The sequence below is a fragment of the uncultured Methanobrevibacter sp. genome (genome assembly GCF_902764455.1).
GTDB lineage: Archaea > Methanobacteriota > Methanobacteria > Methanobacteriales > Methanobacteriaceae > Methanocatella.
The window spans coordinates 5,494-63,164 of record NZ_CACWVY010000008.1 but is presented as its reverse complement, the minus strand read 5'-3'; the positions used below and the strand labels follow the sequence as shown (position 1 = coordinate 63,164).

Here is a 57,671-nt window from a genome sequence, read left to right as displayed (position 1 = left end):
ATGATCCGAAGGGTCGTCTAAAGATTAGTCAAAGATTTAAAAATGAAGGAACTTATTCCTGTACTGAATATGCCAATATTGGTTCAACATTTTCAACTGGAGTGTATACAGTTAATTTGGTTGATACTGAAGGAAATTTTGTTATGGATTCTGCTAAATTAATTGTAGGGTCATTAAGTAATTTAGATTATTCAGTTACTGTTCAGAATACAAGTATTGAATTAAATTCTAAAAATTATATTGATATTTATATTTCTGAAACATCTGATGGTTCGTATAGCTATGATTTTTATTTAAAAATTTTTGATTCAAATGGTAATGAATTAATTTGTCAAAGATTTAATGAGTTTGATCTTAATGTATGGTACTTGGGTTATAAAGAAACTTATAAACTTGATAAAAATATATTTACTCCGGGAAACTATACTATTAAAATTATTAATAATGGAGATAACGGTTTAATGAGTGTTGCAAATTTAAATATTCAATCTATACCTCATAATTATTATTCTGCTTCTGTTAATGATATAATGGTATTTTATGATTCTAATGTAACTATTCCTATAAAAATTGATCCACCAAATCATAGTTGTACTTATGATTATGATTTTTATTTAAAAATTTATGATTCAAATAATGTTGAAAAAATTAGTAAAAGGTTTAGTAATTGGCATTTAGAGGAGTATGAATATTATACTGTTGATAATAAAATTTTAAGTGCAGGTGAGTATACTATCAAAATTATAAATTATCAAGATAATTATGTGATGGACACAGCAAGTTTAGTATTATATAAGAACTCAGTAGATATAATTACCAAGGATGTAACAACAAATTATAATAATAATGACTATCTAGTTGTAACTATCCAAGATAAATATGGTCAAGCTATTGTTGGTGGAAAAATAATTGTAAATCTTGATGGAGTAAAATCATTAACTACAGACGCAAATGGTCAAGTTAAAGTTTCAACTAAAGGATTAAATCCAAATATTTATACCGCAACAATCACTTATGATGGAAATGATATTTATGATAAATCAACCACCATTACTAAAGTTGTGGTTAATAAACTTAAAGTTTCATTATCTTCATCAGATGTGAATGTGGTCTATAATGTTAATGATAATTTAGTTGTTACATTAAAAGATAATGCTGGCAATATCCTTGATGGAGTTGATATATTAATAGATATGGGTAATGGTGTAAAAACTTTAACTACTAATTCAAATGGTCAAATTAAAGTTTCTACTAAGGGTTTAGTTCCTAAATTATACTCAGTAAAAATAACTTTTAATGGTAATAAGATATTTGAAAAAATGACTAAGTCTGTTAAAGTAAATGTTAAGAAAGCAACTCCTAAAATTACTGCTAAAGCTAAGACATTTAAGAAGTCTGTTAAAACTAAAAAGTATTCAATAACTTTAAAGAATAATTTAAATAAGGTTATGAAGAATACTAAGGTTACTATTAAAGTTAATAAGAAAACTTATACTGCAAAAACTAATAGTAAAGGTGTTGCTACATTTAAAATTACCAAATTAACTAAAAAAGGTATTTTTAAATCAGTAATTACATACACAGGCAATAAATACTACAATAAAGTAACTAAAAAAGTTAATATTAAAATTAAGTAGATGAATCCAATCTACTTATTTATTCTATTTTTTTAATTAGGATTCATTTTATAGCGCATCGTATAATTAATAAATTTAATCTTGTTATGGATAATGAAATAAAATTTGTTCATTTTAAAATGTTCTCAAAAAATAAAATTATTTTCTTAAATTATATATAACTATTAATTAAGAAATATTATTATTAAAAATTAAAGGGTTTTAATAATGAAATTAAAAAGAATGATAATTTTATCATTATTGTTATTTGGAATTTTGTTAATTGGGTCAGTTAATGCAGCTGACAACAATACAACTGAAACAATATCTATTGAAAATAACATAGATGATTTTAATATTAAAGAAGATTATAATCTTGAATTGAAGGACAGTAATTATCAAACAGTTGATGACTTTACTGATGAATATGAAATTTTAACATCTAGTTATGATGATAATCAAATTTCTGCAGAGGATAGTGATGATGTTTTAAGCAATATTCCATCAAATGCTTATTATGTTAGTAAAATTGGATCAATAGGTAGCACTAATGGAGTCACTGGATTTGCAGTATATCTTAAATTTAATTCTACTAGTAAATACTCAGATTACAAATATAGTTTTTATTTTACACTACATGCAGGTTCAGTTTCATCACCATTATATATCAGTGAAAAATATACTGGAGAATTTGTAAAAGAAAATGGAGAATATAAAACAATCTATCGCAGATGTACTGTTGATAGAACATTGGGTCCTGGAAATTATCGAATAACAATAAGAAATAGTGAAGATGGGAAAATATTAGGTACAAAAAATTGCACAGTTATGGCTGATTTACCACCTTGGGGCGCTTATAAACTTAATATTACTTGCGGTGATATTACTTATGAATCCGGTGGAAAGATAACTATAAATTATTTAACCTATGCACCAAATTATTATAAATATAAATTCGCTTATAGAATAAGTATTTATAATCCTGATACCAAAAGATCTATTCTAAATAAATATATAAATTCCACATACAACGCTAAAAGTACAACCATAGATGTTAAACCGTACTGTAGTCCTGGAAGGTATCATGTCACCATATTTAATTGCAAAGAAGAGTATGTAATGAAAGACTTTTATTTAAACATCTATTCAGAACAAAAATATTCAATTAATGTTTCACCTATTAATATCACTCAAGAGACTGGTGGAAAAATTAATCTAACCTTACCTTCAACAGTAGAATATAATAAATACAATTTTTATTTGAAGATTTATGATTCAAATAATACTTTAAAGATTGATAAAAGATATTCTGGTATTTCTCCAAAAAGGATTAATATAGAACATGTTATTAATCCAAATGAATTATATTCTGGAAAATATAGGCTAGAATTGATTAGAGCGGGTGATGAATATGTATTTCAAAATATCACATTCGATGTTCCAAATGAAATTAATGTCAAACAAAATACTTCGGATTCAGATATTAAAGAAAATTCAAGTACAAAAGAAAACACTTCATCAACAACTCCGTCAACCCAAAAAGATACTCCTAAAAAGAATAAAATAAGTTTATCCCTCAAAACAGTTAATGTAAAGAAAAGTGCTAAAAAATTAGTTTTGCAAGTCACTCTTAAACAAGGAAAAACACCACTAAAAAATAAAAAGATTACTTTCAAATTTAATGGTAAAAAATACTCTGCAAAAACTAATTCAAAGGGTATTGCAAAAGTTACTATCAAAAAAACTGTTTTGAAAAAACTTAAAATAGGTAAAAAAATCAAATATCAAGCAATATACGGTAAATTAACTGTTACTAAAGCAGTTAAGGTAAAAAAATAAGGGATTCCTCCTTTATTTTTTCTCTTTTTTATTTTAAATTCTTCTGTACTATCCTCCCACATTAATTTTATTACTTATTTTATATATAAAATATAATAAATATTATAATAAAAAATATGATATGATTATTATGGGAATTTCTGATTATATTAAAACTAGATTATTGAACAACCGTGTAGAGCAGTACAATACCAAGCGTAGCTATTGGGGTGAGGATGAAAGGCAGCCTAAAACTGATGGAATTAATACAGGCCTTGACTTGCCGGATGCACTTCCTCCTGTAATAAATAAGACAATAGCTAATGCTCGTTATGCTGTAAAACTTGATGGTTACACTTCAGGTATCTTGAAAAACAGAATTGATAAAGCTAATGTTAATATGATTCTTGTTGATAAGGAAAACAAATTATCACAAGAGCAAAAGCTAACTTTAATTTTGTGGGCACGTAAAATCGACATCAGCCAAGTAGCTAAAAATATCTTGCAAGGTGGAATGGTTGATGGAGAAGGATTAATTAAACCTGTAGAGAGATGGGATAAATCTATAGGCAAAGTTTATGAAAAATGAGTAGAGAGTCACATTTCCAGGATCTCAACCATCACCAAATTTACAATTTTACGCTTTTGTCAAAAAAAGCATCTGAAATATGTGATTCCTATTTGATATATTAAGATTAATTAAAAATATGGGATTTTCCCAAGAGAGCATTTGGTAACTATTATTTTCAAAAAAATGATATATGAAAAAATGTATTTATGGAGAGTTTTGAAAAAATAAAAGTAGAAGTGGAATATTCAATTCCACTTTTTAATTTAGGAAAGTCCAATGTCTTCATCAATATGCTGCATGATGAAATTAAGCTTTCCATTAAGCTCATCCATCTGATTCTGATAGGACCTGTTTTCATTTTCCAGTTTGAAGTATTCAGGACTTTTGATATCAATGGAGTTGACATCCAAATTGATTGTTAAACAATCCATATGGCCAATGTAAGATTCCCTTATGTTTTCAGGGTTGTCAAAGAAATAGCTTTGCCTTACTTCAGTTTTTGCCCTGCCCTGCAATGCATCGATGGTGTCCATGTCCAACCCGCTTTCACGAAGTTGGCTTGCATGGAACTTTCTTAGCATATGGCTACGGAAACGGATGTTGTGTCCGACTTTGCCAAGGCTTAACTGATTGTTGATGGATCTGAATCTTTTCAAGAACTCCTGGTCATTGATTTTAAACAATGGGGAGTCAGGTTGAAGATACCTTTGTTCACTTAACAAATAATTGATTATTTCTGTTGTTGCTTCAGGGCTGCAGCATGTATAATAATATTTGTTTGTTTTTTGCCTCCTTAGGTAGAACAGTGGTACAACGGTCTGATTGTTTTTCAACCTTCTCAATACTTCATAGATGTCATTGCTTCTGTGATAGTCTTCTGTTGCTTTTACAAAATCTCCTATGGTCAGGTTTAGTGTTTCCATTCTTGCACATCCTGATGAGCTCATAAAAAGAATTATTGATCTCATAAGTGGTGTGGAAATTTTCAAAGCTTTTTTAATAATGTCTTTGTCAGGCAAGTCTTTAAAGCTAATAGCTACTTCATCTATGTTTTTGTTACTGATTGGAGGCAATGGATGGATCTCTATTTCGAAATGTCTGTAAAATGCGAGTAACTTACTGAATCTGGTTTTGGCAGTGATGTATGCGTGTTTTTCATAGAGATGTGCTCTAAAGCTCAACAGTCTTTTTCTTAAAGTCCTGTGTTTCCAACGGATTCCTTCTTCCTCTTCATTTTCAGCTTCTTCAAGAAGTTCAACCATTGTTTTGTCATTGAACCTGCTGTATTCTCTTATGTAGATAGTGTAGGAATCAATAGTGCTTTTTTTCAGGTTTCGTGTCGTACCAAAATAGGTGATGAGGTCGGCGTCAGTTTTCATAGTCATATTTAATACCTCTTACTAAATTCAATTTTACCAAGAGAGCATTTGGTAACTATTAAAAACTGTCGAGTAATCCACCATATCCATGTAAAGCACAGTTTAAAATAGACTTAATAGTATGGAAACCTCCAAGGAAGAAGCAGAGACAGTGTACATGAAACAGTTTAAAATAGACTTAATAGTATGGAAACACTAAGGGGGCTGAATTTTAGTAATTTTATGAATAGTTTAAAATAGACTTAATAGTATGGAAACATGAATAGTAAGAACTTGCTGCCGGACTGCATAGGGGGTTTAAAATAGACTTAATAGTATGGAAACTAATGGTATGTGTGCTGGTACAATCAAGGAATGTTATGTTTAAAATAGACTTAATAGTATGGAAACTTTTCTATCCAAGCTCAATATCTTCTATAAAAATTATTCATTTTTTATTTTATAGTTATAATATTTATTTGGATAAAGTCAGATTACCTACTGGCCAATATGTGCTGATTATGGATTAGTATTATTCTTTTATTCCTTTTTTGAGTATGATTTTGTGGAATTATATAGTCAGTAGTCCATTTAATGTGTAAATGGTTTTTTTCATGATATGGATGTTTAAGCCTTTATGTGTACATGCTTATTTGAATTTAATTTTTATAATTCGACAGTTCTAAGTAACTTATCAAATTGTCAGTCCTTTACATAAAGATCTGGAATTATGGATATAATCTATTAAGAAAATAGGTAATGAATTATAATTCTTTTCATAAAATCCACTGAATATATCCACTATTTGTTTTTGTATTGTTTATATTTATTAGCTATTTTTTAAATGCATAAACTTTTATAATCTGTAATATTTGTAGAAAAATTTTTTTATTATTGATATTGCATTTTCAGAAAATCTTTGATGATCATATTTAAAGTAAAACAATAAGTGTCATTGTCGATAGTCTTAATTTAAAAGATTTTTGTTCATTTTCTGCAATAGGATTAGTTAAAATAGTATCAAATTGCTTTTTCTCATTTTATATCAGTTATTTCATTTTTTTTACAAAAAGCACAAATTGCACATAACAATAAAAAAAGAATTGATAAAAAATATTTAAATAATTATTTGTAAATATTGTAATGTAGGTATAAAATTGTTTATAATGTAGAAGGTTTTCTTATGGATGATGTAATGTCTGAATTAATAAAATTTCAAAGGGAACGTGACTGGAAGAAATTTCACTCTCCTGAAAATCTTGCAAAATCAATTTCCATTGAGGCTGCTGAACTTCTGGAGCATTTTCAGTGGGGCAAGGAGTATGATATTGAAGAAGTCGGAGAGGAACTTGCCGATGTTCTGATTTATTGCATGTATATGGCGGATGCATTGGATTTGGACATTAACGAAATAATTTTTGATAAAATGGAGAAAAATGCAATAAAGTATCCCATTGACAAGTCAAAGGGAAATGCCTTAAAGTATACGGAGTTTTAATATGATTGTTTATGAAGCTACAAAACAGGAATTTTGCGATTCTGTTCTGGTTGGATCTATTACCGATGAAATTTATGATGTTTATAAGGAAAAGATTGGAAAATCAGCAAAATCACAGATAAGGTCATGGGAAAACTCCATGGAATACATGTATAAGGTTTTAAATGATTCGGAAATTCCATCTGATTGCGGCGTAGCCATTGAATTTACAATTCCGACAACTTCTAAAAGAATTGATTTTATATTGACTGGACTAAACAGGTTTCAGGATGATTCTGTAGTTATCATTGAGCTTAAACAATGGGATTCAGCACAGAAGGTGGCAGGTAAAGACGGGGTTGTAAAAACTTATTTGGGTGGGGGAATTCGTGAAACCACACATCCATCTTATCAGGTCTGGTCATATGCCTCTTTAATCAGAAACTTCAATCAGACTGTTGAAGAAGATGAAATTGGGCTATTTCCATGTGCATATCTTCATAACTATGACTTTAAAAGTGATGATCCTCTTAAGGATGAAATTTATAAGCCTTATTATGATGAAGCGCCGTTGTATGGAAAAAGAGATGTTTTAAAACTCAGAGATTTCATCAAAAAATATGTCAAATACGGTGACAGTTCAAACATATTATACAGAATTGACAATGGAAAAATCAGACCTTCCAAAAAACTGCAGGATACCCTTTCAAACATGCTTGAGGGAAATAAGGAATTTGTCATGATTGATGAACAGAAGATTGCTTATGAGTTAGCTATTAAAATGGCTCGTGAAAGTTATCTCGATGATACAAAAAGGATTTTGATAGTTGAAGGCGGTCCGGGAACCGGCAAATCCGTAGTGGCCATTAATCTGCTTGTGGACATTATGGCGGATGATATGGTATCACTTTATGTCACTAAAAATTCTGCTCCAAGAAATGTCTTTTATGAAAAGCTTCGCGGAGGAAAACATTCCATGAGCTATTTGAAAAATTTATTTAAGGGTTCAGGTTCATTCACACAGTCCAAATCCAATGAATTTGATGCAATAATAGTTGATGAAGCCCATCGTCTGAATGAAAAATCAGGTCTTTTCAGTAATCTGGGTGAAAATCAGGTAAAAGAAATCATCAATGCCTCCAAGTTTTCAGTATTTTTCATAGACAAACATCAAAAAATCAGCATTAATGATTACGGCAGCATTGAGGTCATTCGTGAATTTGGCAAATATTTTGATGCAGAAGTGGAATATATTAAACTTGAATCACAATTCAGATGCAACGGATCAGACGGGTACCTGTCCTGGCTGAATGATGTTCTTGAAATTGAAGAAACTGCAAATTTTGACGGATTTGACTTTGACTATGATTTCAGAGTTGTTGATTCACCAGGTGAGTTGAGAGATTTAATTTTTGAGAAAAATACAAATAATAACGCAAGATTATTGGCAGGTTATTGCTGGAACTGGATAAAGGAAGGAAAGAATAATTCTGAGGTTCACGATATTGTGATTGATGACTTTTCGATGAGCTGGAACTTGGGAAACTCTGATACTTGGGCAATCGATGAGACTTCAGTTAATGAAATCGGTTGTATTCACACTTCTCAGGGTCTTGAATTTGATTATGTCGGAGTAATAATCGGAAATGACATGAGATTTGACGGGGAACATATTGTAACTGATTTTACACAAAGGGCAAGAACAGACCAGTCTTTGAAAGGAATTAAAAAGAGATATAAAGAAAATCCTCAACAGGCTTTAAAACTTGCTGATGAAATAATTAAGAATACTTATAGGACTTTAATGACACGTGGAATGAAAGGATGCTATGTTTACTGTGAAGACATGTTGCTTCAGGCTTATTTTAAGGAAAGATTGGAATAATGATAATTATTTTGTTTCGACATATTTAAGCATTCCAAAGTGCTCGTCTGGAATCAGACCTATAATGGGATTGAAATAAATATGAAAACATCAATAGTAAAGTCTTCACAACATAGAATCAGATTTAGAATGAGATTGAAATTAGACAAGAAGGAAAAAAATAGCCTGGTGTATAAATTAGATAAAATATCAAGAGATAGGAAGTGTTTTGTGTAAATACACTTCAAACCTCAAATAATTGATTCAATATTCAAAATCAAAATTCTAAAAAATTGAAATATTGGACAGATTCTTTCTTAAAAGATTTTTTTACCATCTATTGTTATAGAAGTTATTTCTCTTGTGTCATGATCCATTCCAACATCTTTTCCTTTTTGCCATTCAATAGTCATATTGTTAGTATTTTTGAAGCTAAATCCATATTTTAAATCTGGTGAGGTATTGTCATTACCTGTATCAATCACTCCAATTCCTTGAGTAGAATATATATAATATTTACCATTTGACTCCGCATCCATTACTGCTTTATCAATAGCATAAAATGCAGGTTCATATTCCCACATGCTAGTTGCATGATTTGCATTTAAATAATAATTATTACCATCAGCAGTAGTTATTAAACAATAATCGTATAAATGACTATATGCGTTGGAATCAATACCCGTAAATTTCCAATAAACACTTTCATTTGTATCAGTATCTTGTACAGTTAAAGTATGAGTATCTGCTGCATTAACTACAGAAATAGTTAATAAAACTAATAAACTCAATATTATCCATTTTTTAAATTTCAATTTTAACACCTTTTATATTCATTTTATATCTATCTATATATTTTATAATTAATACATTTCCCTATTTTTATTAGAATTCACTGATTTGCTTCTCAAGTAAAAAATAAATACTGATGATACTCTTTTAACTGCTTGTAATAGTTAGGATGGACAATTTCAAGAGGAATCCATATTGGAACACAAATTTCTCCAGGACAAGAATTAAAACGTAATACTAATTGATTAAAGCAAAAATTTATTAAAAAATCTATTAATTTTGAAATTAAATTCAAATAAATTATATATTTATAAACACAATATTATTACTAAGGAGTGAATAATATGGAATTTGTAGGAAATCAAAAGAAAGTAATTGAATATGGAAAAGGAACTCTTTTAATTGAAGCGGGTCCCGGTTCAGGTAAAACTACTATCCTTGTTGAGAGGATTAAAGAGCTGATTAAAAAGGGTGTTGATCCAGAATCGTTTCTTGTAATTACCTTTACAACCAAAGCGGCTGATAATTTAAAATTTAAATTAAGGCAGGAACTTTCTAATTCAACAGTTTTAAAGATGCAGATTTCCACAATCCATTCATTCTGTCTTGAATATCTAAAGACAAAAAACATGTCTCTGAATTTACTTGATGATGATACTTCCGAAAAAAAGACATTATTCATTCAAAAATTTAAAAATGAACTTGGTTTTATAAACGAAAACACTGTTTTGGATTATCAGTTTCCAGGAGTATTAAATAAATTCGGAGAATATACATGTTTTAACGTTGATACTAATGAATTAACTAAAAAAATCAGTGATTCAAGAGTAATTACTAAAGAATACGTTGATTTTATTAAATCCTTAGATTATTTTTCCAAAAAGCGCATTGATGATTATGATGAGCCTCTAAAAAAGGAAAAAAAGAAAAATCCTGATGAATTTGATGAGTCAAGACTCTTTTCCAAATCATGGTATAATGCAAGATACTTACAAATTGCAAAGGCCTATCCAAAGTATTTGAAACTTCTTGATGAGTATAATTATGTTGATTATGACACTTTACAGCTGAAGGCATTGGAAGAGCTTAAAAAAGACCCAATCACTAAATACACTACAGTCTTTGTTGATGAGTTTCAGGACACTGATCCTCTGCAGTTTAGGATTTTTGAGACTTTAAGAGCAAACTGTGATTACTTTACGGCTGTTGGTGATGTTGACCAGCATATCTATGCTTTTAGAAGTTCATTCAATGACTTTTTCGATGAGCTTATCAGACTTGACTCACCGGATGTTTTAAGCCTGGATGTCAATTTCAGATCAACTGACAGTATTGTTGAATTGACCGAGGCTTTCATTGCTCCTCAAAGAAAGGAAACTTCTCAAAAACATATGGTAAGTAACGGCAAGGGATATAATAATCCTAATTTTTTACTTGAAAATAAAAATAGTGATGATGAGGCTGAAAATGTTTATGAAATTATAAAATACTTGAAACTAAACAATCTGATTAAGGATTACTCTGATGTTGCAGTATTATACAGAAAGCACACTGATAAAACCATTGCCGCTTTAATTGAAAAATTCAACAGTGATTCTAATATTGATTATTCAATTAGGGGTCAGAGTGATTTGTCTTCAAAAGAAGAGGTTAAAACAGTCCTGACCATGCTGTGGTATGTATCCAGAAATACCAATGTTGGTTATGTTCTATCCAATGATGAACTAGATGAATTAAACCTTAAAGCATTTTGTGGTTTATACTTCGACACCCCATTTATATCACTTGACAATTCAACCAAATCCTATCTTTGTGACCTGCAGGATTCATATTACGAGGAAGTTACCAGAATTGAAAATGAATTGGCAGGTAAAGAGAATAAATATTCCGTTGATAAAGTACACAGAGTTAAAAAAAGAGAAAATCAGGACAGAATCTGTGAAATCTTTAAAAACATCAAAATGCCTGAAATTGATTTGGATAAAATCCAAAATCCAAAAGATAGGCAGTTTTTTGAAAAATTGGGTGAAATCAAAACCGAAATTGAAGCAGAAGAGCCTCCAACAATACTGGATGTATTCTACCGGCTGGTTGCATTGAGTAATATTTTTGACTATGAGCTTGATTATGCAGAAATCGCCAACATTGCAAAACTGACCCAAACAATTTCAAATTATGAATCATTCATATCAGAAACTGATTTTAGAGGTGTATTGTTCTTTTTAAATAGCTCAATATCCAATTACGATTCATATCAAAGCGAAACAAAAGGCGTTCAGCTCATGACAATTCATGCAGCCAAGGGCCTTGAGTTTCCGGTAACAATCATCACGTCTCTTGAAAAGGACAAGTTTCCAATGATTTCTAAAGATCCTAATCGTGAAAAAGATTTCATTTTCCCAAATGATACGTATTACACACCAAATGAATGCTTAAAATATAAAACAATTCTTAAAAAAGACAATAATGGCAATTTAAAACATGAATTTATCACAATTGAAGAGGAAAATCAGCTGAATATTGAAGAAGAGGACAGGGTTCTTTATGTTGCAATGACAAGAGCCGCCGACCTTTTGATACTCTCTACACTCAAGAAAGTGCCTGAACAAATCGAAAGAATTAGAGATTACACCACTCCATTCAATCTTGAAGATTTAAGCAATGTAAAAATCATGGAACATTACGCAGAAAGTGATAGTGGACCTGTTGTGCTGAACTATTCAAAATACACAAAATACATTTCATGCCCATTCAAATATGATTTGGGTTATAATTTAGGTTTCAGACGTTCCGGTGCAAAAGCAGCAAACAGAGGAACAGTATTTCATGAAATAATGGAAAAATGCAACCTGAAACTCATTGAAGGCATAAAACTAAATAGAGACGAGCTCTCACAAATCACATATGATACCTATAAATCTATGTTCGACATTGACGAAAATCCTGATGAATTTGAGGAATTTAAAACAAATGTCATTAATTATTATGAGACTTATTCCGTAAACCGTGAAGTCCTTGAAGCTGAATTTGACTTTGAAATATTCAGAGGAGAATACCTTTTAAACGGGGCAATTGATTTAATCTATAAAACCTCAGAAAATGAAATTGTTATTCTTGATTATAAATATGCAGAATTTGATGAAGACCACATTGAAGGTTATAAAAAACAGTCCTATATTTATGCTTCTGCATTATGGGATCTGCCTGAATACAATAAATATAAAATTAAAAAAGCGATTATTCATTTTGTTTTAAATGATCATCCTTATGAAGTTGAAATTGATGAAAATGTAATGAGTGATGAATTGAACATGTTAAATGAAGTGGCATGTCAAATCGATAAAGGAGTTTTTGTAAAAAAACCGGAAAGGCAAGATGAATGTGTGAGATGTTCATACAGATACTTCTGTAAGCCAAAAGAATTTGCAAGTGAATTGTATTTAAATGAAAATAATATTTAACAGATTCTTTTAAATCATGTTTCAATTAAACCATTAATTAAAAAAGAGTGATTTATCATGGCAAGACGAGGATGTTTTGCGGGTGGAGATTATTGCCTTACCCGCAGGGCACTTTAAGCCAATCTATTAACATCAGTTAGGGAATTTACAAAACAGGGCACGGTCCAAACTGCAAGAGAAGTGCTATTAAGAGATAAATGTGTATTTTGTGATACAGTATTTTAATCAGATGCTAAATGAAATTATATAATTAATGATATTACTTATCAAATGCTCTGTCATGAACTTTAAATAAAGTGTAATTAAATAATCAAGTAAATAGTGTTTTTAAAAAATATATGGTGTTTAGAAGTATTATGATATGGCAGTACAGCAATTATTCAAAAATCAACCCTCAGGCAGCAAAACATTTTCCATTCAGCAAGGCAAGACAATTTCAGCTTGAAACAATATCAGAAATCAAGCGGGCTATAGACAGAGGTTACAGATACATTGTCCTTGAGGCAGGAACAGGTACTGGAAAATCTGCCATTGCAGCGACTTTAGCTGGGATGTTTGACTCATCATATATTCTCACAATTACAAAGCAGCTCCAGAACCAGTACCTGGGGGATTTCAAAAATTTGGGCTTTAAACTGGTTAAGGGAAGAGGTAATTTCAAGTGCAAAAGGTATCTTGAGGATGGGGTCAAACAGACCTGTGATTTTGGAAGGTGTGTCGTTGAGGGCTATGCCTGCAGATATTCGCTTAAAAACCACTCAACATGTGAAATAACAAAGAAAAACACCTGCAACTATTACTATCAGAAGTTTCAGGCAATGATGGCTGATGTTACAATAGCAAACTATCCATACATGTTTTTGGAGCTTAATTATGTTGAGGACTTTCTTCCAAGAGACATCATGATTTGTGATGAGGCCCACAACATCGAAAACATGATAATGAGCCAGCTGACGTTGGAATTTGAAAGAAAGGATTTGAAGGAATATCTGAAGATAAATCTTTCAAAGCAGCGTATTGACGAGCTCGCCACCAGTGACTATACAGACTGGATCAGTTTTGTAGTTAAAATTAAAGAGGGATATGAAAACGAACTCTCCAAAATCAGGGATATTGACAGGCCGGAACTTTCAGAAAAGAAAATCTTCATTAAAAACAAGATTGGCGACTGCAAGCGTTTTTTAACACACTTGGAATTTGACCCGAAGATGTGGATATTTGACTACGACAGAGATTTTGAAATAGCTCAGTTCAAGCCTCTTAAAATCGATAATTATGCCAAAAATACACTGTTCAAATATGCTGACGTGTGTCTTTTTATGAGTGCAACCATTCTTGATTACAGGCTTTTTGCACACTGGCTTGGAATTTCACCCGATGAGATATATGCAATAAGGCGAAAAAGCCCCTTTGACATTAAAAGAAATCCGATTAAAACATATTCCGAGTTTAACATGTCAAGAAAGCATATCGCCGAATCCGCTCCTAGAACAATTGATACATTAAAGGAAATTCTTGAAAAGCATAAAAACGACAAGGGTATAATCCACACAGTAAGCTCAAGATGCAGGGACTTTATAATTGATGAGATTTCAAGCGACAGATTTATCTATCATGATGCTCAAAACAGAGCGGATGTCATTGATGAGTTTAAAAAATCCAGAAAACCTCTTGTTCTGGTGTCACCATCAGTTGGTGAAGGTGTGGATCTTCCGGGAGAGGAATGCAGATTTCAAATAATTTACAAGATTCCCTATCCTGATTTGGGAGACAAGCAGACCTACACAAGAAATGCCTTTGACTCCAAATGGTACAGCTACAAGACATCCCTTTCCCTGGTTCAGACACACGGAAGGGGAATGAGATTTGAAGAGGATTACTGCACAACCTATTTTATAGACAATCGTCTGACAGGTTTTATCTCCGAGGACAGTCAGGACAACCACTTTATTCCGGACACATTCAGGGATGCAATAGACCGGTTCACTCCAAGAGAAGATAATGTTAATGTAGATATGTTAACCGGTCTTGACTTTAAAAAGATGGTGGATTTGAAATATGAATATATACGTAAGGGTGAAGAGCTTTTAAAAAATGATGAAACACAAAAGGCGATTGTATTTTATCGGAAACTGCTTTCAAATAAACTCTTTGAACATGACTATTATGCATATCAAAAGCTTGCCGAATCCTATGAAAGGGCATTCATGTACGAGCAGGAAACCGAAACTTTCGTTAAGTTTTTAAAATCAGGAATCTATGCAACCAAAAACACCCTGAACGACTTTAAAAAAAGGCTTAAACTTCTGGACAATATGGGATATTTTGACTATGATTCCAATATGGGCGAGCTTGAAAACGAATTTCTCCAGATGAGAAAGATCGGAAAGGTCAATCTCACAACAAGCCCTCCTCTTTCAGTCAAAATAATCAAGATGAAAAAGGATTCAAGAAAAAAACCATCAAAATCAACACTTGATCCACTATATATTGATTCAGTTATGGAGATTGATGGGAATCTCTCATATGATGAAAAAATTGACATCAAAAGGGATTTGATTATAGAGGCCGAAAGATACATCAGCAAAAAGCAGTATGGAAATGCACGTGAGTTCTGCCTGAGACTTTTGAGTCATGAACTTTTTGTAAATGACTACTATCCATACAAAAAGCTGTCATTTATATACAGAAAGGACGGCCAGTTTGAAGATGATGAGAGGATACTGAAAGACTTTTTCAAATCAGGAATCTACTGTGATGACAGGCAGCTTTCATGGTTTAAAAACAGATTCAAGCTTCTGACAAAAATGGGTGTCTTCAATCCTGATGAAATGTATGGATTAGAAAGCGAGTTCTTTTCAAATGGTGCAAGAAAACAGTCTATGGCAAATAAACCGGTTGCGCAGGCAGAAAGAATTAATCTGAACTATCAAAAGAAGAGGTAATATTAATAATGTGGAAAATAATTTAATCCATAATGTGATAATATAATATTAACAAGAAGTATATTATTTGAGTACACAATATGACGAACTCACAATATTTTAATCGAGGTGTAAAATGATAACATGCAGAGTATGCGGATGTCTGAATGATTCCAGCAATGCAATATGCTGCGAGTGCGGATCTGACTTGTCAGACAGCGAAGACTGGGATAATTATGATGATGGCCTCAACTTTGAGGAGGCAGAAGAAATAGGATATGTAGATTCAGATTTTTACGATGAATAATGTGAAAATAATTTGGAGGAGTTTTAATTATAATTGAATGCCCATTATGCGGTGATGATATCAGAGAAGAGGATATATATTATGAATGTCCCTACTGCGGAGAATGGATTGATACAGATTACGTTTATAAGTGCGAAAGCTATGGAAACCTTGTTGATGAAATATATGAGGAATGGGTATGTCTGTTAAGTTTTAATGAAGAACCTAAGGAGGAAAATGAAATAGTATTTGAAGAAGATGATGATGTATGTCCTGAATGCGAATCTGAAAACTATGATGGATATTGCTATGACTGCAGATATCCGAACAATCAGGGGATGGATTGGAGAAAATTACGGTTAAATCAGCACTAAAATAGTGATGAAGTTATTTTCGTTTAGGCAGATGATGATTTATTTAAATATGTGGTCATTATATCCCTCAATTAATATTTAATATCCAATTTTATTCCATTTTCTTCCAATTCGTCAATTATATCATCAACATCAAATAAATCAAGGCGCAAATCAAATACTATGTCTGATATGTCCGCTGATGGGTGATTTTTGCAGTATTCAAGGACTTCTTCTTTCTTTTGTGATTTTGGAATGTCTCTTAATGTCATCTCACGCTGCATGTTTTTATCAAAATCGCTGTTGAAATAAGCGGTTCTTGCAATGAGATTGATTGGACTATAGTAGCTCATTCTATCATAATTGTCATTACCCAGCTCCGGAAACAGTACTATAGGGCAAAAGATATCTTCAATTAAATAATCAATTGTCTGATAGATTTCATTGAAACGGGTTAGCATTCCGTTAAAAAATGTTTCCTCTTCAACAGAAACATTAACAAGAAGCTTTCTTTCGGTTGTCCAATCTAATTCATCACTTATCTCAAGTGAAACAGTACTGTCCGGAAAATATTTAACTAAATCAGGTCTGATTTCATTAAGTATTTCAATTGTGTTCTTGTTAGTGTTGATAAATTCACAGATTTCATTTTCAGGTGAAACAAATTCATAATCTCTTTTTAAATTATAATTCATAGTTTTTCCCTCGATTGTCTGACTTGGTAAAATTGTCGCCACATGGTAAAATTGACTTCAAATACTGATAATACCAGTTTATTTTTTAATTAAATAGTAATATGTCTTTAATTATTTAAATAGTTATTGTTAATGTTGTTTTATCAAAATTAGAATGTAAAATCAATATTATAATTCCAAATAATTATTGTTTTGACTTTAAAAGTGATTCACTTAATCGGGAGTTTAAATTAACATGTTTAAATATCATTAATTATAGAATGTTAATATGATGTTAGAGTGGACTATTTGTAACAATTGCGGTAAAATCCTTGACAGCTCACAGGTGACATGTCCCTCCTGCGCCAGCGAGGTTGAAAAAATTCAGATGGATTATCTTAATGATTATCTAAACAGTTTCACATTTCTTTTGAATACTGTTGGAGTATTTTCAGACTTTTCACCGGCACTGGAGCAGTTCGACTGCATGAACCTTAAAACCATTGTTCTTGATGATTTATTCAAGTGGTTCAGTTATCTTGGTCTTGGAGACGGCAAAATAACCGATAATGAAGTTGAATTTATAAATTCACTTTTAAATACCAGCTACACTGCTGATGATATACTCTCCCTCAGCGAACTGAAGCTCGATGAGGAAATTCCTCTTTCATTTGTTGCGCTTCATGAAATCGACCAGTTCGGATTGAAATATGACATGAACAATATCAATTCATGCGCACAGCTTTTTGACTGCTATAAATTCCTCGGAAAGTTTTTCATAACTGTCGACAATAATCTCGATGAAGATGTACTGGAGATGTATGTATCATACATAAAAAGGCTTCAAAACTACATGAAGGAAAATGAAATATCAACAGATCTGCCTGAAACCCGGCCTGAAATTTCCAAGCAAAAAGAAGAGGAAGTCGAAGAGTCAAAATCACTTGACGAGCTTATTGAAGATTTAAATAAACTTATAGGTCTTGAAAAGGTTAAAAAGGATGTAAACTCCCTTATAAATCTTGTAAGAATCAGAAAGATTAGAGAGGAACGTGGGATAAAGCAGACCCCGATGAGTCTTCATCTGGTTTTTTCAGGCAATCCCGGAACCGGAAAGACAACTGTTGCAAGGCTTCTTTCAAAAATATATCATGAAATCGGACTTCTCTCAAAAGGCCATCTCGTTGAAACCGACAGGTCAGGTCTTGTTGGCGGATACGTAGGTCAGACCGCAATAAAAACCCAGGATGTTATCCAGTCCGCTCTTGGAGGAATCCTGTTTATAGATGAGGCATATGCACTCAACCAGAGCAGTGAAAACGACTACGGAAAGGAAGCAATAGATACGCTCTTAAAGGCAATGGAGGATAAGCGTGACAATTTGATTGTTATTGTTGCAGGTTATCCTGCCCTTATGGACAGTTTTCTTCACTCAAACCCTGGTCTTGAGTCCAGATTCAACAAGTTCATATACTTCGAGGACTACAACGGCGAGGAGCTCTACAATATTTTCAAGCTTATGGCATCAGACGCAAATCTGACACTAGATGAAGCGGCAGACGAGTATATAAAACAGTACTGCGAGAAGATGTATGAAAACAAATCCGAAAACTTTGCAAATGCAAGGGCTGTGAGAAATCTATTTGAAGAGGTTTTAACAGCACAGGCAAACAGACTTGCCTTAAAAGATGACATTACAGATGAAGAACTGAACACTTTAACTTATGAAGACTTTTTGGTGGATGACAATGACATATAAGATATGCAATAACTGCGGAAAAAGGGTCAACGGAAATGCGAAATTCTGTCCTAACTGCAAATCACAATCATTCAGGCTTTCAGGTGAACTTACAGTACCTGACGACTCCCTAACACACAAACTGTTCTACTGGAACTATAACAATTACTACATGATTTCAAAAACAAAGGTATTTTCAATCTTTGTTTTTGTTGTATTGATACTGACATGCATTACTTCACCATATCCTCTTGGAGTGCTGGGCCTTACTTTAATATTTACTGCACTGGCATTTCTTGTAAGTTATGTCTTACACAAAGTAATCTCACATCCTTCCCAAAATCAGCTTGAAAGCAGTGATTACGGACTTTTAAGTGATATGGGCAATCTCCTTTTTTACTGGCAGGACAAAAAGACAGGTTATTTCAGACTTTCAAAAACAAAAATAATAAGCATTGTTCTATTTGTCGGTTTTACCATTCTTGGAACTGCAGTATCCAAAAATCTCTTTGTAGGTGTAATTGTAGCTGCAGTTTTTACCCTTCCTATATTTATAGCAGGTTTTATAATCCACAAGCTCACCAATAAGGATCCAGGTGTCAAAAAAATCAAAGAACCTAAAAAGCCTAAGCAAGTCAAAAAGCAGGCTGAAATTGAAAAGCCGAAAGAGGCTGAAATACCGGTGTCTCAAAAGGATGGAATCGATGAGGATTTACTGGTTTACAAAAGGGAAATTGAAGAGTTGAATGTCAAATTCGATTCAAAGGAGAAAGCTGCAAGAGAGCTTATTGAAAAGCGTTTTGCACCTCCTCAGCTTACATATACAAGATTCATATCATCTGTTGACAATGCAAGTAAACTCTTTAAAAGTCAGTACGAGTCTGCAATGAACATTATTAAGCTTGCAAGTGATGACACTCCAAGAATCAGACAGGAGCTTGATGCAAAAGTTGATATATTAAAGAAAATCATCTCCAAGATGGATGCTTTGGCCAATGAACTGGTTTTAAGCATAGACGATGCTAAAGAAGATGATGTCGACAGTCTCATTGATGACATGGACATTCTCATAAAATCCGTAGATGACTACAAATAACAGAAAAATATTTTAACATTATAAACAAGATATTAACATGTGATATCATGGATGATGAAACATTGAAAAAATATGCATATGTAAACATATCATCATACCGGGCCAGGGTCGTAAAGACTCTTAAGGATGAGGATAAAACTCCGACTGTAATCGCAAGGGATGCAGGAATCAGAGTAAATCACATTTCCCATGTCCTAAAGCAGCTCAAGGAATGTGAAGTTGCAGAATGCATTAATGAACAAAACAGAAAAAACAGGATTTACCGCCTGACAGATGTCGGAAGAGAAATAGCCGATTATATAGACAAAGAGTAGTGATTAAATGACAGTCCAGAAAGACAGAGAAACTCTTGATGGATGGACAAAACCCCAAAAAACACAAAAACTCACACGTGCAGACATATTCAGCCAAGAAGCTTTAAAATTACACCAAAAAAGAAGAGACAAGGAAGCCCTTACACTAATCAGTCTTGCCATTGAAAAGGACAATTCAAAACCGGACTACTACAACACCAAAGGACTTATTTTACAAAAGCTCTACAAATACAGACAGTCACTGGAAGCATTTGACAAATCACTTGAAATGGAATTCAGCGAGGATGTTCTTTTAAATAAAATCAACATGCTTTATGCCTGGGCAAATTCACTCAACGATAAAAATAAGGCACTTGAAATCATAACAGAAGCAATCGAAAGCACTGCATATATCTCACAGGATTTGGATATGGAAAAGTTCTGGTATCTCAAGGGAAGCATACTGGACTGTCTTGGAGACAAGCTTGAATCCAAAAAATGTTATATGATAGCGGAAAATCTCCAGGATGAGATTGCAGTGCTTGACGAACACACACAATATATCAAAACAACAGAAGACACTCTCATTTGCATTACCGGAACTCAGTTTTACCAGAGCTTTGATTTGATTAGAGAAGGTCTTGAAGTTGATTTAATCCCTGAAGATGACAACGAACATGACAGCGATGCAATAAGAGTCGAGGCAAATGGAATGACGATAGGTTATGTTGCAAACAGTCCTCATACGATGATTGAAGGTGTTAAAAGCGCCAGTGAAATCAGAAAGAGTGCTCCTAAAAAAGCTGTGGTGATGTTTTTATATCTTTATGAATATATAATTGCCAAAATTGTTTAATAAGTGTTGTCATCAATTTTTTGAAGAACTTTCATGCCCATTTCAGTATTTTTGTATATTCGGCCTCTTTTTGCTTCTTCATTTTCACAGAATACGAGATTTTTCTCCTTTAAATCATGAAGTGCATTTGACACCTGTGTTATTCTTAGGCCTGAATTTTGTGCGATTTCGGTAGGTATGAGAAATTCCTTTTCCAATGCCTTTAATGTTTTGTATCGTGTGGGTGAAACTTTCACAAATCCTATCATTGACCATATTTCTTTTTCATTATCTTCATGGGACATAGATAATTCTTTATTTTAACTATAAGACATTTTTATTTATTGAATATTAATTTGCTATTTTTTGTGTATTAACGGTTTAATACTGCTTATCAACAAACTATAACCATTAACTTTTATAATATATGAGAACATATATTATAACAACAAAATGTAAAGAAGGTTTTCCATGGACGTAATGCTTATAAAAAATAAACATTTAACATACACATTGGAACATGCAAAACTCTATTTGGATGATAATGAAGAAATTCCTATGGAACTTTTACTTAATCTCATTGGAGAATTGCGAGTTTCCAATTTGCTGATACCTGCTGTTGAAAAAGAAGATGAATTAGTATTCGAAAATGTAGTTTTCGAAGATGATGATTCAACATACCTTCCTCTCTTTACAAACGTTGAGGAGTTTGAAAAGCATCAGGGTGATGACAGTGAGTTTGAACCTCTGGACAATAACTTTGAACTTTATCTGGAAATTGTAAAAGAAAGCGGTGTTGACGGAATTATCATTGACCTGGAAGGAATGTGCATACCTTTTGATAAGGATTTCCTTGCTGAAATTCCAACCGGCAGTCCTGTATCATTTTCAGATGATGATGAGGATGCATGCTCCAAAGAGGAACTCAAAGAGATTTTCGAAAATCCTGGAAATGAGGAGTTTGTTTCATTTTTGAAAAATGACGCTGACCATGATAATTTGGAACCTCTTATGGTGGAGCTTTCAAATTCACACCTTTTAAATGCAGTCATAAGCGATGAACCTCTTGATGAGTTTGCACAAGACGGCATAATCGAATCATCAGATGTCGACGGATTCAGTCTCTTTGTCATTGATGATGATCCGATTCATATGGCAATGATTTTTACCTCCAAAGAGGAAATGGCCGAAACCCTAAAAGACAGTGAAGCCAACTTTTACGGACAGATTACAGTTCTCACTGACCTGTTTGAATTTGTCCTGAGAAATGACATGGACGGTATTGTCATAAATCCGAATTCCCTTGAATACTATATTTTAAGAGAAGAGATTCTCTCACAGGCAAGGGGAATTGAACTCATAGCAGAAGACGGCAGATTCAGGGACTCCCTTGACTATGCATTTTTAATTTAGGTAATGGTTAATCCATTCCTCAATCTTATTTTTTTGAATATAATTTTTTAAGTGCAAAAAGACATATATTTAATATGATGATAACACACGAACATTTAAGATTGGTTATTGAAGATATCTATTCAAACAATAACGAAATCACCGAAGACTTGCTTACAAGACTGATTAATGAATTCAGGTATTCAAATTTATATATTCCGGCAAAAAGAGAGAACAATACTCTTAACTTCATCATATATGATGATGAATACGGAAAGATAACTCCTCTTTTTACAGACCTGGACGAATTCAGAAAATTCTTCAGGGACGAAGACATTGAAGTTTTAAACAACTCCTTCGAGCTTTACCAGAATATACTGAAAACTTCAAAAATAGAAGGCTATATTCTTAATCCTGCTTCTGAAAAGTATCTGTTTAAAAAGGAATTTATCCTGAGCATCAAAAATATTCCAAAAACTAGCTTCTATTCAAACAACCCATATACTCCGCAAGAACTTAAGGAAATTGTTAAAAACATTGACAATAAGGAGCTTGAAAGTTTTATTGAAGATCCTCTAAACATTGGAGAATATGAGATGCTTTTTGAAAAGCTTTCAAATTCACATATACTTACACTGATGCTTGCTGATTATGACCTCACAGAGTATATGAAAGACGGAATAATCGACCAGAAAGAGACTGGCCCTCTTGCAAGCATGCACACAGACAGGGTAGGGGGAAAGTATGCAACCATATTTTCATCCGCAGATAAAATGGCCAGTGTAAATACATCCAAATTCAAATACTCGCAGCTTGTAAATCTTGCAACACTTGTGAATTTTGTCCTTACAGAAGACATGGACGGAATAATTTTAAACCCCGAAAGCGACAATGTCCTCATATCAAGGCAGATGCTTTTGAGATACTCCCTGGGTTTTGAAAAATTTGCAAATGACCCTGGTCTGTGCGAGTCAATCTATTACTTATTTGACATCAACTTATAATATTAATGAAAACAAAAGGTATAATCATGTCCGAATTGTCTGAACTAATAAAAATCAACAAGAACATTGAAGAGCAGAACCGGGAAATAATCCGACTTTTAAAAAAGATTGCCGGAGAGGAAGACCTGAAGGAAACTGTTTCCAATGAGGTTAAACAAATGATGAAGCCTTATCCGGAAAATCCTTTTGACTTTTCAACCCTTTCATATGATGACGGCTCTGAAGAACTTTTAGAGGAACCTGTTTTAAACTTTGAAACCGACAACCCCCATTTTGCACAGCCTCTTGATGTGGGTGAGGTCTACTTTATGGAAGGTGAAAACCTCTTCAAGATATCCATTAAAAATAATGAAACAATCATCGATAATTTAGATAGTTCAAGTGATCCTGTTGATTATTATTTGGCGGAACTTGTAGCAAATGAATTGTACAATAATAATCAAAGTTTTGATAGCTCTACAGTTATACTTCCAGACTCAGTAATGGGAACTTTGCCGATTGCACTGGAGCGATGCATAGCTGAAGGCGGCGAAAAAGTTTACGGGCCATGGAAGTCAATGATGGAACTTCTAAACGCACCGGGATATCTTCAAACAGAACTCCAGCTTGACTTTTACAAATCAGAAGAACACCTGCTTGAAAGGGTATTCAGGGAGGTATAAAATGTCTAAATACTGTCCAAGCTACGGTGAAAAACTGGTTGATGAGGCAAAATTCTGCAAAAACTGCGGATTTGATTTGTCAGGCAGAAATATTCCTCCCGAAGGAGATAATGCCGTACATACTACCTATACTCCGCAGGTATTCGAAAAAAGCCATACTCTTGCAACAGTTCTCGGAGTGATATTTGCATTTATCAGTCCTCTTATTGGTGCGATTTTCGGAATATATCTCATTACCCGTAAAGACAGCGAAAAAGCAAAGACATACGGAATCGTAATTATCGCATTAGCTGCAGTTGTTTGGATTGTTAGTTTTTTATTAGTGAGGGTGATTTAAGTGGATTATAAATCTCTATCAAAATTTACATATGCTGATATTGACAAGGAAGTTCTGATTAACTCTGTCTTATATAATAATGATGCTAATGAGCTTAAAATGAATATGATGGCTGATTACGAACCTTGTTTTTATAGTAAAGCCATTGAGGATACTTTCATTCCTTCAAAATTCTGTCCGAAATGCCATAAGAAATATCCGAGTGAGGAAAATTTCTGTCTTGACTGCGGAGTTGCACTTAAGGATATTAAGGATGTCGATATAAATCAGATTCAGTTAAATCCGAAATTTCGCATTAAGGGTAATAATCACTATGATGATTTTAATGAAATTTTAACCTTTGAAAACCTCGAAAAAATCAACATAAACAGCTTTGACATTAATGCCATTTCAGAAAAAATCAGACGATCTGCCATTAGAAGGCTTGACCGCACAATAAAGAAAAATGACATACTGCTTGATGATTTGTCAGTTCTTGAAAAGATAATGCTTTTTTGCAAGTCATTTGTTAATGTGGAATACAAATCATACGGACCTGAACTCGGATACTATGAGTTCAATAAAATCTATATTGACGACAGGCAGCTGGACGTACTGCAGATTACAACTCTGATTCATGAGCTTACACATTTTCTAAACAAGGAAATCCTTTCACATACATTATGCCAGATTCTTGACTGCGACAAGACAAGTCAAATCGAGTCAATTGTAACATTCATTCTTTCATATTCACCATTAAACCAGCTGGTGGATGAATATGCTGCCCACACAGTTGAGGGAAGATTTACATTATACGGATTTCAGGACTACTCATCATTTTTAAACATTCAAAATTCAATAGATATTGCAGATGAGGAAATAGAAATGCTAAAGACAATCGGAAATACCTTTGCAATTGCCATAAAGCATATTCTTGAATCATTCATTAATGCCGATTTACTTAAAGACATTAAAAATCAGTTCAAATCAGACATTATGGACCAGCCGGATTATAAAAATCTTGCACTTGAAAACTGTACATTATTAAATAAGGAAGGTTTAACAAGAGCCGTCAGATTCATTCTCTATGACGGATTTGCAGTTGCAATGGATAATATCGATACATTAGAACAATATAATATTAATTTGGAGTAATTAGATGAATATTAAAGAAAGAATTTTAGAGCTTAATCGCCAGTGCAAAAACGAAGATACCAAAATAGATGACCTGCTTATAACATTAATGACACGTTTTCAGCTCTTTGAGCCATGCAAATACATTTCAGAAGATGAGGAATGGATAAGCATATGTCTCATTTCACTTGAAAATGAAAACATGTCCCAGCCAATGTCAATTAAAAAATGTGAAATAACAATGTTCGGCATATTCAATCCGGAAGAAATCGAAATGAACCAGATTAAAACAGAACCTGAGGATTTTTACCAATGAAAGAATTGCTCTTCTTTGCTGATTTTGACGTTGATGAAACCACACGTCAAATCACAGATATAATGTCTGAGTGGTCTATCCAGCTTCTCGACATCAACGGCCCCACCTGGGTAATATACGACTATGATATGGAAATCAGGTATATTTTACGTTTTCAGGTTGATTTTAACGATTTGGAATCCAGAATAAAGCTGGAAGATTTAAAACTCAATGTAATACATCATATAGAAAGCTTAAAAGATGAAACCGCATACAGGGACAATCTGATTAATTCTGTATTTTTAGAAGAAGAATAAAAATAAAAAAAAGAAGAATTAAAATTAATTAATTCTTGTATTATAGTATCTTACACCATCACTGTCATAAGTGTACCATCTGTTAACTTCATCATCGTATTTTTCACCGATGACAGGAACATAGGAGTCACTTTGAGGATTGTATACTTTATAAGTTGTGTTATTGGTATTGTTAGTATTGTTGAGTCTTGTGGAATTGTCTCCGACAACAGTAGTGTTGTTTGCTTTATCTACATTAATAACTTTTGTAGTATTGTTATGGTTTGTAGCATTGTTAATGTTAAGTGAATTGCTGTCACTCATATAGATGAAAGCTGCAAGACCTGCAAGAGCTATTACCAAAATAGCAATAACAATTAAAATCACATTTTTGGTTTCCATATATTCACCTATATAAATCTATGTTTTATCTAGTATTTAATCATTAATTTAATCGGATACGTCATAGTCATCAATCATCATGTAGTCAAATTCAGGATGTTTGGATTTGATTTCATCTAAAACCTTCTCTTTGACTGCATTTCTGTCGGCATCAAAATCAACTATGATATCAAATGAAACAATCTTTTCTTCCTCATATACGATAAATCCGTGAATTTCAATGATTTCATCGTACTTTTCTACAATCTCATCAAGGTCGTTTCGTATGTCCTTGTATTTGTCGTTTCGCGCATATACTCCAACAGCAACAAGGGGAATTGAAAACTCGTCATATATCTTTCGCTGAAGCTGTGTTGTAAGCTTCTGGATGTCAACGGCAGTTAATGTATCGTCGACCTCTACATGAACGGATGCCTGAAGATGTTCCGGTCCGTAGTTGTGAATAAACAAGTCATATGCGCCATAGACTCCCGGAACTTCACAGATTGAATTTTTAATCTGCTGTGATACTTCACGTTCTGCCCTTGCACCTATAATGGTGTCGACAGTTTCTCTAAGCATGTCATAACCTGCCTTGAGAATAACTATTGAAATTATCACTCCCAGAATGCCCTCAAGGGAAATGTGGAAAAATAGTGAGATTATAGCTGCAATCAGAGTGGAAAGAGACAGTATTGAATCAAAATACGCATCACTTCCGGATGCAACAAGAGGCTGGGAGTTAATTGACTCTCCGACACCTTTTACATATCTTCCCAAAATGAATTTCACAGCTACTGCAACGGCAATGATAAATAGAGAAACGGGAGTATAATTTGTAACGTCAGGATTGAAAATCTTAGGCCAGGATTCCATAAGCGCAGTAAAACCTGCCCACAGGACAATAGCTACAATTATCACTGATGAGAAATATTCAATTCTTCCGTAACCGTAGGGATGTTCCTTGTCAGGTGCCTTTCCTGATATTTTAGCACCGATAATTGTAATTATTGAAGACAGTGCATCAGTTAAATTGTTTACGGCATCCAGGGTAATTGCAATGGAATTTGTAAGTATACCAACTGCAGCCTTGAACGCAACAAGAATGAGATTTACCACAATGCCGATTATACTTGTTCTAACAATTGTTTCTTGTCTTGTCATGTTGACTATATTTGTTAAATTTTCAATATAAATTATTTGAAATTTAGTCATGAAAAAATTTAAATATGTTCAATATATACTATATTTTAAAAACGTGGAGGAAAAACCATGACAGTATACGATTTTGAAGTAAAAGACGGTGAAGGAAACCCTGTTTCCTTAAGCCAATATGAAGGTAAAGTACTGTTGATCGTAAATTCAGCAACCAAATGTGGTTTCACACCACAATACACAGAACTGAACGAAATCTACGCAGAATTCAATGAACAAGGATTTGAAATCTTGGATTTCCCTTGCAACCAGTTCGGAAAACAGGCTCCAGGTACAACAGAAGAAATAACAGAAGTATGCAGATCAAAATGGCTTGTTCCATACACAATCTTTGAAAAAGTAGACGTTAACGGTGAAAATGCATCCCCGTTATTTGAATACTTAAAAAACGAACAGCCTTTTACAGGTCTTACAGGTAAAGGTGCAGGTAAACTCAAACTTGTCGTAAAAATGACCGACAGACACTACAAGGACAACAATGACATCAAATGGAATTTCACTAAATTCCTTGTTGACCGTCAGGGAAATGTCGTAAGAAGGTTTGAACCTACTGAAGATTTGGCTGACGTTAAGGAAGCAGTAAAAGAGCTGTTATAAAATAAATTATAGATGAAAATAATATTTTTCATCATTTACTTTTTTTTTTGACTAGAAAAATCCAAGCATCACTGCAGATATTACTGTCATATCAGTAATCAGATGGGCAAGATATGATACAAACAGGTTTTTGGTTTTAAGATATGCATACAGATGAAATATTGAGCCTGCTGCCTGAATCAAAAGTACTGAAAGGATGCTTATTCCAGGTTCAAGATGAATAAGGCCGAAAAAGATTAGTGTAATTGCAGAAGAGGCTATAACTGACAGTGTGCGGTTTGAGCTATATTTATAAAATACCCTTAAAAAGAACATCAGCGGTATGAATTTCATCAGTTCTTCACCCAGCATGAAAAATATCAGGGATATGAGAGTAATGATATTCGGATTAATGTTTGAAACATCGGGAATTTTGTTTGCATATAAAATAGTTGTAAATATGCTGGAATAGATAATATATGCAAGACCCATCGCAACTGCAAGAATAATCTCATTTTTTGTCGGCTTTTGGAAAAAAAGTGAATAGTTCCAGTTTGAAAAATACAGAAGGGGAACAAGAAGCACAAGAGCAAATATTATGCTGCAGATTATTTCATTACCAAAAAAACCCTGAAATCTGTTGATTAAATATGCTGTGGGAACACAGATTAAAAGTACAAGCCAGCCTAATTTAGACATCTTCGGTATTTCGTTGTAGAAAGGAAAATCCCTGTCGTTATCTAAATTTAACATGAATAATCACCTCTATGCTGCTCCGCTGATTTTTTTCAAAAAGCTTACCCTGCTCATAAGGTATACAACCGCAAGTGAAATGAGTGTAACTCCTATGTAAATTATCGGGAAGTATTTCACTTCTGTTAAATGCAGTTTAAGCATTGCCTTAAAGATTATGCTGTTTACAAAATACATTCCGTAGCTGCAGGCACTTATCCAAAATATCAGATTGCCGAGAAATCCGTTTATGAGTCTGTTGTGAGTTTCGCCTTTTTTGTTTTCAAAGTAGTTTGTAAGTCCCTTGAACATGAGAAATATTCCAAGACCTGCCATTGCCACAAATATGCTTTCATATCCGCAGTTAATGTGGAATTTAGCGAATCTGAGATAGAAATTCAGAACGGTAAATCCGGCAAACAGAAGGAATCCTATTATGCACTGGCTTAAATCGGACATTTTAAAGTCGGTGTTTACAAGATAGTATCCGAGCATAAAGTATCCAATATCTCCTGCAAAGTAGGAAAGCTCAAGACTTCCCAAAGGAAAGTGGCCTGCTGTGTTTAGAATAATTGTTATAAACCAGATTATGATGAAGAATTTGACTCCTTTCATTTTGTATTCCTTAACAAATCCGTTGAGGACAGGTGTAATCAGGTATAATCCAATCATTTCATATACAAACCAGGTAAATCTTTCATTTGCAGTTATTATGCGTATTGCTTCTTCCATGTCAAAGAAATAATATCCTACAAGTGCAGCAATTGCAATCCAGAATATTGCAGGATAGATAAGTCTTGTAAATCTTTTTTTGAAAAATTCGCCGAGATCATAATTTCTGTTCAAAAGCAGTGCACCGCTCAGCATGAAAAATATTGGGACACCTACAACTCCTACAACATTTAAAAAATCCATTGCGGCAATTTTAAGGTGGTCCTCGAGAAACGGTGTAAAAATCCTTGTTGTATGACAGAGGATTACACACAGTATTGCTATTGCCCGAAGTTCATCCAGATAAAAAATACGTTTGCCCAAATATTTGCCCGACATAATACACTGCTCCGTTATATTTATTATTAAATTTGAAAAATTTGATATTTAAAGTTATTTTTAATTAAAACTTATTAACTATTAGTTACAAAATATAATTATTTATAAAAAGGTGCAATGATAATGTATAATAAAATTTTATTACCTACCGATGGTTCAGGTTGTGCTGAACAAGAAGTTGATAGAGTCACAAATTTGATTGCAGATGACGGTGAAGTAATCATTATATCCGTAGCAGGTAAAATTACTTCAAGTGCTTTTCAAAGCAAAGACAAAGTTAGAAAATTAAACGCCAGAATGAAAAAAGAAGCCGAAGAAGCTGTTAAAAAAATGGAAGCTAAATTCGATTCCTCAATAAAGGTTACAACAATGGTTAGAACAGGTTTTCCAGCAGAAACCATTAATCAGGTTGTAGAAGAGGAAGGTGTCGATTTGATTGTAATATCCGCTTCAGGAAAAAGTGGAATTCACAGATTCGTAATAGGAAGCGTAGCTGAAAAGGTTCTTAAGACAGCTGATATTGATGTTTTACTGATTCACAACAATTAGGTGATTTATATGGATACAAAAAAGCTTGCAATATATGTTATAGTAATTGTTATTATTGCAGCTGTAGGATCATTTTTATATATTTCTGCAAACAGCCATAACACCAAAATCGAAGTTGAAAACAACGGTACTCTGAAAAATGGCGATGTCGTCAATATACTTCTGACTGACGAGTACAGAAATAAATATCCTAATGAAATGATTGATGTTAAAATATTGGATGATTCAGGCTGGGCGCACAAATATCAGGTAAAAACTGATGAAAAAAGTGAAGCTCACGTTGAACTTCAAACCTTTGAAAACGGCAACTATACCATTCACTGCCAGTACAATGGTACAATGTTCAATCATCCGTATAAAAGCACAGACAATTTGGTTATTAATGATGGTTTAAATTAATCATCAAAAATAACACTATTTTTTTTTGAGGTCTTATTGTGGTTAAGGTATCTGTGGTTATTCCGGTTTATAATGTTGAGGACTTTCTGGGGGAATGTCTTGACAGCATAACAAATCAGACATTGACTGACATAGAGATAATATGCGTCAATGACGGTTCAAAAGACAAATCACTGGATATTTTAAAAGACTATGCCGCAAAAGACGAAAGAATTACAGTAATTGACCAGGAAAATGGAGGTCATGCTGTTGCAACCAACCGTGGAATGCAGATGGCAAGCGGCGAATATCTTTTTTTAATGGATTCAGACGATATCCTTGATTTGACAGCACTTGAGAAAACCTACAGCCTTGCAGAAAAAAAGCAGGTTGACTTTGTCATATTCCAGGCAATAAACTATTACATGGACAAGGACGAATACCTTGAAGAGGAAAACTACAGCATGAACGCACTTGCAGATTATGTTGGAGATTCAGTTTTTAATTATAAAGACATCAGAGACCATATATTTGACATTACAGTCACTCCATGGTCAAAACTATACAGCCGCAGATTCATCGAAGACAACAATATCACATTTCCGGAAGGACTGGTTTTTGATGATAATGTATTTTTCTGGGATGTTCTCTTTGCTGCAGACAGGATTACCTTCCTGCGCCAGCATCTCTTTAAAAGAAGATGGTATCCGACCTCTTCAACACGTGCCGGAGATGAGAGATTTTTAAACTATATCGATATCTGCAACCTGATATGGGATGTGTTTTTCAGATACGGCGAGTTTGACTATTATAAAAAGGAGCTTTTTGACAAAAAGATAGGAACAATATACTACTGGTATAAAAACATCCAGGATGAATTTAAAGAGCTTTTCTTTAATGCCATGAAGGATGACTACAAAAAGATTGACGATGATAAGAATTTCCGGAAATATTTCACTGAAAATCTCACAGAAAGACAAAGGACAATATTTACAAGCGTTCTTAAATCCCAGACTCATGAGGAATTCGATTTGTACATGAAAAACTATGAACTTGAAGTTGAAAACAAACATCTTAAAGAATTATTGGACAAACCCCTTTTAAAACTGATTGGATCAAAGCTGAGGTGATGATTATGGTTAAAGTATCTGTTATAATGCCTGTTTATAATGCCGGTGACTATTTGCATGAAGCCTGCCAGTCTGTTTTAGGCCAAAGCTACTCTGATATTGAACTGGTCTGTGTGGATGACGGCTCAACAGACAATTCACTCGATATTTTAAACGAAATTGCTGCAAAGGATTCACGGGTTAAGGTCTTTCATCAGGAAAACTGCGGAGGGGGAGCCGCACGTAACTTTGCATTAAACCACATTACCGGTAAATATCTTTATTTCATGGATGCAGACGATAATGTCAAGAGTGAAATGTTCAGCGAACTTGTAGCAAAAATGGAAGCCGACAGTCTTGATTTTATCATATTTTCAGCCATGAACTATGCGGAAGATACAGGAGAACTTTTCAAAACTCCTTACTACAGCATGTCCAAGATTAAGGCCTTCGGTGAAGGCAAGATTTTCGGCTTTGATGATCTGGGAGATTTGATATTTGACATAAGCGTCACACCATGGTGCAAGTTTTATAATGCAGATTTCGTTAGAAAAAGCGGTGCAAAGTTTCTGGAAAATTCAATATTTCATGACAACCAGTTTTTCTGGGAAGTGCTTTTCAATGCAAAAAGAATGACCTTTGTTGACGGTTATTACTATACAAGACGCAGACACTCCGCCTCATCAACAGGAGCCGGTGACGAGAGATATGTAAACATAATAAACGTTGTAAACAACATCATAAAACTATTTATCAAATACTCACAGCTTGAAAAATATAAGCATATCCTCTACAACAAAAAGGTTTTCTGGATATATACAAGATATGTTGAGATTCATGAGGAATTTAAAAAGCTTTTCTATGATGCAATGAAAGAGGATTTCTCAAATATCTCAGATAAATCATTTGTTGAATGTTTGGATGACAAAAACAGATTCATCTTTGAAAGTGTCATATCATCAAAGACAATGTGCGAGTTTGATTTGCTCATCAGAAATTATGAATTGACCAGGGAGAATCTGGAGTTGAAAAAACGAAAAAACTTACCTAATTTTGTTAAATATAGGCTAAAAAGAATTTTAAAATAACAATTTTTCTTTAAGGTTTATATAGTTAGTAAAATATATTATATACTAATAGAGGTTTTTTTAATGGTTAAAGTATCAGTTGTAATTCCTGTTTATAATGTGGAGGATTTTCTTGGTGAATGTCTGGACAGCATCTGCAATCAGACACTTGAAGATATTGAAATTATTTGTGTAAATGACGGATCCAAAGACAAATCCCTTGAAATATTAAATGAATATGCTTCACGTGACAAGAGAATGACCGTTATTGACCAGGAAAACGGAGGTCATGCGGTAGCGACAAACAGGGGAATGAAACTTGCAACTGGAAAATACATATTTTTCATGGATTCCGATGATATCCTGGAACTTACCGCCCTTGAAGATACTTACAAGGTTGCAGAAGAAAGGGATGTTGACTTTGTAATATTCCAGGCCATAAACTATTATATGGATACAGGCAAGCTTGTTGAAGCGGAAAACTACAGTATGAACGAACTTGCAGATGATGTTGGCGATTCCGTATTCAACTGGAAAGACATTAAAAAGCATGTATTCAACATTACAGTTACACCATGGTCCAAGCTCTACAACAGAGAATTCGTAATGAAAAACTCTATCATATATCCAGAAGGACTGGTTTTTGACGATAACGTGTTTTTCTTCGAGACACTTTTTGCTGCAGACAGGATTACATTTCTAAGAAAGCATCTCTTCAAAAGAAGATGGTATTCCTCATCATCCACCACGTCAGGTGCAAAGCATTTTGCAAACTACATTAAAATCTGCGATTTAATCTGGCAGACATTCTTTAAGTATGGGGTATTTGATGAGTTTAAAGATGAGCTTTTAATCAAGAAGTTCAAGACCAACTTCCACTGGTACATGAATATAAGACCATTCTACAAGCAGATGTTTCTCGATGATTTAAGGGAGGACTACCAGAGAATTGCAAGCGACGATGAATTCAGAAAATACATTGAAAAGGACATGACCTCTCTTCAGAAATTGCTCTTTGACGGCGTTTTGAAATATGAAAACCGCCATGACTTTGATGTTTTATTCAAGAAGTTCAGACTGCTTGAAAAGCAGGAAAAACTCAAGGAGAAATATGAAAACGCAAAGCAGTTGAATGAAGAATTGTTGAACTCCTCAAGCTGGAAGGCTACAGAAAACCTCCGCTCTTTTATGCATAAGTTAAGGTAGAGTGATATAATGGTTAAAGTATCAGTCATTGCACCAAAAGAGGATATATCCTCAAATGCAGACATTGAAATTGTCAAAACTCTTGAAAGCTCAAATGCAGATTATGTTTATTTTAAAAATGTCAATGATGATTTATATCCTGATTTGCTCATTGAAGCATACGAAAAGGCAGAAGAAAATCGCCTTGACTATGTCGTTTTAAACAGTCAGGGACTTGACACAGAAGAAATCGGCATATATGAACTGGAAGGATTTGAAGGTGACATTTTCGAAACAGACTTCAAGATTACATCCAAACTTATTAAAAAAAGCCTGATAAAGGACACTTTTGATAAGGACATGTATCTTTTTAACTTTGACGTGATTTTATCTGCTGTGAGATTTTCATTTTTGGATTCGGATGTTGTTTTTGAAGAAGAGTCTCTGGGCAATATCGATGAGGCGATAAGTAAAATCAACCGTATTTTTCCTAAATTAACAGACTATAGGATGTATGGTGCTTTAAAGGAAGGATTTTTCAATTATAAGCTTAAAAAACTATTTTATTGCTACGATGCCGTTCCTGAAGACGAGCAGGAGGAAACATACTGGAAACTGAAAGATGATTTTATCCAGATTATATATCATCCTCTTTATCTTGACTTTACAGTAGGCATTTCACGTTTAAATAAGATGTTTTTTGACGATATTGCATATACTGAGGACTTCAATGAGTTTAAAAAATATATACCTTACTATTATATTAAATTAGATGTAATCGATTTAAAGGATGAAATTGTCGAAATTGAAATGGAAAACAGAAGGATCAGACAGGAGACAAATAGATTGAACAAAATGAACAGGGACATTTTGAATTCAAAAAGCTGGTCACTGACAAAACCTTTAAGAGATATAAAAAGAACAATGTGATAAAATGCCTAAAGTTTCAGTAATAATGCCTGTTTATAACGGTGAAGATTATCTAAAAGAATCGGTGGACTGTGTTTTGAATCAGACCCTAAGCGATTTGGAGCTTATATGTGTTGATGACGGCTCCGTTGACAGTTCACTTGAAATGTTGAATGAGTTTGCAAAAGAGGATAATCGTATTCAGGTTTATCATCAGGAAAACAAGGGTGGAGGAGCCGCCCGTAACCTTGCAATAACAAAGGCAACAGGAGAATACATGTACTGTATGGATGCCGATGATTCAATTGAACTGACAGCACTGCAGGAACTCTATGATATAGCAACTGAAAAGAACCTTGACTTTATCCTTTTCCCGGCAATCAACTATGCGGAAGATACAGGCGAATACTATCATATAGAGCCATATGACATGACAGAGCTCCATGATTTTGTGGGAGATAAGGTATTCGGCTTTGACGATTTGGGAGATTACATATTCAAGGTCAATCCTACACCATGGTGCAAGTTCTACAACCTTGATTTCGTTAAAAAAAGCGAGGCTAAATTTGCAGAAGGACTTATTTTCCATGACAATCCGTTCTCATGGGAAGTTTTATTCAACGCTAAAAGGATTTACTTTTACAACAAGTTTTTATATACAAGAAGAAGACATTCCGCATCATCAACAGGTGCCGGAGACCAGAGATACACAAGCACACTTGCAATCAACAATATTATCATTTCCCTTTTCATGAAATACGGCTACTGGGACAAGTACAAAAAGAAACTCTACAACCGTAAGATACAGCTGGCCTTCATGAGATACGGAATGGTTCATGACGAATATAAGGAATACTTCTACACTGAAATGAAAAAGGATTTCCAGAAGATGATAGGTCATGAAAGGTATGACGAGTTCATGAAAAACACCTACACTCCAAACAAAAAGAGATTCAATATAGTAATAGAATCAAAGGATTTTGAGGATTTCAAAGTAAAGCATGAAGCTCTAGAACTGGAAATCGAAAACAATAAACTCAAAAAAGAGTTAAAGCAGGTAGAAGCAAAAAACAATACAATTGTCAATTCCACAAGCTGGAAAATCACAAAGCCTCTGAGGGCTTTTAAGAAAATTTTTAAATAAGTGATAATTATGGTTAAGGTTTCTATTATAATGCCCGTATACAACGGAAGCAAATTCATCAAAACATCAATTGAGAGCGTTTTAAACCAGACAATGAAAGACATTGAGCTCATTTGCGTTGATGACGGTTCCGAAGACAATTCCCTTGAACTTCTAAGGAAGTTTGAAGCAGATCATGACTGTATACGTGTTTTCACACAGGCCAATCAGGGTTCAGGAAAGGCCAGAAACTACGGTATGGATGAGGCAAAAGGAGAATACATTGGTTTTATTGATGCCGATGACATATTTGTAGATGCCGATTCACTTGAACTTCTCTATAAAAAGGCCATTGAAAACGATGCGGATATCGTAAGCGGAAACCTTAAGAAAATGACACAGGACAGAAGGCTTGTTGACAATCCGAACTGCGCAGAAGACAACTATTACTGCTTTTCAAAGGACTGCGTAATATCACCTGAAGAATATGGTGTTCCATGGGCATTCTATAAAAACCTCTTTAAAAAGTCATTCATGGATGATAATGACGTCAGATTCAAGGATTTGATAAGGGGTCAGGATCCGGTATTTATGGCAGATGCCTTATCAAAGGTCGACAGAGTCTATGGAGTCAAAACAGACTTTTATGCATATATGTTTCCGGTACCCGGAAAGCCATATCTCAAGGTCAACAATTCACTTAAAAAAAGGCATTACGCAAAGCACTATAAGGATACCTTTGATATATATGAAGAAGCCGGAATGTATAAGGCTTCAGAGAAATACAAGCCTAAATTCATGAAATATCTCAATTATTCAATAAAAGAAAACGATTTGGAGATATTTGATATAGTTATTGATTTATTTGGATATACCAATCATTACTTTGACAATTTCCAAGAGGAATATGATGTTTTCAAGATACATCATCTTCTAAGAAAGATTGACATTGAGGATTCAGAGGAATTCTACCGTCAGGCCCGTGAGGAAATCCTTAAAATAGACACATCAACAAACTCAAGGCTTACTGCCAATCACATGAGAAAACTTCTCATTGTTCTTGATTCACAAAATTATGAAGATTACAAATTTACATCAACTGTTAGAAGAAACAATTCACTTGCAAGAAGCAACGAAAGACTAGCTAAAAAAATAGAAAAAGCGGAAAAATTGAATAAGGAATTGGAATCTTCAAGCAGCTGGAAAATTACCAGACCTCTGAGAAAGGTTATGGATAAACTCAGATAGTGGAGGATTAAAGATGAATATTACTGTTATTGGAACTGGATATGTCGGACTGGTTACAGGAGCCTGTTTTTCAAAAATGGGAAACCTTGTATACTGTGTCGACATTGTTGAAGAAAAGATTGAAGGTTTAAAAAAGAATATCTTGCCGATATTCGAACCTCATTTGGAAACTTTGGTTAAAAATAGTCAGGAACATGGTGATTTGATATTCACCACAGACATCAAAGAGGCTCTTGACAATACTGACATCATATTTATTGCTGTCGGTACTCCTATGGCTGAAGACGGAAGCGCAAACCTTGATTATATTTTCTCAGCAGCATCAGATATTGCAAACAACATCACAAAAGATTCAATAGTTGTTATTAAATCAACCGTTCCTGTAGGAACCGGATTTGCAGTTAAGGAACATATTGAAAAAATATTAGAGGAAAGAAATTCCGATGTTAAATTCAAGATGGCTTCAAACCCTGAATTTTTAAAGGAAGGCCATGCAATTGAAGACTGCCTGCACCCTGACCGTGTCGTAATCGGCGCTGAGGAAGAGGAAGTATTTGAAACCATGAAGGATTTGTATGCTACATTCGTCCACAACCACGACAGGTTTGTACTGATGGATATCAAATCAGCAGAAATGACAAAATATGTTGCAAATGCAATGCTTGCAACCAAAATATCATTCATGAACGAAATAGCTAACATCTGTGAAGTTACAGGTGCTGATGTGCAGAACGTACGTTTAGGTATCGGTTCTGACAGAAGAATAGGATATGATTTTATCTATGCAGGATGCGGATACGGGGGAAGCTGTTTTCCTAAAGACGTTCAGGCATTAATCAACACTTCCAAAACCCATGGATACGAGCCTAAGATATTATCAAATGTTGAAATTGTAAACAAAAATCAGAAAATGGTTTTAGTCAACAAAGTGGTCAATAAGTTCGGTGAAGACTTGTCAGGCCTTACATTTGGAATCTGGGGACTTGCTTTCAAACCGGGTACAGATGATGTTCGTGAAGCTACATCACTTGTGGTTGCATCAGAACTTGTCAAAAGAGGTGCCAGAATCAAGGCATTTGACGGTCAGGCAATTGAAGAGTTTAAAAAAGCAATCGATGATGAATATCTTGAAGGCATCAAATTTGTTGACAGCAGATATGCGGCAGCTGAAAATGTTGATGCATTAATATTGATTACCGAATGGAAGGAATTCAGAAACCCTGACTTCGACTGGCTTGCAGATAAGATGAAACAGAAAGTAATCTTTGACGGAAGAAATATTTACGATAAAAAAATACAAAATAAAGGATTTGAATTATATCAAATAGGATGTTAATATGGCTTTGATATCAGTAATTATTCCGGCGTACAATGTTGAAAAATACTTAAGGGAATGTTTAAACAGTGTATGCGCTCAGACATTCACAGACATTGAAATAATATGTGTAAATGACGGATCTACAGATTCCACACTGGATATCCTGAAGGAATATGAATCCTCAGATGACAGAATAAAAGTCCTCTCACAGGAAAACCAGGGAGTCTCCGGTGCACGTAATGCGGCAATGGATCATATTACTGGTAAATACACCTATTTCATGGATTCAGATGATGTGTTAAATGAAAATGCATTGGAGCAAATGTATAATATTGCAGAGGATAAATCCCTTGACATGCTTTTATTCAAGATTATCAATTTCGATGATAATACAAAAGAAAAGCAGCCGACAAACTACTATGACATGGAATATTTAAAGGAGGCTGTCGGCGAAGATATATTCTCATATAAGGATTTACCTCAGGATATGCTTTTTAAAATAGCTGTTACACCTGCAAGTAAATTCTACAGAAGCGATTTATTGACCGGCATAAGATTCCCCATGGATTTGATATTTGAAGACAATGTATTTTTCATAGAAACCTTCATTAAATCCGAAAGAAACTATTTTTATGATGAATACTTAAGCAACAAAAGGATAAGGGAAGGTTCCATTACTCACACCCCTAACGAATCATTCATGGACTTTATCGGCATTTCAGAAATACTAATTGATATAACCAAAACCCTGGGACTTTATAGAGAATACAGGAAAGGCCTTTACAATAAGGTAATATCTAATCTGTATTTAAGATACAGTCAGGTTGAACCTGACATAAAGCAGGTATTCTTTGAGAAAATCAAAGAGTATTTCATCTCCAAAAAAGAGGAATATGACAATGATGAGGTATTCCAGGAAAGTGACAGAAGAATCAGAGAAATCTTTTACAGTGCTATAGAATCCCAGAATCCAAGGGAGTTTGAACTGTCAATCAGATGTATTGATTTGGAAGATATGCTTGAAGACACTGAATTGAAACTCAAGGAAAACATTGAAATCAAAAATCGTTACAATCAGGAAAGGCTCAAACTCTTCCACAGGTCATATGAATTATCCGCAAAACTTAATGAACTTGCAAATGAAAAAATAGACCGTAAAGATAACGTATGATTAGAAATTCAATAAACATCACAAATTCACCCGTTCCCGTACTGCTTTTTTCAAAATCAGGAGGGCTTTCTTTAAAGGGAATGTTTTCAAGAAAAAAGCCCAAAATATCTGTTGTCATTCCTGTCTATAATGTCGAAAACTACCTGAGGCAATGTCTTGACAGCGTCATAAATCAGACTTTGGATGATATTGAAATAATATGCGTCAATGACGGCTCTACAGATTCATCACCGGATATACTTGAGGAGTACAGCAGAAAGGATTCAAGGATACGCATCATTTCACAGGAAAACATGGGACTGTCTGGAGCCCGTAATACAGGTATGAAATATATAAAAGGGGAATATGTCTATTTTCTTGACTCTGATGACTATATTGAGCTTGACGCCCTGAATCAGATGTATAATATATCCAAAAATAACAGTCTTGACATGCTTATGTTTAAAACATGCAGCTTTGATGATGTAAGCGGGAAAAACTACACAACCCCATATTTTGAGATGGAATTTCTTGAAGAAATGGTGAAAGACAATGTGTTTTCATATAGGGATTTGGGCGAAAAGATGTATGATCTGGCCGTAGCCGTTCACGGTGTGGTGTTTAAATCAGATCTTGTATCGGATATCAGATTCCCGCAGGGTCTTATATTTGAAGACAATCCTTTTTTTACAGAAGCATTATTCAGGGCAAAAAAGGTCATGTTTTACAGGCATTATCTTCACCACTACAGAACAAGGTCTGATTCGCTGAGCAATGCAGGTTCGAGAAATTTCTCGGATATAATAGAGATTAGAAACAGGATCATAGAGCTTGCCAAAAAATATGACAATTTCGAGGAATATGCGGCAGTTCTATACAAAAAGAAATTATACAATATACGCTCCCGCTTTTTGAATACTTCAGATGAGTATAAGGAGGACTTTTTTGCTAAAATCCAGGCGGATTTCAAAAAGCATGAAAAGGAATATAAAACCTCAGAAGCTTTCAAACAGCTTAAAAGATACTATAAGTCAATATTCAATGCAGGACTCACATCTAAGGATTATAAGGAATTTGAATCAAAAATAGATAGGAAATGATGATTATTCATTATATATTTCTCTGAACTTTTTAAGACTGTCATTGAACTTTTTGCGGGATGTTTGGCCTTCATAAAGTTCAATATCAGCATCACCCTTGAAATTCAGAGCTGCAGTTGATGAAATGGTGAGTATTTTTTTTACAGGTATGCCCAGAAACTTGAACATTTCAATTGGAAATGGAGTGTCTATTACTGTAACGTCAGGGAAAATCTCCCTGTAGTCTTTTGTCTCACGCGGATGGGTTTTGATAATCAAATCAGGATATTTTTCTACAAACTGCCTGTATATGGCAATTTCCTCATCATAATCTAAAAGGTCATCTTCAGACAGTGACTGGGTTAAAAGCAGTGTGGAGTTGTCTGTAAATTTATCATATATGTCTTGCATGTTAAAAAGCTCTAAAATCTGATTTTTTTCAGCGTCGCTTTTCTGCTGCCACAATGCTTCCACATCCATTATTTCAACCTTGCCCTTAATGATATCAGGATAGTTTTCTTTTGTCAGACAGATTTTATGGATATTTTCATGTGTTCCGAATCCCTGTTTGAAGAATTTAAAATAGAATCCGCAGAAATGGGCAAGACGGGGATACTTGAATTTGGTAGGTTTTTTCAGTTCATTGTAGTTTCCGAATCCGTCCTCAACAATTGCATTGTCAGGCCATGTATATAATGGAAATGAAAATTTGAGATGTCCGTGTCCGTATACCTTGACGTCACTGTTATGTGTTAGTGATGAAAGTTTGCGTTTTAGTTTTAATATCTCAAATACATGTCCCAGATTACCTGGAAGGTCCTTTGGTGAAAGGCTGATTGCTCTTCCGGATTTTTTGGAAAACTTTACATTTGTCTTTGGAAAGAAATAATGGTTGAAATTCTTTCTTATATCTTCCGGAATTCCTGTTGAAAAAACAAAATAATCAGATTGATTTATGCCGAATTTTATAAGGCTCAGCCAAAGGGTATATACTGTATCCACAACACATATTCTTATTGTTTTTCTGCTCATGATTTCCCTCTCAAATTTTACCTATTCATTATTATTTTTAGTTTTTATTGTTATATATTTAATTTGGAATTGAATAGAAATTTAATATAAAAAAATATAAACAAATAAATACATTAAAATAAAGAAATTATAATGTAGAAAAATATTCTACAATTGTTATAACAATTTTGGTGTTTAAAAATGAATAAAAAGATAGGTTTTATTTTAGTTATAGTCCTCGTATCTTTAATGATGCTAGGTTCTGTAAGTGCGGGCTTATTTGATTTTATGGGCGGTAACAATGCTAATAAAACCCAAAATGATGAAAGCACTTTTATCGTAGGTTTTGATGCAGAATTCCCACCATATGGATACAAAGATGACAATGGAAGCTATGTTGGTTTCGATTTAGATTTAGCAAAAGAAGTTTGTAAAAGAAATAACTGGACATTTGTAGCTCAACCTATTGATTGGGATGCAAAGGACGCTGAAATCGATTCCGGATCTATTGACTGTATTTGGAACGGATTTACCATGGACGGCAGGGAAAAAGATTACACCTGGTCTGACCCTTACTTTGATAACAAACAGGTATTCGTTGTAAAATCAGACTCCGGTATTAATTCAATTTCAGGTTTAAAAGATAAAATTGTTGAAACACAAAAAGATTCATCTGCATTGGCTGCTCTTCAAGGCGGAAACAAAACTATTGCAGATACATTTAAAACCTTAAATCAGGTAGCTGATTATAATACTGCATTCATGGACCTTGAATCAGGTGTATGTGACGCAGTAGCTATGGACAGTGGTGTTGCAGAATACCAAATCCATCAGAAAAACGGCACCAGTTTCAGTATTTTAAATGAATCTATGACAACAGAAAAATACGGTATCGGATTTAAAAACGGAAACACTGATTTAAGAGATAAAGTACAAAAAACATTAGACGAAATGTTTGCAGACGGTACTGTAAAAGAAATCGCTTCAAAATACGGTATTTCTGAAGATGCTTTAATCCACAAATAAGTTGATTAGTTAAGAGGGGAGAATTTATAATATGATATTATCTACAGTAATTGAACAGTTACTAGGAGGTATGGTTACCTCTATTGAGATATTTCTATTAACTCTCTTATTCTCTCTTCCTTTAGGTTTGGCTATAGCCGCAGGGAGAATGAGTAATTTTGCACCTTTAAGGTGGTTAATGAAGTTATATATCTCAGTCATGAGAGGTACACCATTGATGCTGCAGTTGATTGTTGTATTTTTCGCACCGTATTATGTATTTGGAATTAATCTTTCAGCCGATTATAGATTTATTGCGGTAATCATTGCATTTACAATTAATTATGCGGCTTACTTTGCTGAAATCTATAGGGGAGGAATCGAATCTATTAACAGTGGACAATATGAAGCTGCTCAAGTATTGGGTTATAGTAAGGTTGAAACATTCTTTATTATTATCATGCCTCAGGTGTTCAAGGTTATTCTTCCTTCAGTAACTAATGAAGTAATTACTCTTGTAAAAGATACTTCTCTATCATTTGTAATTGCAATACCTGAAATGTTTACAGTAGCAAAACAGATTGCAGCAGCAGATGCTTCAATTTCAGCATTGCTTGTAGCAGGTTTATTCTACTACTTATTCAACATCCTGGTTGCATTCGTAATGGAGCATATTGAAAACAGATTGGATTATTATGAATAGGGGGAGTATTTAATGAGTTTACTTGAAATTAAAAATCTTAAAAAAAGTTTTGGTGACAATGTAGTTTTAAAGGATATTTCCCTCAGTGTCGAAAAGGGTGAAGTATTGGCAATAATCGGACCTTCAGGTTCAGGTAAATCTACATTGCTTCGATGCATTACAGATTTGGAAGTGGAAGACAGCGGAGAGATTAATTTTAACGGAACATTCGGACTTGTTTTCCAGAATTTCAATTTGTTCCCGCATCATTCAGTAATGAAAAACATTACAAATGCACCGATTCGTGTGCAGAAAAGAGACAAGACAGAAGTATTCCAGCATGCAAGAAAACTCCTGGCTCAGATGGGTCTTGAAGATAAGGAAGATGCCTATCCGTGCGAGCTTTCAGGAGGTCAGCAGCAAAGGGTTTCAATTGCTAGAGCACTGGCAATGAATCCGGACATACTCTTTTTCGATGAACCTACCTCAGCGCTTGACCCTGAACTGACAGGTGAAATTTTAACTGTCATAAAGGATTTGGCTGCTCAGCACATGACAATGGTCATCGTAACTCACGAAATGGCCTTTGCACGTAACGTTGCAGATACAATCATCTTCATGGACGGAGGAGTGATTGTAGAGGAAGGATCTCCTGATGAAGTATTTTCATCAGATAACCAAAGAATGAAAGAATTCTTGGGAAAATTCTACGATTAAATTTTATAATTTAATCTTCTTTTTTTACATTTCAATACAATTTTCAATAACTATATTAAATATTGTGACTAAAATATTATCATTTACTCTTAGGTGTTGTAAATGAAATGTCCAAATTGTCAAAGTGAAAATTCAGATACAGCTAAATTCTGTAAGAAATGCGGAACTGCACTGAATACAGAGCCTGCACCTAATAGTCATGAAAGTATGGTTAAATCAATGAATGAACACAAGTCACAGAATAATAATACCAAAATTATTATTGTTGCTTTAGTGATTGTAGCTGTTGTTTTGGCAGGTGCATTCGTTTATATGTTTACTTCAGGAAATTCGGCCAGTAATTCTGCAAACCATGCGGATTCAGCATCTCAAAACACTTCCAAGGTAGACACATCAGATGACGATGAACCTGCAACTGCTTCTAAAACTTCAGACTCATCTTCATCCAAATCATCCAGTTCGTCAATGACTATTAAGGGAGGCAGTTTCTCTACTGGAAGTGCAGATGCAGACAAGACTTATGCGTCAATCAATGTTGGAAAAGAACATGCCGGTGAAAGCGTTATTGTTCAGATTTTCTATTCAAGGGACGGCAATTCCTTAAACAACGGTAATATGGTACCTGCACATGTGCATGATGACGGTTATCTGTACATTACCAGTGCTGATGCATATCTTTACTATCCGGATTATGCTACAATCAAATTATATGATTCAAACAGCAATCTTTTGGATACACAAAGTGTTTCCCTTGCAGCTACAAGCGGAACACAAACATTTTAAATCATATAATTCATTTTGGGGGTGTCCGATAATTTGTTAATTTTAAAATTTCCTTTTTTTATTTTATTTTTAAATCTACAATTATTTCATTCTTAATTATGAAATCTTTTATTAATTCGTTAATAATGTTTATATTTACATTTATACATTTTTTTCTTGTTTTATTAAGTTTAAATAGTTTTTAGTACATTAATGGCGTATGTTTGTGTATTAATATAACATAGTTTTTCTTTGTCTTAATCTTTTATTTAATTCATTTACAGTAATTTGCAATTCTTTTTTTATCATTTGGACTTTGTAATGTAATATGGGGTACTCATTCAAAATTTATCATCCGTACTGGCTTAAAATATATAATCAACAGATAAACTATCAGGTCATGGTAAATTATAATTATGAGAGATAACAAAATTAATTGTGATAATTTTTAAATAATAAAAATATATGAGTTGATTAAAATGCCAAATGCACTTAATGTAAATCCTGCAATGATAAAATGGGCTAGAAAGGATGCTGGATTTTCATTAGATGAATTGCCAGGTTATCTAAAAGATGCTGAAAAATGGGAAACTGGTGAAAAGGTTCCTACATGGACAGATTTAAGAAACATGGCAAAAAAATACAAAAGACCATCATTCTTTTATTTCCTTTCAAAACCTCCTATTGATAATGATGATTTTATTGAATTTAGATCTGATGAAAAAATAGAAGAGTTTAGCCCTGAATTAAGATTAGAGATTAGAAAAGCGAAATCCAGAAGAAATGCATATATCAGAATTCATGAAGATATGGGCATACCGATACCAAACTTCAAAAAACATGTTTGCAATGAGAAAAATCCTATTAAATTAGGTCAATATATTAGGGAATATCTAAATGTTGATTTCGAAACACAACAAAAATGGATATTAAATAATAACGGAAATCGCGATGGAACTCATAAAAGTTTCTTAGACCATTGGAAAGAAGTTTGTTTTGATTTAGGGATATTAGTATTTGAAACAAATGGGGTCTTGGAATCCGAAATAAGTGGATGTTCAATTTATTATGACTATTGTCCAATTATATTGCTTAACGGTAAAAATTATCATAATAGAAGAATTTTCACATTAATGCATGAGTTAGCTCACTTAATACAAGGAACTAGCGCCATATGTGATGTGGATAAGCATAACAAAAAAGAAGCATTTTGCAATAATGTTGCTGCTGAGATACTAATGCCTCAGGATACATTTAAAAACCTTCATTTATTCACAAAAAATAAACATGAATTAAAAGTCGCTAGACTATCTAATATTTATGGAGTTAGTAAACAGAGTATTGTTTACAAGTTAAATAATAGCGGTTTTATCGATGATGGATTAAAAAATGAATGGATTATAAAGATTGAAAGTGATAATCAAATAATGAGGGAAAAAGATGCTGAAAGGAGAAGGAATAGTGAACCTCATATTTCAACAATTTCCATGAAAAGAAAACAGGATGGTGCTTCATACACAAGATTAATTCTGGATGCTTATGATAATGACATAATTACTTCCACCCAGGCAATGAGATATTTGGATACATCTTTAGATAAAATAAAAGGTTTGGACTTGGAGATTAGGGGGTAATGAGTTATGCAATATGTTTTTGACACAAATATTTTAATTGACATGCATGAGAATTATTTCCCTACAGTATTCGATACAGTTTGGGATAAAGTAAAGGAATTAATCGATGATGGAACTATGGTTTCCATTACTGAAGTAAAATTAGAATTAAAATCCGAACCTATTAAAAATCATTGGTTAAATATCGAATCCCAATGTAATGAAACATTATTTAAGGAATTGCTTAATGGTGAAGAAGAATGCATCCCATTAATTGAAGCGTTGCCAATTTATAAAGAAGAATTTCGAAGAAACCGTATTGTCACTTCTCTTGAAAATGAATGGGGAAATTATGCAACTGTTGTTGCTGATCCATGGCTCATTGCTTATGGTTGGAAAAATGGTGCAGTGGTTGTTACTAATGAAAAACCAACAAAAAAACATAATATTCCACATGTCTGTGATGAATTGGGAGTGGGACATGTTAATCTAAGACAGTTTTTTGAAGACAATAATATTAAATTTTAAAGTATGTTCTTTTTTAAAATTAGAAATGAAATATTTCATTTCTAAAACCTTTAATTATTTATGTTACATTTTTCTGGGATTATTTTCTATTTGGGAGTGTCCGATAATTATTAGATTTTCAAATCTCCCATTTTATTATTTTATTTTTAAATCTATAATTATTTCATTCTCAATTACGAAATTTTTTATTAATTCATCGATAATATTTATATTTACATTTCTACGTTTTGTTTTTTCTTGTTTAATTAAATTTAGAATAGTTTTTACCACATTAACGATTGTATGTTTGTGTATTTTTTTAAAATTGAAACAAATAAATTATATAAATCACAAAAAAGTAGATTGTGAAGTGAATTTATTTTTATTAGTTTGTGTTGTTGTATGTTTAATAATTATGAATTTCTTCACATATGAATATAACTCTTTTTATGCAAAAATAAAGATATTCTGTTTAGTTTTAAATAAAATAAAACATTTTAAACAAGAATTGATTCACGGATATGAACTTGAATATTTCAACTGAAAAATTATAATAAAATTAGTAGATTAGATTAATCTTTAATTAAACTGATGATCAATAGGCATTAAGCCCATTTTCTGCAAGGAGTTGTTAAAATGAGCAATACTTAATAAAATACTCGAAATTAATCTTCAAATCTAGAATAAAGATTTCAAGTGTATTAAAAGTATCACTCAATTATCGGACACTCTCCTTTTTTTCTTTTTTTACAAATATTTAAATCAGGTCAGACAAATTATTAATCAATGACTAAAATTTCAGTTATAATGCCGGTTTTTAATGAGGAAAGATATATTCGAAAAGCAATTGAAAGCGTTTTAAGCCAGTCATTAACTGATTTTGAATTGATAATTGTCAATGACGGCTCAACAGATTCCACTTTGGATATAATAAATAGCTTCAATGATGATAGAATCATACTGATTAATCAGCAAAATCAGGGTCCCGGAGCATCTAGAAACAATGCATTAAAGATTGCCGGAGGTGATTATGTGATGTTTTTAGACGGTGATGACTTTTATTTAAGGGATACTTTAAAAACTGCTTACGGAGAGATAAGCTCAAAGGACTGTGACATTTCTATTTTTCAAATCATAAAGTATGACGGTGATGGCTACTCCGAAAACAGCTGGTTTAATCTGGACAATTTTCCTGAGGAATTTGAGACAAGAGTATTCAATCCTCATGACTGCAGAGACTTTCTATTTGATATATCTGTAAGTGCCGCTCAAAAGATATTCAGAAGGGACTTTCTTGAAAATATAAATGCAAAGTTTCCTGAAGGCATCTATTTTGAGGATATGCCATTTTTCTTTTACACATTTTTAAAAGCGAAGAGGGTTTCAATTATAAAAAGGCACTTGTATGTCAGAAGAAAGCATGAGGGATCAATAACTGAGTCTGTTGACAGCAAGTTTCTAGACACCGTTCCTGCAGGACAGATATTAATGGACATTTTTATTGAAAATGGGTGGTATGATATATATTTATTTGACCTGCTTGCCTTCAAAATCAATGGTCCTCGATATGCTTTAATGGGCATTGAAGAAAAATACAAAGAAAGTTTATATCTATTAATTAAAAAAGACTACGAATCAATTAAATTATCCTCATATTATAATGACTATCTTGAAAATCTGGGACCTGTAAAAAGGAAATTTTTTAAAGACATTTTAAAGTCAGATGACTATCAGGAATTCAAAACCCTGAACCAGACAAACTCTTCGCCTGCAAAATAGCTGACTTCTATTGATGTAAGGCTTATTAATGCAGATATCCCACAGACCTCAAGGGGTGCAAAGACAAAAAAGCACGCAAGCATCAGTATCTCAACTATATAAAATACTATTCTTGAATTGCTGATTGGAATATAGCTTAAAACTCCCAAAAGAACAGGAGTTAAAATTATAGCTAAAATATAGAGTATTGACAGTTCAAGGCTAATCATGGAATAAATCGGTTTTGAAAGTAAAATCATGAAGAGATACATCTCAAGAACTGTTAAAAAGAAACCCTGAACTCCTCCACAGATTGCCTGTGCCAGAGTATGTTTTTTAAGAAGAACCCTTGACCATATTACAAGAGGATATAAAATTCCAAAAACAGCACCAACAGGACCTAAAAGCAATATCAGTGCAGCAACCGGACCGCTCAGACCGGTAGTGTGAACGCTTATTTTCCATTTTGATGTAATCACCAATACTACACCTGTATTTACTGAGTAGCATAAAAACAGGATTGTCAGGAAATTACCTGCATCAAGTGCAATACAGGTTAAAAATCCGATAAAATATGAAATAATTCCTACAATAAGGGGCATGTACCTGTCCTGGCGATTGGAAATGTCATGATCTGTATTCAGTTTTTTAGCCCAGAAAACAATGATTAAAATAGGCAATACTGATGCAAAAACTATTGAAATTGCCTCCATGGTTATGAATTTATTTATATCAAACACGCCGTTTTCAAATGACAGTACATAACATATTATTAAAAAAAGAGGAACTGTAATGATTGGAGGCTGTGTAAAATCAGATATCCTTTTTGCAATTTTCAGTTTTTCCATATAATTATTTATAGGACATTTGAATTAATAAGTATTATGAAAGTAAATCTAAAACCAAGAGCAATGATGTATCCCTCACCTGCGGTTGTTGCAAGCGCATATGATGAGGATGGAAATGCGGACTGCTGTACACTGGCATTTGCCACAATGTGTTCCCATCACCCTCCGGCAATAATGATTGCAATCAACTCCACACTTAAAAGAAAGACCCTTAAAAGCATTCTCTACTCAAAAGAGTTCTGTGTCGGATTTCCCGATATCTCTCAGGTAAGCGAGGCAGACTATATGGGAATAGCTTCAGGTTATGATACAGACAAAGTTAAAGATGTTGGCTACACTACAAAAAAGGCAGAATTGGTCAATGCACCTGTCATCAATGAATTCAAGGCATCTGTTGAATGCAGGACTATGAATGTTGTTAACATCGGAAGCCACACTCAAATTACTGGTGAAATCGTCAACATCCAGGCGGATGAGGAAATTTTAAACGATAAAAATAAAATTGATTTTGATTTGTTAAATCCGATTGCGTGGGATGACGTGTCACACAGCTACTACAGCATGGGTGAAAAAATAGCTGACGGCTTTAAAACAGGTCTTAAATTCAAATAAAAAAAAGATGGTTTAAACTATGTATAAGTTTAAACCGGGTTGAAAAATATATTGAAAACACCGTCTGTAAATTTGTTTAAATATACTGTTACGATATCTCTTGACAGTATAAATACTGTTATTGCGGTTAATATTAATGAGAGTACTATTGATATGGTTGGTGAAGAAATCATAGTCGGCCAGACTGGTTTGAATGTGTAATATATGAATGGATGCAGTACGTATATTGCCATGGAATTTCTTCCAAGTTTTGTCAGGAAACATTCCCTGTTTGTCATGACTCTGTTCAATATAATAACCCACATTATTTCCAGTACAAGAACTATGAATTTTTTAATGGCTTCATATAATAGATTTCCTGCGTATGGTGTCTTAAATACGAAGAATTTACCGTTGAATTTAATGGTTACTACTATGGTGGCCAAAATCACAAGAACTGTAATTATATAGAAGTACTTATCGTAAAATGCATAGAGTTTGGAATGTGCCTTTGAAAAGTATTCCTTATAGCTGTTGAAATAGAAACCTAAGAGGAATATCGGCAGGTATGAAAATGTACGTGATACTGCAAGCAGGTTTGGATGTACATCATATATTCCGACGAAGACTGCTGCTATCAGTGCTATAATGAGAGGATATTTGAGCTTGTCGAGAATAGGCAAAAGCATTTTCATTGCAAAAAGCGCAATTAAAAACCACATGGCCATACTTGACTGAAGGAATATCATTGCCCAATTTGTTGATCCAAGATAGACAAAACGGAAAACTTCAATCAACAAACAGAATAGGAAATATGGTACCATCAGCCTTTTGAAACTCTTTATAGGTTGATCGGCTGCGATTTTAGAAAAATATCCTGCAACAAAAAAGAACACAGGCAGGTCTATCATAAAGAAAAATCTTGAAATAAAAAATGGGTTCATGACATCCAAATAATCCAGATGGCCTAAAACAATCAGAATGATGGCCAGACCTTTCAGATTATCATATTTGTTAATTCTAACTTTTGTTGTCATACACTATTTATTTATGAAATAAATTACATTTATATATAACGGCATTGTTGCAACTGCAATAGTTGTCAATGCAACAGTTTATATAGTATAAGAATATAATAATATGTTATGAAATCATTAGTGACATATTACTCAAGATCAAACATTACAAAAAAGCTTGCAGAAAAAATAGCAGGCAAAACCAATTCGGATATTGAAGAAATCATATCCAATGTAAAGTATGAAGGAAAAATAGGTTATGCCCGCGCAGGAAAAGATGCAATGACAGAAAAGATTATAGATATAAAATCATTGAAATTCGACCCTGCAGAATATGACATGGTCTATATAGGAACACCTGTATGGGCAGGCAAGGCTGCATCTCCGGTAATAACATACTTGAAAATGAACGAAGGAAAATTCACCAACGTCAAATTCTTTGCAACTGCAGGAAGCAGCGGATTTGAATCCACATTTAAACAGATGGAAAAGAAATCAGTAAAACCATTAAAAACATTAAGCCTTACAACCAAACAAGTCAAAAATGATGATTATGATTTGGATTCATTCATAGAGTGAAATCATGAGTTTGGAAGATTTAAAAGAGATTGACGCAACTGAACTTCCCGTTGCAAAACTCATCATGCTGATTGCAAGAGGATACACCATATACATCAACCATAATCTCACAGATTTGGACATAAATTCAACACAGATACAGCTTTTGTTTGAAATATCTAATCACTGCAACATAAATCAGGAACAAATATCTCAAAGATGCAGCATGAACAAGGGAGCCGTTGCAAGGTCAATTAAAAAACTTGAAGACAAAGGATTGATTACACGAGAGATTGATGAAAACAACCGCCGCCAGAATAAGCTTTCACTTACAAAAAAAGGTGAGCAGACTCTGGCTCAAGCTATTGAAATATTAAACTGCTGGGAAGATCAGGTTATACTGGATGAAGGTTATGTTGAAAAGGAACTTCTTCAGAAAATTCTAAAGGAAATTGCTGTTAAAACAATGGAATTAAATAAGGGAGAGTATTAAAATGAGCAAAAGTAAAAATATTGAAATGATTACAGGAGATCCTAAAAAGGCTATTATCAAACTGGCCCTTCCTATGATGCTGTCAATGCTTTTAATCATGCTTTATAATATTGCAGACAGTATATGGGTAGCTGGTCTTGGGGCCGACGCCCTTGCCGCTATAGGATTCATTACACCATTATTTATGGTACTTGTCGGTCTTGGAAACGGAATAGGTGCAGGTGCAAATTCTCTGATTGCAAGAAGTATCGGTGCGAAAAATCATGAAGGTGCAAACAATGCCGCACTTCACGGAATTGTATTGTCAATAATTGTATCTTTGATATTCACAGTCTTAATTGAAGTGTTCATGATTCCTATCCTTGAGTTTATGGGTGCCGGAAACACAATAAGCTATGCTGCAGAGTACAGCTACATCATATTCGGATTCCTTTTAATCTTTGTATATTCAGGTGTTGCATCAGCAATATTCAGATCAGAAGGAGACATGAGACGTGCAACAATAGCTATTGCGGTTACAGCAATAATGAACATCATTTTAGATCCTATCTTTATTTATATATTGAACATGGGAATTTCAGGTGCCGCATGGGCTACAGTCTTTTCCGCAGCACTTTCATGTATCGTAATGAGCTACTGGATGTGGGGTAAAAGGGACTTGTACCTTGATTTGTCACTTAAAAACTTCAAATACTCTTCAAGAATAATGATTGACACACTTCAGGTTGCAATTCCTTCAACACTGGAAACCATTGTATTTTCCGCTCTTGCAATCCTTATAAACTCAATGCTTGTGATAGCTGCAAATTCAGATGCGGTAGCGGTATATACAGCTTCAATGAGAATTGTACAGTTATCCATGATTCCTTTAATAGGTCTTGGAACTGCAGTACTGACAGTTGCAGGTGTGGCATACGGGGCACATAACTATAAAAATCTCCAGACTGCCCATTCCTATTCAATAAGAGTAGGTTTTATAATATCAATCATCCTTGGTGCACTGATGTATATATTTTCAAGCCAGATTGCAGCACTCTTTTCCTATACCGATGCAAGTGCGGCACTGGCACCTCAGATTGCAACAGCAATATCAACACTTAGTCTCTTTGTTCTTGCAATCCCTCACGGTATAATGTCATCAATGGTATTTCAGGGTGTCGGAAAGGGAACATACTCACTTCTCATTACCCTTTTAAGGTCACTGATTCTGGAAACTGTATTTGCATATTTATTCTGCTTTATCTTCGGATGGGGAGTTGTGGGAATTTATGCTGGAGTTATTTTCGGTTGTTTTGTTGGAGGAACAGTCGGATACATCTGGGCGAAAATATTTATCAGAAGATTCAAGGAAATCTCTCTTAAAAAATACACTCACCATGAGGAATAATCCCTAAAGGATTATTCTTTTAATACTTTTTTTATTAAAAAATAATATTTTATTCTTTTATGCATTTTTAAATAAAAATTAATATATACAATATCCAACAATAATTATTATATATACAATTAAAGCATTTTTAATAATAGTTATTTTGGAAGTTTAAAATGAGTTTAAAACAAAGAATATTCTATCTGGATGAACTGAGAATGATTGCGATTCTAGCAGTTATCCTATGCCATGTAGACAGTTTCTATCCATACGTTACAACCAGTCTTAAAGTGGCAATACCTTACTTTTTAACCGAACTTGGAAGAATTGGTGTGCCGCTGTTTTTAATGATCAGCGGAGCGCTTCTTATTGGCAAGGATTATGATTTAGGATTTTTTTTAAAAAAGAGATTCAGCAGAATACTCGTTCCATTCATATTTTGGGTAATAGTTATTTCAGCCTATCAGTTCTATGTCCTCAAGACAAATCCTGTGGGTGTTCTTGACTGGGCATTGGGAAAAGGCGTTACATGGTATGTCTATGAACTGATTGGTGCTTATTTCATGATTCCAATTATAAACTCATTCATTAAGGAATATGGAGATAAGGCAGTCAAATATTTCCTGATATTATGGGCAGTGACACTCTTAATCCAAACATTCAATTACAATCCAATAGATCATTTTAAACTGGATTATTTTGCAGGATTTATCGGAACAATGGTTTTCGGTCATTATTTATATACCAAAAAGTTTAATTTATCCGACGGAGCAATGATTTTAATTGGAATTCTCTTGTTCATTGTTTTTTATGCAATAAACTGTGCAAATACATTTTATACTACATCTTCTTTTTCTTATCATTCAGTAGTTCCGGTACTGCAGGCTGCAGGTGTATTTCTGACATTCAGATATCTTTCTGAATATAAAAACAACAATCCAGGTTCATTTATAGGCAAAGTGCGCACAAAAATAGAGGACGGTGTGATTGGAAAAATAGTACTTTCCATCAGTACATGCAGCTATGCCATGTATTTTACTCATACAATTGTTTATATGACCTTAAGAAAATACCTGGAAGTCAGTTCACTGAAATTACTGCCTGTGCTCTTTATTGTAACTGTAGTTCTCTCATGGGCCATCGCATATGCAAGCAGCAAAATTCCTTATATATCAAAAGTCTGCGGTGTCAAGTAAACACATATATAATTACAATCATAATATACATATGGAGTTCATTGTAAACAACAAGATGTATTCAATAGTCAACCACGAGCTTTTCATTAACTATCTGATGGTTGACAGCTATTTCAGGGACAGTCATTCAAAATATGAATATGACATTACATTTGATTTTATCACACCTCTTCTGGAAAAGGAAAAAATAGAATTTAAAGATATCCTTGAAGGCACTAAAGTCCTAGAAGAGCTCATTGAAAAAGAGCAAATAAGTTTCATACCAAACGGCATTCAAATAGATGAGCATCTAAACGGAAACTTCAGAATAACCTATCAGGATATGGAATTTGTAAACGTTAATGTGGGAGAGGCAATTCCCCTGCTTATAGCACTGAACTCGCTTTTGACATACAAGCCAATCATCACGTTAATGCAGATAAAAGAGGAACTGGACTATTTTTTAGAAAAATTCAGAAGCTATTCTGAAGCTATCTGACGTTCAATTGGGGAGTTCTGTTTATAAAGCAGGTTGCTGTCTTTTTCCAGTAGCAGTTATTGCAGGTTTTACAGATTGTCTCGCCGTCACCTTCCAGCTGCCAGTCAACAAGAAAACTCGGATCAGCAACAAAAGGCCTTTGCATTGAAATAAAATCCACTTTTGTCCTGTTTAAAACATTGTTGATCTGCTTTTGTGTTTTGACTCCGCCTCCCATAATGACAGGAATGTCTACATTGTCAATGATGTCATTGCAGGCACTGGCGAGAAGACTTTTTTCATAATTTTCACGTGAAAAGTACTGAGGAGAGCGTGGACGTGTAATCTGAAGTGAATCAGCACCATTTTCTTCAAGCAGTTTGGCTATTTCAATAGTCTCATCAAGAGTCATTCCGCCCTTTTGGATGTCAAATGCATTTAATCTGCAGTTAATGTGCAAATCAGTAGTATCTTTAATAAGTTTAATAATCTGCAGGACAATCTTCAGGCGGCCGTAGGTATCTCCACCAAATTTATCTTCCCTTTTGTTAAAGTATGGACTAATAAATCTTGACAAAAAGTAATAGTTACCCAAAGCAAGTTGGATTCCGTCAAAACCGCCGTATGCTATTTTTTTGGCAGCTATAATATAATCAGTCTGAATCTTTCTTATGTCTTCAACTGAAACATCTTCAATTCTGATGTTCTGTTCTGTCTTTTTATTGAACTGGACAAATCCCAACTGTGCAAAAACAGGAACGTCATATACATGAACAAGGTCAGTCAAATCCTTTGCTTCCCTTACAAACTGAGGATAATCCATTGTAAGAGAATATTTTGAAAAAACATCCTTTTGATAAAGGGAAAACAGTTCAGTAATGATTAAACCGACACCGCTTGCAGCGATATTTTCATAACGGTTATATATCTCAGGTGTTAAATTGCCTGCACTTTCCCTTTGGGATTCCCACAGACCTGTTCTTACTATTCTGCTGTTTAGTTTTAAATCACCGAAATCAACATAATCAAATAAATCTTTCATATTTTATAATAGTTTTTAAGATATAAAAATTATTGCAAAAATTATTTTTATAGTTTGATGTGTAAAAAAAATAAAAAAAGAGTTAGGAAAAGTTATTTCCTAATTTAACTTCTTATAATAACATTAGAAAACTAACAATCAACACTAATAATAATGCAAGAATATTGTTTTCAGAATTATTGTCTAATTCAATATTTTTGCTTACATCATGTTTTTCATTAGATTCACTGGTATTTTGCTCATCACCGACACTTTGATAATCATTAAAATCATAATCCCCGGTTTCAATTGGGAAATCATAATTTTGAGCAGGAGCATATGAGGCCGCACCTAACATGCAGGTTGGCATGAATGAAGCACCTAAAACCATTGCATCATGATACATTATTTCATAAACTTCTTCAGTAGAATTGTAGTCTTCATCATCAGTTGCGTTATCAGTTTCATTATATTTATGATATTTATATGAAGATGAAGTAGCATATCCACATTTGTATACATAATAATGTTTCCAAGTGCCGTTAGTGTCATTTCCATCATAAGGATAATCAGCTGGATAATATCCTCCATTTTTAAGGAAGTCTAAATTATCATAGTAGTACAACCAGTCTTCATCATCCCAATCTTCCCAGTCTTCATCGTCTAGGTCGTCTTCGTCGTCGTAGTCTTCCCAGTCTTCATCGTCTAGGTCGTCTTCGTCGTCGTAGTCTTCCCAGTCTTCA

57 protein-coding genes and 1 CRISPR repeat array (1 of these 58 running past the window's edge) are annotated in these 57,671 nt (G+C 33.7%); of the genes, 44 read left to right on the top strand and 13 right to left on the bottom strand.

The genetic code is table 11. The features are described 5' to 3' along the window. The 3 genes from QZU75_RS03205 to QZU75_RS03195 all read left to right on the top strand — a co-directional run. On the top strand, positions 1–1,637 hold the final stretch of the coding sequence (locus QZU75_RS03205; protein ID WP_296881511.1) for a hypothetical protein. The gene continues 1,714 nt to the left of window position 1, outside the view; only the last 1,637 of its 3,351 coding nucleotides appear in the window; the start codon falls outside the window, past its left edge; it ends in the stop codon at positions 1,635–1,637. A 207-nt stretch (positions 1,638–1,844) separates the two neighbouring features. Beyond that, on the top strand, positions 1,845–3,455 hold the full coding sequence (locus tag QZU75_RS03200; RefSeq protein ID WP_296881510.1) for a hypothetical protein: 1,611 nt from the start codon (positions 1,845–1,847) through the stop codon (positions 3,453–3,455). A 121-nt stretch (positions 3,456–3,576) separates the two neighbouring features. Continuing rightward, complete coding sequence (locus QZU75_RS03195; RefSeq protein WP_296881509.1) at positions 3,577–4,023, top strand: hypothetical protein; 447 nt, start codon at positions 3,577–3,579, stop codon at positions 4,021–4,023. Between the two features lie 245 nt (positions 4,024–4,268). Here QZU75_RS03195 and QZU75_RS03190 read toward each other — a convergent pair whose 3' ends face one another. Next, positions 4,269–5,390, bottom strand: coding sequence for a tyrosine-type recombinase/integrase (locus QZU75_RS03190; RefSeq protein ID WP_296881508.1), 1,122 nt, complete (start codon positions 5,388–5,390; stop codon positions 4,269–4,271). Positions 5,391–5,484: 94 nt separating this feature from the next. Beyond that, positions 5,485–5,774: a CRISPR direct-repeat array (repeat unit 29 nt; unit sequence GTTTAAAATAGACTTAATAGTATGGAAAC). 772 nt (positions 5,775–6,546) lie between these two features. Here QZU75_RS03190 and QZU75_RS03185 point away from each other — a divergent pair. After that, entirely contained in the window at positions 6,547–6,861 is a 315-nt protein-coding gene (locus tag QZU75_RS03185; protein WP_296881507.1) for a nucleotide pyrophosphohydrolase, read from the top strand. 1 nt (position 6,862) lies between these two features. Beyond that, entirely contained in the window at positions 6,863–8,725 is a 1,863-nt protein-coding gene (locus tag QZU75_RS03180) for a DUF2075 domain-containing protein (RefSeq protein WP_296881506.1), read from the top strand. Between the two features lie 296 nt (positions 8,726–9,021). On the opposite strand, the gene QZU75_RS03175 is transcribed toward QZU75_RS03180, so the two are convergent. After that, positions 9,022–9,519, bottom strand: coding sequence for a hypothetical protein (locus QZU75_RS03175; protein WP_296881505.1), 498 nt, complete (start codon positions 9,517–9,519; stop codon positions 9,022–9,024). Positions 9,520–9,840: 321 nt separating this feature from the next. Here QZU75_RS03175 and QZU75_RS03170 point away from each other — a divergent pair, with 321 nt between their 5' ends. From QZU75_RS03170 to QZU75_RS03160, 3 genes are all read left to right on the top strand, one after another. Beyond that, a complete protein-coding gene (locus QZU75_RS03170; protein WP_296881504.1) occupies positions 9,841–12,957 on the top strand; it encodes an ATP-dependent DNA helicase in 3,117 nt (1,038 codons plus the stop codon). Positions 12,958–13,313: 356 nt separating this feature from the next. Next, positions 13,314–15,902, top strand: coding sequence for a helicase C-terminal domain-containing protein (locus tag QZU75_RS03165; protein WP_296881503.1), 2,589 nt, complete (start codon positions 13,314–13,316; stop codon positions 15,900–15,902). A gap of 115 nt (positions 15,903–16,017) precedes the next feature. Then, positions 16,018–16,188 (top strand): hypothetical protein, encoded by a 171-nt coding sequence (locus QZU75_RS03160; protein ID WP_296881502.1) that lies wholly within the window; start codon positions 16,018–16,020, stop codon positions 16,186–16,188. Positions 16,189–16,612: 424 nt separating this feature from the next. Here QZU75_RS03160 and QZU75_RS03155 read toward each other — a convergent pair whose 3' ends face one another. Further along, positions 16,613–17,215, bottom strand: a complete 603-nt coding sequence (locus QZU75_RS03155; RefSeq protein ID WP_296881501.1) for a hypothetical protein — start codon at positions 17,213–17,215, stop codon at positions 16,613–16,615. A 268-nt stretch (positions 17,216–17,483) separates the two neighbouring features. Here QZU75_RS03155 and QZU75_RS03150 point away from each other — a divergent pair, with 268 nt between their 5' ends. From QZU75_RS03150 to QZU75_RS03135, 4 genes are read left to right on the top strand one after another with little or no spacing between them, the layout of a single operon-like run. After that, on the top strand, positions 17,484–18,953 hold the full coding sequence (locus QZU75_RS03150) for an AAA family ATPase (RefSeq protein ID WP_296881500.1): 1,470 nt from the start codon (positions 17,484–17,486) through the stop codon (positions 18,951–18,953). Then, entirely contained in the window at positions 18,943–20,028 is a 1,086-nt protein-coding gene (locus QZU75_RS03145; RefSeq protein ID WP_296881499.1) for a hypothetical protein, read from the top strand. Before QZU75_RS03150 ends, QZU75_RS03145 begins: the two co-directional genes overlap by 11 nt. Before the next feature lie 47 nt (positions 20,029–20,075). Next, on the top strand, positions 20,076–20,342 hold the full coding sequence (locus QZU75_RS03140; protein ID WP_296881498.1) for a winged helix-turn-helix domain-containing protein: 267 nt from the start codon (positions 20,076–20,078) through the stop codon (positions 20,340–20,342). Between the two features lie 7 nt (positions 20,343–20,349). Further along, the gene (locus tag QZU75_RS03135) at positions 20,350–21,177 is read left to right on the top strand and encodes an HIRAN domain-containing protein (RefSeq protein ID WP_296881497.1); all 828 of its coding nucleotides are present in this window, start codon (positions 20,350–20,352) and stop codon (positions 21,175–21,177) included. On the opposite strand, the gene QZU75_RS03130 is transcribed toward QZU75_RS03135, so the two are convergent. Beyond that, positions 21,174–21,461, bottom strand: a complete 288-nt coding sequence (locus QZU75_RS03130; protein WP_296881496.1) for a MarR family transcriptional regulator — start codon at positions 21,459–21,461, stop codon at positions 21,174–21,176. The genes QZU75_RS03135 and QZU75_RS03130 overlap by 4 nt on opposite strands. 166 nt (positions 21,462–21,627) lie before the next feature. Between QZU75_RS03130 and QZU75_RS03125 the strand changes: the two genes are divergently transcribed. From QZU75_RS03125 to QZU75_RS03095, 7 genes are all read left to right on the top strand, one after another. Then, positions 21,628–22,569, top strand: a complete 942-nt coding sequence (locus QZU75_RS03125) for an SseB family protein (RefSeq protein ID WP_296881495.1) — start codon at positions 21,628–21,630, stop codon at positions 22,567–22,569. Positions 22,570–22,643: 74 nt separating this feature from the next. Beyond that, entirely contained in the window at positions 22,644–23,552 is a 909-nt protein-coding gene (locus QZU75_RS03120; protein ID WP_296881494.1) for an SseB family protein, read from the top strand. 5 nt (positions 23,553–23,557) lie between these two features. Then, positions 23,558–24,214 (top strand): hypothetical protein, encoded by a 657-nt coding sequence (locus QZU75_RS03115; RefSeq protein ID WP_296881493.1) that lies wholly within the window; start codon positions 23,558–23,560, stop codon positions 24,212–24,214. A gap of 1 nt (position 24,215) precedes the next feature. Then, on the top strand, positions 24,216–24,551 hold the full coding sequence (locus QZU75_RS03110; RefSeq protein WP_296881492.1) for a hypothetical protein: 336 nt from the start codon (positions 24,216–24,218) through the stop codon (positions 24,549–24,551). Then, the gene (locus tag QZU75_RS03105; protein WP_296881491.1) at positions 24,552–25,685 is read left to right on the top strand and encodes a zinc ribbon domain-containing protein; all 1,134 of its coding nucleotides are present in this window, start codon (positions 24,552–24,554) and stop codon (positions 25,683–25,685) included. It begins immediately after the preceding gene. A 4-nt stretch (positions 25,686–25,689) separates the two neighbouring features. Then, entirely contained in the window at positions 25,690–25,980 is a 291-nt protein-coding gene (locus tag QZU75_RS03100) for a hypothetical protein (RefSeq protein ID WP_296881490.1), read from the top strand. After that, entirely contained in the window at positions 25,977–26,276 is a 300-nt protein-coding gene (locus QZU75_RS03095; RefSeq protein WP_296881489.1) for a hypothetical protein, read from the top strand. The genes QZU75_RS03100 and QZU75_RS03095 overlap by 4 nt, the downstream gene beginning before the upstream one ends. Positions 26,277–26,300: 24 nt before the next feature. Here the strand turns inward: QZU75_RS03095 and QZU75_RS03090 are convergent, their stop codons facing one another. After that, positions 26,301–26,657, bottom strand: coding sequence for a hypothetical protein (locus tag QZU75_RS03090; protein WP_296881488.1), 357 nt, complete (start codon positions 26,655–26,657; stop codon positions 26,301–26,303). 48 nt (positions 26,658–26,705) lie between these two features. Continuing rightward, the gene (locus QZU75_RS03085) at positions 26,706–27,800 is read right to left on the bottom strand and encodes a cation diffusion facilitator family transporter (protein WP_296881487.1); all 1,095 of its coding nucleotides are present in this window, start codon (positions 27,798–27,800) and stop codon (positions 26,706–26,708) included. A gap of 108 nt (positions 27,801–27,908) precedes the next feature. Here QZU75_RS03085 and QZU75_RS03080 point away from each other — a divergent pair, with 108 nt between their 5' ends. Further along, positions 27,909–28,448, top strand: coding sequence for a glutathione peroxidase (locus QZU75_RS03080; RefSeq protein ID WP_296881486.1), 540 nt, complete (start codon positions 27,909–27,911; stop codon positions 28,446–28,448). Positions 28,449–28,499: 51 nt separating this feature from the next. Here the strand turns inward: QZU75_RS03080 and QZU75_RS03075 are convergent, their stop codons facing one another. Then, positions 28,500–29,180 (bottom strand): type II CAAX prenyl endopeptidase Rce1 family protein, encoded by a 681-nt coding sequence (locus QZU75_RS03075; RefSeq protein WP_296881485.1) that lies wholly within the window; start codon positions 29,178–29,180, stop codon positions 28,500–28,502. A gap of 12 nt (positions 29,181–29,192) precedes the next feature. Continuing rightward, positions 29,193–30,209, bottom strand: a complete 1,017-nt coding sequence (locus tag QZU75_RS03070; protein ID WP_296881484.1) for an acyltransferase — start codon at positions 30,207–30,209, stop codon at positions 29,193–29,195. 123 nt (positions 30,210–30,332) lie between these two features. Here QZU75_RS03070 and QZU75_RS03065 point away from each other — a divergent pair, with 123 nt between their 5' ends. The 11 genes from QZU75_RS03065 (at position 30,333) to QZU75_RS03015 (ending at position 41,345) form a co-directional block, all read left to right on the top strand. Further along, the gene (locus QZU75_RS03065; RefSeq protein WP_296881483.1) at positions 30,333–30,758 is read left to right on the top strand and encodes a universal stress protein; all 426 of its coding nucleotides are present in this window, start codon (positions 30,333–30,335) and stop codon (positions 30,756–30,758) included. 9 nt (positions 30,759–30,767) lie between these two features. Beyond that, positions 30,768–31,157 (top strand): hypothetical protein, encoded by a 390-nt coding sequence (locus tag QZU75_RS03060; RefSeq protein WP_296881482.1) that lies wholly within the window; start codon positions 30,768–30,770, stop codon positions 31,155–31,157. 38 nt (positions 31,158–31,195) lie between these two features. Further along, entirely contained in the window at positions 31,196–32,266 is a 1,071-nt protein-coding gene (locus QZU75_RS03055) for a glycosyltransferase (protein ID WP_296881481.1), read from the top strand. A gap of 5 nt (positions 32,267–32,271) precedes the next feature. Continuing rightward, positions 32,272–33,333 (top strand): glycosyltransferase family 2 protein, encoded by a 1,062-nt coding sequence (locus tag QZU75_RS03050; protein ID WP_296881480.1) that lies wholly within the window; start codon positions 32,272–32,274, stop codon positions 33,331–33,333. A gap of 63 nt (positions 33,334–33,396) precedes the next feature. Further along, entirely contained in the window at positions 33,397–34,518 is a 1,122-nt protein-coding gene (locus tag QZU75_RS03045; protein ID WP_296881479.1) for a glycosyltransferase family 2 protein, read from the top strand. Between the two features lie 9 nt (positions 34,519–34,527). Beyond that, positions 34,528–35,427, top strand: a complete 900-nt coding sequence (locus QZU75_RS03040) for a hypothetical protein (protein WP_296881478.1) — start codon at positions 34,528–34,530, stop codon at positions 35,425–35,427. A gap of 4 nt (positions 35,428–35,431) precedes the next feature. Then, a complete protein-coding gene (locus QZU75_RS03035) occupies positions 35,432–36,550 on the top strand; it encodes a glycosyltransferase (RefSeq protein WP_296881477.1) in 1,119 nt (372 codons plus the stop codon). A gap of 9 nt (positions 36,551–36,559) precedes the next feature. Next, positions 36,560–37,777: a glycosyltransferase family 2 protein gene (locus QZU75_RS03030; protein ID WP_296881476.1), complete on the top strand. Its 1,218-nt coding sequence runs from the start codon at positions 36,560–36,562 to the stop codon at positions 37,775–37,777. 13 nt (positions 37,778–37,790) lie between these two features. Beyond that, entirely contained in the window at positions 37,791–39,113 is a 1,323-nt protein-coding gene (locus QZU75_RS03025) for a UDP-glucose/GDP-mannose dehydrogenase family protein (protein WP_296881475.1), read from the top strand. A 1-nt stretch (position 39,114) separates the two neighbouring features. Continuing rightward, a complete protein-coding gene (locus tag QZU75_RS03020) occupies positions 39,115–40,266 on the top strand; it encodes a glycosyltransferase family 2 protein (RefSeq protein WP_296881474.1) in 1,152 nt (383 codons plus the stop codon). Further along, on the top strand, positions 40,263–41,345 hold the full coding sequence (locus QZU75_RS03015; protein WP_296881473.1) for a glycosyltransferase: 1,083 nt from the start codon (positions 40,263–40,265) through the stop codon (positions 41,343–41,345). Before QZU75_RS03020 ends, QZU75_RS03015 begins: the two co-directional genes overlap by 4 nt. Before the next feature lie 3 nt (positions 41,346–41,348). On the opposite strand, the gene QZU75_RS03010 is transcribed toward QZU75_RS03015, so the two are convergent. Beyond that, positions 41,349–42,356, bottom strand: coding sequence for a glycosyltransferase family 52 (locus QZU75_RS03010; protein WP_296881472.1), 1,008 nt, complete (start codon positions 42,354–42,356; stop codon positions 41,349–41,351). Between the two features lie 180 nt (positions 42,357–42,536). On the opposite strand from QZU75_RS03010, the gene QZU75_RS03005 reads away from it, so the two are divergent. From QZU75_RS03005 to QZU75_RS02975, 7 genes are all read left to right on the top strand, one after another. Beyond that, entirely contained in the window at positions 42,537–43,361 is an 825-nt protein-coding gene (locus QZU75_RS03005) for an amino acid ABC transporter substrate-binding protein (RefSeq protein WP_296881471.1), read from the top strand. Positions 43,362–43,392: 31 nt separating this feature from the next. After that, positions 43,393–44,043, top strand: coding sequence for an amino acid ABC transporter permease (locus QZU75_RS03000; RefSeq protein WP_296881470.1), 651 nt, complete (start codon positions 43,393–43,395; stop codon positions 44,041–44,043). A gap of 12 nt (positions 44,044–44,055) precedes the next feature. After that, complete coding sequence (locus QZU75_RS02995; RefSeq protein WP_296881469.1) at positions 44,056–44,739, top strand: amino acid ABC transporter ATP-binding protein; 684 nt, start codon at positions 44,056–44,058, stop codon at positions 44,737–44,739. Positions 44,740–44,841: 102 nt separating this feature from the next. After that, a complete protein-coding gene (locus tag QZU75_RS02990; RefSeq protein ID WP_296881468.1) occupies positions 44,842–45,522 on the top strand; it encodes a zinc ribbon domain-containing protein in 681 nt (226 codons plus the stop codon). Positions 45,523–45,980: 458 nt separating this feature from the next. Then, positions 45,981–47,135, top strand: coding sequence for an ImmA/IrrE family metallo-endopeptidase (locus QZU75_RS02985; protein WP_296881467.1), 1,155 nt, complete (start codon positions 45,981–45,983; stop codon positions 47,133–47,135). 6 nt (positions 47,136–47,141) lie between these two features. Continuing rightward, a complete protein-coding gene (locus QZU75_RS02980) occupies positions 47,142–47,642 on the top strand; it encodes a DUF4411 family protein (RefSeq protein ID WP_296881466.1) in 501 nt (166 codons plus the stop codon). A gap of 765 nt (positions 47,643–48,407) precedes the next feature. Further along, positions 48,408–49,400 carry a glycosyltransferase family 2 protein gene (locus tag QZU75_RS02975; protein ID WP_296881465.1) on the top strand — a complete coding sequence of 331 codons (993 nt, stop codon included), beginning with the start codon at positions 48,408–48,410 and terminating at the stop codon, positions 49,398–49,400. Here QZU75_RS02975 and QZU75_RS02970 read toward each other — a convergent pair. Continuing rightward, a complete protein-coding gene (locus tag QZU75_RS02970) occupies positions 49,352–50,227 on the bottom strand; it encodes a hypothetical protein (RefSeq protein WP_296881464.1) in 876 nt (291 codons plus the stop codon). The two genes, QZU75_RS02975 and QZU75_RS02970, sit on opposite strands and share 49 nt — an antisense overlap. Before the next feature lie 36 nt (positions 50,228–50,263). Between QZU75_RS02970 and QZU75_RS02965 the strand changes: the two genes are divergently transcribed. Next, positions 50,264–50,839 carry a flavin reductase family protein gene (locus tag QZU75_RS02965; RefSeq protein ID WP_296881463.1) on the top strand — a complete coding sequence of 192 codons (576 nt, stop codon included), beginning with the start codon at positions 50,264–50,266 and terminating at the stop codon, positions 50,837–50,839. Positions 50,840–50,868: 29 nt separating this feature from the next. Here QZU75_RS02965 and QZU75_RS02960 read toward each other — a convergent pair whose 3' ends face one another. Next, complete coding sequence (locus tag QZU75_RS02960) at positions 50,869–51,855, bottom strand: acyltransferase family protein (RefSeq protein ID WP_296881462.1); 987 nt, start codon at positions 51,853–51,855, stop codon at positions 50,869–50,871. 108 nt (positions 51,856–51,963) lie between these two features. On the opposite strand from QZU75_RS02960, the gene QZU75_RS02955 reads away from it, so the two are divergent. From QZU75_RS02955 to QZU75_RS02935, 5 genes are all read left to right on the top strand, one after another. Further along, on the top strand, positions 51,964–52,413 hold the full coding sequence (locus QZU75_RS02955) for a flavodoxin (protein WP_296881461.1): 450 nt from the start codon (positions 51,964–51,966) through the stop codon (positions 52,411–52,413). A gap of 4 nt (positions 52,414–52,417) precedes the next feature. Beyond that, complete coding sequence (locus tag QZU75_RS02950; protein ID WP_296881460.1) at positions 52,418–52,885, top strand: MarR family winged helix-turn-helix transcriptional regulator; 468 nt, start codon at positions 52,418–52,420, stop codon at positions 52,883–52,885. Between the two features lies 1 nt (position 52,886). Then, positions 52,887–54,272 carry an MATE family efflux transporter gene (locus tag QZU75_RS02945; protein WP_296881459.1) on the top strand — a complete coding sequence of 462 codons (1,386 nt, stop codon included), beginning with the start codon at positions 52,887–52,889 and terminating at the stop codon, positions 54,270–54,272. A gap of 158 nt (positions 54,273–54,430) precedes the next feature. Beyond that, positions 54,431–55,450, top strand: coding sequence for an acyltransferase (locus QZU75_RS02940; protein WP_296881458.1), 1,020 nt, complete (start codon positions 54,431–54,433; stop codon positions 55,448–55,450). A 31-nt stretch (positions 55,451–55,481) separates the two neighbouring features. Next, on the top strand, positions 55,482–55,928 hold the full coding sequence (locus tag QZU75_RS02935) for a hypothetical protein (protein WP_296881457.1): 447 nt from the start codon (positions 55,482–55,484) through the stop codon (positions 55,926–55,928). Here QZU75_RS02935 and QZU75_RS02930 read toward each other — a convergent pair. After that, positions 55,921–56,949, bottom strand: coding sequence for a tRNA-dihydrouridine synthase (locus tag QZU75_RS02930; RefSeq protein WP_296881456.1), 1,029 nt, complete (start codon positions 56,947–56,949; stop codon positions 55,921–55,923). The two genes, QZU75_RS02935 and QZU75_RS02930, sit on opposite strands and share 8 nt — an antisense overlap. A 112-nt stretch (positions 56,950–57,061) precedes the next feature. Beyond that, positions 57,062–57,671, bottom strand: a 610-nt coding sequence (locus QZU75_RS02925) for a hypothetical protein (RefSeq protein ID WP_296881455.1), incomplete at its 5' end; no start/stop codon positions are given.

Coding starts and splice junctions, on each gene's coding strand:
- QZU75_RS03200 (WP_296881510.1), top strand. CDS start 1,845: ATGAAATTAAAAAGAATGATAATTTTATCATTATTGTTATTTGGAATT.
- QZU75_RS03195 (WP_296881509.1), top strand. CDS start 3,577: ATGATTATTATGGGAATTTCTGATTATATTAAAACTAGATTATTGAAC.
- QZU75_RS03190 (WP_296881508.1), bottom strand. CDS start 5,390: ATGACTATGAAAACTGACGCCGACCTCATCACCTATTTTGGTACGACA.
- QZU75_RS03185 (WP_296881507.1), top strand. CDS start 6,547: ATGGATGATGTAATGTCTGAATTAATAAAATTTCAAAGGGAACGTGAC.
- QZU75_RS03180 (WP_296881506.1), top strand. CDS start 6,863: ATGATTGTTTATGAAGCTACAAAACAGGAATTTTGCGATTCTGTTCTG.
- QZU75_RS03170 (WP_296881504.1), top strand. CDS start 9,841: ATGGAATTTGTAGGAAATCAAAAGAAAGTAATTGAATATGGAAAAGGA.
- QZU75_RS03165 (WP_296881503.1), top strand. CDS start 13,314: ATGATATGGCAGTACAGCAATTATTCAAAAATCAACCCTCAGGCAGCA.
- QZU75_RS03160 (WP_296881502.1), top strand. CDS start 16,018: ATGATAACATGCAGAGTATGCGGATGTCTGAATGATTCCAGCAATGCA.
- QZU75_RS03155 (WP_296881501.1), bottom strand. CDS start 17,215: ATGAATTATAATTTAAAAAGAGATTATGAATTTGTTTCACCTGAAAAT.
- QZU75_RS03150 (WP_296881500.1), top strand. CDS start 17,484: ATGATGTTAGAGTGGACTATTTGTAACAATTGCGGTAAAATCCTTGAC.
- QZU75_RS03145 (WP_296881499.1), top strand. CDS start 18,943: ATGACATATAAGATATGCAATAACTGCGGAAAAAGGGTCAACGGAAAT.
- QZU75_RS03140 (WP_296881498.1), top strand. CDS start 20,076: ATGGATGATGAAACATTGAAAAAATATGCATATGTAAACATATCATCA.
- QZU75_RS03135 (WP_296881497.1), top strand. CDS start 20,350: ATGACAGTCCAGAAAGACAGAGAAACTCTTGATGGATGGACAAAACCC.
- QZU75_RS03130 (WP_296881496.1), bottom strand. CDS start 21,461: ATGTCCCATGAAGATAATGAAAAAGAAATATGGTCAATGATAGGATTT.
- QZU75_RS03125 (WP_296881495.1), top strand. CDS start 21,628: ATGGACGTAATGCTTATAAAAAATAAACATTTAACATACACATTGGAA.
- QZU75_RS03120 (WP_296881494.1), top strand. CDS start 22,644: ATGATGATAACACACGAACATTTAAGATTGGTTATTGAAGATATCTAT.
- QZU75_RS03115 (WP_296881493.1), top strand. CDS start 23,558: ATGAAAACAAAAGGTATAATCATGTCCGAATTGTCTGAACTAATAAAA.
- QZU75_RS03110 (WP_296881492.1), top strand. CDS start 24,216: ATGTCTAAATACTGTCCAAGCTACGGTGAAAAACTGGTTGATGAGGCA.
- QZU75_RS03100 (WP_296881490.1), top strand. CDS start 25,690: ATGAATATTAAAGAAAGAATTTTAGAGCTTAATCGCCAGTGCAAAAAC.
- QZU75_RS03095 (WP_296881489.1), top strand. CDS start 25,977: ATGAAAGAATTGCTCTTCTTTGCTGATTTTGACGTTGATGAAACCACA.
- QZU75_RS03090 (WP_296881488.1), bottom strand. CDS start 26,657: ATGGAAACCAAAAATGTGATTTTAATTGTTATTGCTATTTTGGTAATA.
- QZU75_RS03085 (WP_296881487.1), bottom strand. CDS start 27,800: ATGACAAGACAAGAAACAATTGTTAGAACAAGTATAATCGGCATTGTG.
- QZU75_RS03080 (WP_296881486.1), top strand. CDS start 27,909: ATGACAGTATACGATTTTGAAGTAAAAGACGGTGAAGGAAACCCTGTT.
- QZU75_RS03075 (WP_296881485.1), bottom strand. CDS start 29,180: ATGTTAAATTTAGATAACGACAGGGATTTTCCTTTCTACAACGAAATA.
- QZU75_RS03070 (WP_296881484.1), bottom strand. CDS start 30,209: ATGTCGGGCAAATATTTGGGCAAACGTATTTTTTATCTGGATGAACTT.
- QZU75_RS03065 (WP_296881483.1), top strand. CDS start 30,333: ATGTATAATAAAATTTTATTACCTACCGATGGTTCAGGTTGTGCTGAA.
- QZU75_RS03060 (WP_296881482.1), top strand. CDS start 30,768: ATGGATACAAAAAAGCTTGCAATATATGTTATAGTAATTGTTATTATT.
- QZU75_RS03050 (WP_296881480.1), top strand. CDS start 32,272: ATGGTTAAAGTATCTGTTATAATGCCTGTTTATAATGCCGGTGACTAT.
- QZU75_RS03045 (WP_296881479.1), top strand. CDS start 33,397: ATGGTTAAAGTATCAGTTGTAATTCCTGTTTATAATGTGGAGGATTTT.
- QZU75_RS03040 (WP_296881478.1), top strand. CDS start 34,528: ATGGTTAAAGTATCAGTCATTGCACCAAAAGAGGATATATCCTCAAAT.
- QZU75_RS03035 (WP_296881477.1), top strand. CDS start 35,432: ATGCCTAAAGTTTCAGTAATAATGCCTGTTTATAACGGTGAAGATTAT.
- QZU75_RS03030 (WP_296881476.1), top strand. CDS start 36,560: ATGGTTAAGGTTTCTATTATAATGCCCGTATACAACGGAAGCAAATTC.
- QZU75_RS03025 (WP_296881475.1), top strand. CDS start 37,791: ATGAATATTACTGTTATTGGAACTGGATATGTCGGACTGGTTACAGGA.
- QZU75_RS03020 (WP_296881474.1), top strand. CDS start 39,115: ATGGCTTTGATATCAGTAATTATTCCGGCGTACAATGTTGAAAAATAC.
- QZU75_RS03015 (WP_296881473.1), top strand. CDS start 40,263: ATGATTAGAAATTCAATAAACATCACAAATTCACCCGTTCCCGTACTG.
- QZU75_RS03010 (WP_296881472.1), bottom strand. CDS start 42,356: ATGAGCAGAAAAACAATAAGAATATGTGTTGTGGATACAGTATATACC.
- QZU75_RS03005 (WP_296881471.1), top strand. CDS start 42,537: ATGAATAAAAAGATAGGTTTTATTTTAGTTATAGTCCTCGTATCTTTA.
- QZU75_RS03000 (WP_296881470.1), top strand. CDS start 43,393: ATGATATTATCTACAGTAATTGAACAGTTACTAGGAGGTATGGTTACC.
- QZU75_RS02995 (WP_296881469.1), top strand. CDS start 44,056: ATGAGTTTACTTGAAATTAAAAATCTTAAAAAAAGTTTTGGTGACAAT.
- QZU75_RS02990 (WP_296881468.1), top strand. CDS start 44,842: ATGAAATGTCCAAATTGTCAAAGTGAAAATTCAGATACAGCTAAATTC.
- QZU75_RS02985 (WP_296881467.1), top strand. CDS start 45,981: ATGCCAAATGCACTTAATGTAAATCCTGCAATGATAAAATGGGCTAGA.
- QZU75_RS02980 (WP_296881466.1), top strand. CDS start 47,142: ATGCAATATGTTTTTGACACAAATATTTTAATTGACATGCATGAGAAT.
- QZU75_RS02975 (WP_296881465.1), top strand. CDS start 48,408: ATGACTAAAATTTCAGTTATAATGCCGGTTTTTAATGAGGAAAGATAT.
- QZU75_RS02970 (WP_296881464.1), bottom strand. CDS start 50,227: ATGGAAAAACTGAAAATTGCAAAAAGGATATCTGATTTTACACAGCCT.
- QZU75_RS02965 (WP_296881463.1), top strand. CDS start 50,264: ATGAAAGTAAATCTAAAACCAAGAGCAATGATGTATCCCTCACCTGCG.
- QZU75_RS02960 (WP_296881462.1), bottom strand. CDS start 51,855: ATGACAACAAAAGTTAGAATTAACAAATATGATAATCTGAAAGGTCTG.
- QZU75_RS02955 (WP_296881461.1), top strand. CDS start 51,964: ATGAAATCATTAGTGACATATTACTCAAGATCAAACATTACAAAAAAG.
- QZU75_RS02950 (WP_296881460.1), top strand. CDS start 52,418: ATGAGTTTGGAAGATTTAAAAGAGATTGACGCAACTGAACTTCCCGTT.
- QZU75_RS02945 (WP_296881459.1), top strand. CDS start 52,887: ATGAGCAAAAGTAAAAATATTGAAATGATTACAGGAGATCCTAAAAAG.
- QZU75_RS02940 (WP_296881458.1), top strand. CDS start 54,431: ATGAGTTTAAAACAAAGAATATTCTATCTGGATGAACTGAGAATGATT.
- QZU75_RS02935 (WP_296881457.1), top strand. CDS start 55,482: ATGGAGTTCATTGTAAACAACAAGATGTATTCAATAGTCAACCACGAG.
- QZU75_RS02930 (WP_296881456.1), bottom strand. CDS start 56,949: ATGAAAGATTTATTTGATTATGTTGATTTCGGTGATTTAAAACTAAAC.